The organism is Nocardia anocheti, from assembly GCF_029675105.1.
Classification (GTDB): domain Bacteria; phylum Actinomycetota; class Actinomycetes; order Mycobacteriales; family Mycobacteriaceae; genus Nocardia.
The window spans coordinates 1-57671 of record NZ_JAQQFV010000006.1 but is presented as its reverse complement, the minus strand read 5'-3'; the positions used below and the strand labels follow the sequence as shown (position 1 = coordinate 57671).

52 protein-coding genes and 3 pseudogenes are annotated in these 57671 nt (G+C 68.1%); 22 read left to right on the top strand and 33 right to left on the bottom strand.

Annotated elements, in window-relative coordinates:
* Positions 1 to 61 precede the first annotated feature (61 nt).
* Together QC180_RS16950 and QC180_RS16945 are read left to right on the top strand one after the other, a co-directional pair.
* On the top strand, positions 62 to 700 hold the full coding sequence (locus QC180_RS16950; protein WP_278263732.1) for a PadR family transcriptional regulator: 639 nt from the start codon (positions 62 to 64) through the stop codon (positions 698 to 700).
* 143 nt (positions 701 to 843) lie between these two features.
* Positions 844 to 1182, top strand: a complete 339-nt coding sequence (locus QC180_RS16945) for a hypothetical protein (RefSeq protein WP_278263731.1) — start codon at positions 844 to 846, stop codon at positions 1180 to 1182.
* 5 nt (positions 1183 to 1187) lie between these two features.
* Here QC180_RS16945 and ligA read toward each other — a convergent pair whose 3' ends face one another.
* The 6 genes from ligA to QC180_RS16915 all read right to left on the bottom strand — a co-directional run bounded on the left by ligA (position 1188) and on the right by QC180_RS16915 (position 7730).
* Positions 1188 to 3299: an NAD-dependent DNA ligase LigA gene (gene ligA / locus QC180_RS16940; RefSeq protein ID WP_278263730.1), complete on the bottom strand. Its 2112-nt coding sequence runs from the start codon at positions 3297 to 3299 to the stop codon at positions 1188 to 1190.
* Between the two features lie 62 nt (positions 3300 to 3361).
* Positions 3362 to 3793, bottom strand: coding sequence for a type II toxin-antitoxin system VapC family toxin (locus tag QC180_RS16935; protein ID WP_278263729.1), 432 nt, complete (start codon positions 3791 to 3793; stop codon positions 3362 to 3364).
* Positions 3786 to 4037, bottom strand: a complete 252-nt coding sequence (locus QC180_RS16930) for an AbrB/MazE/SpoVT family DNA-binding domain-containing protein (protein ID WP_278263728.1) — start codon at positions 4035 to 4037, stop codon at positions 3786 to 3788. The genes QC180_RS16935 and QC180_RS16930 overlap by 8 nt, the downstream gene beginning before the upstream one ends.
* Positions 4038 to 4078: 41 nt before the next feature.
* Positions 4079 to 5095 carry a methionine synthase gene (locus tag QC180_RS16925; RefSeq protein ID WP_278264077.1) on the bottom strand — a complete coding sequence of 339 codons (1017 nt, stop codon included), beginning with the start codon at positions 5093 to 5095 and terminating at the stop codon, positions 4079 to 4081.
* A gap of 296 nt (positions 5096 to 5391) precedes the next feature.
* On the bottom strand, positions 5392 to 6507 hold the full coding sequence (mnmA, locus tag QC180_RS16920; RefSeq protein ID WP_278263727.1) for a tRNA 2-thiouridine(34) synthase MnmA: 1116 nt from the start codon (positions 6505 to 6507) through the stop codon (positions 5392 to 5394).
* Complete coding sequence (locus QC180_RS16915; protein WP_278263726.1) at positions 6507 to 7730, bottom strand: cysteine desulfurase family protein; 1224 nt, start codon at positions 7728 to 7730, stop codon at positions 6507 to 6509. Before QC180_RS16915 ends, mnmA begins: the two co-directional genes overlap by 1 nt.
* 702 nt (positions 7731 to 8432) lie before the next feature.
* On the opposite strand from QC180_RS16915, the gene QC180_RS16910 reads away from it, so the two are divergent.
* Positions 8433 to 9668 carry a hypothetical protein gene (locus QC180_RS16910; RefSeq protein ID WP_278263725.1) on the top strand — a complete coding sequence of 412 codons (1236 nt, stop codon included), beginning with the start codon at positions 8433 to 8435 and terminating at the stop codon, positions 9666 to 9668.
* Between the two features lie 323 nt (positions 9669 to 9991).
* Here QC180_RS16910 and QC180_RS16905 read toward each other — a convergent pair whose 3' ends face one another.
* From QC180_RS16905 to QC180_RS16900, 3 genes and pseudogenes are all read right to left on the bottom strand, one after another.
* Positions 9992 to 10270, bottom strand: coding sequence for a transposase (locus QC180_RS16905; protein ID WP_278263724.1), 279 nt, complete (start codon positions 10268 to 10270; stop codon positions 9992 to 9994).
* A 69-nt stretch (positions 10271 to 10339) separates the two neighbouring features.
* Positions 10340 to 10582 (bottom strand): annotated as a pseudogene (locus QC180_RS30365) (transposase); the annotation flags it as partial.
* A gap of 51 nt (positions 10583 to 10633) precedes the next feature.
* A pseudogene (locus QC180_RS16900) lies at positions 10634 to 10971 on the bottom strand (helix-turn-helix domain-containing protein); the annotation flags it as partial.
* Positions 10972 to 11546: 575 nt separating this feature from the next.
* Here QC180_RS16900 and QC180_RS16895 point away from each other — a divergent pair.
* On the top strand, positions 11547 to 15176 hold the full coding sequence (locus QC180_RS16895; RefSeq protein ID WP_278263723.1) for an NACHT domain-containing protein: 3630 nt from the start codon (positions 11547 to 11549) through the stop codon (positions 15174 to 15176).
* A 378-nt stretch (positions 15177 to 15554) separates the two neighbouring features.
* Here the strand turns inward: QC180_RS16895 and QC180_RS16890 are convergent, their stop codons facing one another.
* The 3 genes from QC180_RS16890 to QC180_RS16880 form a co-directional block, all read right to left on the bottom strand.
* A complete protein-coding gene (locus tag QC180_RS16890; RefSeq protein ID WP_278264076.1) occupies positions 15555 to 16172 on the bottom strand; it encodes an MmyB family transcriptional regulator in 618 nt (205 codons plus the stop codon).
* 9 nt (positions 16173 to 16181) lie between these two features.
* Positions 16182 to 16427, bottom strand: coding sequence for a helix-turn-helix domain-containing protein (locus QC180_RS16885; protein WP_278263722.1), 246 nt, complete (start codon positions 16425 to 16427; stop codon positions 16182 to 16184).
* Between the two features lie 121 nt (positions 16428 to 16548).
* Positions 16549 to 16992 (bottom strand): hypothetical protein, encoded by a 444-nt coding sequence (locus tag QC180_RS16880; RefSeq protein ID WP_278263721.1) that lies wholly within the window; start codon positions 16990 to 16992, stop codon positions 16549 to 16551.
* A 123-nt stretch (positions 16993 to 17115) separates the two neighbouring features.
* Here QC180_RS16880 and QC180_RS16875 point away from each other — a divergent pair, with 123 nt between their 5' ends.
* Both QC180_RS16875 and QC180_RS16870 read left to right on the top strand, forming a co-directional pair.
* Positions 17116 to 17844, top strand: coding sequence for a helix-turn-helix domain-containing protein (locus tag QC180_RS16875; protein ID WP_278263720.1), 729 nt, complete (start codon positions 17116 to 17118; stop codon positions 17842 to 17844).
* A gap of 309 nt (positions 17845 to 18153) precedes the next feature.
* A complete protein-coding gene (locus tag QC180_RS16870) occupies positions 18154 to 18273 on the top strand; it encodes a hypothetical protein (protein WP_278263719.1) in 120 nt (39 codons plus the stop codon).
* 7 nt (positions 18274 to 18280) lie between these two features.
* Here the strand turns inward: QC180_RS16870 and QC180_RS16865 are convergent, their stop codons facing one another.
* From QC180_RS16865 to QC180_RS16840, 6 genes and pseudogenes are all read right to left on the bottom strand, one after another.
* Positions 18281 to 18997: an HAD family hydrolase gene (locus QC180_RS16865; protein ID WP_278263718.1), complete on the bottom strand. Its 717-nt coding sequence runs from the start codon at positions 18995 to 18997 to the stop codon at positions 18281 to 18283.
* 98 nt (positions 18998 to 19095) lie between these two features.
* Complete coding sequence (locus QC180_RS16860; protein ID WP_278263717.1) at positions 19096 to 19533, bottom strand: type II toxin-antitoxin system VapC family toxin; 438 nt, start codon at positions 19531 to 19533, stop codon at positions 19096 to 19098.
* On the bottom strand, positions 19521 to 19799 hold the full coding sequence (locus QC180_RS16855) for a type II toxin-antitoxin system Phd/YefM family antitoxin (RefSeq protein WP_278264111.1): 279 nt from the start codon (positions 19797 to 19799) through the stop codon (positions 19521 to 19523). Before QC180_RS16855 ends, QC180_RS16860 begins: the two co-directional genes overlap by 13 nt.
* A 51-nt stretch (positions 19800 to 19850) precedes the next feature.
* Positions 19851 to 20090 (bottom strand): hypothetical protein, encoded by a 240-nt coding sequence (locus QC180_RS16850; RefSeq protein WP_278264110.1) that lies wholly within the window; start codon positions 20088 to 20090, stop codon positions 19851 to 19853.
* 199 nt (positions 20091 to 20289) lie between these two features.
* Positions 20290 to 20706, bottom strand: a pseudogene (locus QC180_RS16845) (MFS transporter); the annotation flags it as partial.
* A gap of 162 nt (positions 20707 to 20868) precedes the next feature.
* Complete coding sequence (locus QC180_RS16840; protein ID WP_278263716.1) at positions 20869 to 21669, bottom strand: hypothetical protein; 801 nt, start codon at positions 21667 to 21669, stop codon at positions 20869 to 20871.
* Between the two features lie 432 nt (positions 21670 to 22101).
* On the opposite strand from QC180_RS16840, the gene QC180_RS16835 reads away from it, so the two are divergent.
* The 5 genes from QC180_RS16835 (at position 22102) to QC180_RS16815 (ending at position 25330) form a co-directional block, all read left to right on the top strand.
* Entirely contained in the window at positions 22102 to 22734 is a 633-nt protein-coding gene (locus QC180_RS16835; RefSeq protein WP_474646469.1) for a maleylpyruvate isomerase family mycothiol-dependent enzyme, read from the top strand.
* A gap of 44 nt (positions 22735 to 22778) precedes the next feature.
* Positions 22779 to 23138 (top strand): hypothetical protein, encoded by a 360-nt coding sequence (locus QC180_RS16830; protein ID WP_278263715.1) that lies wholly within the window; start codon positions 22779 to 22781, stop codon positions 23136 to 23138.
* A gap of 261 nt (positions 23139 to 23399) precedes the next feature.
* Positions 23400 to 23735 carry a hypothetical protein gene (locus tag QC180_RS16825; protein ID WP_278263714.1) on the top strand — a complete coding sequence of 112 codons (336 nt, stop codon included), beginning with the start codon at positions 23400 to 23402 and terminating at the stop codon, positions 23733 to 23735.
* 47 nt (positions 23736 to 23782) lie between these two features.
* The gene (locus QC180_RS16820; RefSeq protein WP_278263713.1) at positions 23783 to 24808 is read left to right on the top strand and encodes a peroxiredoxin family protein; all 1026 of its coding nucleotides are present in this window, start codon (positions 23783 to 23785) and stop codon (positions 24806 to 24808) included.
* A gap of 171 nt (positions 24809 to 24979) precedes the next feature.
* Positions 24980 to 25330 (top strand): BP74-related protein, encoded by a 351-nt coding sequence (locus QC180_RS16815; RefSeq protein ID WP_278263712.1) that lies wholly within the window; start codon positions 24980 to 24982, stop codon positions 25328 to 25330.
* Between the two features lie 49 nt (positions 25331 to 25379).
* Here the strand turns inward: QC180_RS16815 and QC180_RS16810 are convergent, their stop codons facing one another.
* The 4 genes from QC180_RS16810 to QC180_RS16795 all read right to left on the bottom strand — a co-directional run bounded on the left by QC180_RS16810 (position 25380) and on the right by QC180_RS16795 (position 28904).
* Positions 25380 to 26909 carry an MFS transporter gene (locus QC180_RS16810; protein WP_278263711.1) on the bottom strand — a complete coding sequence of 510 codons (1530 nt, stop codon included), beginning with the start codon at positions 26907 to 26909 and terminating at the stop codon, positions 25380 to 25382.
* Positions 26906 to 27463, bottom strand: coding sequence for a TetR/AcrR family transcriptional regulator (locus QC180_RS16805; protein ID WP_278263710.1), 558 nt, complete (start codon positions 27461 to 27463; stop codon positions 26906 to 26908). Before QC180_RS16805 ends, QC180_RS16810 begins: the two co-directional genes overlap by 4 nt.
* 99 nt (positions 27464 to 27562) lie before the next feature.
* Complete coding sequence (locus QC180_RS16800) at positions 27563 to 28003, bottom strand: hypothetical protein (protein ID WP_278263709.1); 441 nt, start codon at positions 28001 to 28003, stop codon at positions 27563 to 27565.
* A 46-nt stretch (positions 28004 to 28049) separates the two neighbouring features.
* A complete protein-coding gene (locus QC180_RS16795; RefSeq protein WP_278263708.1) occupies positions 28050 to 28904 on the bottom strand; it encodes a polysaccharide deacetylase family protein in 855 nt (284 codons plus the stop codon).
* 158 nt (positions 28905 to 29062) lie between these two features.
* On the opposite strand from QC180_RS16795, the gene QC180_RS16790 reads away from it, so the two are divergent.
* Positions 29063 to 29662, top strand: a complete 600-nt coding sequence (locus tag QC180_RS16790) for a TetR/AcrR family transcriptional regulator (protein WP_278263707.1) — start codon at positions 29063 to 29065, stop codon at positions 29660 to 29662.
* Between the two features lie 9 nt (positions 29663 to 29671).
* Here the strand turns inward: QC180_RS16790 and QC180_RS16785 are convergent, their stop codons facing one another.
* Positions 29672 to 30550, bottom strand: a complete 879-nt coding sequence (locus QC180_RS16785) for an LGFP repeat-containing protein (RefSeq protein WP_278263706.1) — start codon at positions 30548 to 30550, stop codon at positions 29672 to 29674.
* Positions 30551 to 30809: 259 nt separating this feature from the next.
* Here QC180_RS16785 and QC180_RS16780 point away from each other — a divergent pair, with 259 nt between their 5' ends.
* Positions 30810 to 31661, top strand: a complete 852-nt coding sequence (locus tag QC180_RS16780; protein ID WP_278263705.1) for a 3-hydroxybutyryl-CoA dehydrogenase — start codon at positions 30810 to 30812, stop codon at positions 31659 to 31661.
* A gap of 83 nt (positions 31662 to 31744) precedes the next feature.
* Positions 31745 to 32344: a TetR/AcrR family transcriptional regulator gene (locus QC180_RS16775; protein WP_278263704.1), complete on the top strand. Its 600-nt coding sequence runs from the start codon at positions 31745 to 31747 to the stop codon at positions 32342 to 32344.
* Positions 32345 to 32348: 4 nt separating this feature from the next.
* Here the strand turns inward: QC180_RS16775 and QC180_RS16770 are convergent, their stop codons facing one another.
* The 5 genes from QC180_RS16770 to QC180_RS16750 all read right to left on the bottom strand — a co-directional run bounded on the left by QC180_RS16770 (position 32349) and on the right by QC180_RS16750 (position 43040).
* The gene (locus QC180_RS16770) at positions 32349 to 33002 is read right to left on the bottom strand and encodes a zinc ribbon domain-containing protein (RefSeq protein WP_278263703.1); all 654 of its coding nucleotides are present in this window, start codon (positions 33000 to 33002) and stop codon (positions 32349 to 32351) included.
* A 104-nt stretch (positions 33003 to 33106) separates the two neighbouring features.
* Positions 33107 to 39265 (bottom strand): non-ribosomal peptide synthetase, encoded by a 6159-nt coding sequence (locus tag QC180_RS16765; RefSeq protein WP_278263702.1) that lies wholly within the window; start codon positions 39263 to 39265, stop codon positions 33107 to 33109.
* A gap of 370 nt (positions 39266 to 39635) precedes the next feature.
* Positions 39636 to 40580, bottom strand: coding sequence for a lysophospholipid acyltransferase family protein (locus QC180_RS16760; protein WP_278263701.1), 945 nt, complete (start codon positions 40578 to 40580; stop codon positions 39636 to 39638).
* Between the two features lie 5 nt (positions 40581 to 40585).
* The gene (locus QC180_RS16755) at positions 40586 to 41410 is read right to left on the bottom strand and encodes a GNAT family N-acetyltransferase (protein WP_278263700.1); all 825 of its coding nucleotides are present in this window, start codon (positions 41408 to 41410) and stop codon (positions 40586 to 40588) included.
* A gap of 238 nt (positions 41411 to 41648) precedes the next feature.
* A complete protein-coding gene (locus QC180_RS16750; protein ID WP_278263699.1) occupies positions 41649 to 43040 on the bottom strand; it encodes an NAD(P)/FAD-dependent oxidoreductase in 1392 nt (463 codons plus the stop codon).
* 134 nt (positions 43041 to 43174) lie between these two features.
* On the opposite strand from QC180_RS16750, the gene QC180_RS16745 reads away from it, so the two are divergent.
* Complete coding sequence (locus QC180_RS16745; RefSeq protein ID WP_278263698.1) at positions 43175 to 44029, top strand: LysR family transcriptional regulator; 855 nt, start codon at positions 43175 to 43177, stop codon at positions 44027 to 44029.
* A gap of 4 nt (positions 44030 to 44033) precedes the next feature.
* Here QC180_RS16745 and QC180_RS16740 read toward each other — a convergent pair whose 3' ends face one another.
* From QC180_RS16740 to QC180_RS16730, 3 genes are read right to left on the bottom strand one after another with little or no spacing between them, the layout of a single operon-like run.
* The gene (locus QC180_RS16740; RefSeq protein ID WP_278263697.1) at positions 44034 to 45683 is read right to left on the bottom strand and encodes a serine/threonine-protein kinase; all 1650 of its coding nucleotides are present in this window, start codon (positions 45681 to 45683) and stop codon (positions 44034 to 44036) included.
* Positions 45684 to 45738: 55 nt separating this feature from the next.
* Entirely contained in the window at positions 45739 to 46392 is a 654-nt protein-coding gene (locus QC180_RS16735; protein ID WP_278263696.1) for an ankyrin repeat domain-containing protein, read from the bottom strand.
* Between the two features lie 43 nt (positions 46393 to 46435).
* A complete protein-coding gene (locus tag QC180_RS16730) occupies positions 46436 to 47407 on the bottom strand; it encodes an aminoglycoside phosphotransferase family protein (RefSeq protein ID WP_278263695.1) in 972 nt (323 codons plus the stop codon).
* Between the two features lie 87 nt (positions 47408 to 47494).
* On the opposite strand from QC180_RS16730, the gene QC180_RS16725 reads away from it, so the two are divergent.
* Positions 47495 to 47932 (top strand): GNAT family N-acetyltransferase, encoded by a 438-nt coding sequence (locus tag QC180_RS16725; RefSeq protein WP_278263694.1) that lies wholly within the window; start codon positions 47495 to 47497, stop codon positions 47930 to 47932.
* A gap of 58 nt (positions 47933 to 47990) precedes the next feature.
* Here the strand turns inward: QC180_RS16725 and QC180_RS16720 are convergent, their stop codons facing one another.
* Positions 47991 to 48947, bottom strand: coding sequence for an electron transfer flavoprotein subunit alpha/FixB family protein (locus tag QC180_RS16720; RefSeq protein ID WP_278263693.1), 957 nt, complete (start codon positions 48945 to 48947; stop codon positions 47991 to 47993).
* 37 nt (positions 48948 to 48984) lie between these two features.
* Positions 48985 to 49770 (bottom strand): electron transfer flavoprotein subunit beta/FixA family protein, encoded by a 786-nt coding sequence (locus QC180_RS16715; RefSeq protein ID WP_278263692.1) that lies wholly within the window; start codon positions 49768 to 49770, stop codon positions 48985 to 48987.
* A 186-nt stretch (positions 49771 to 49956) separates the two neighbouring features.
* Here QC180_RS16715 and QC180_RS16710 point away from each other — a divergent pair, with 186 nt between their 5' ends.
* The 6 genes from QC180_RS16710 to QC180_RS16685 all read left to right on the top strand — a co-directional run.
* Positions 49957 to 50745 carry a class I SAM-dependent methyltransferase gene (locus tag QC180_RS16710; protein ID WP_278263691.1) on the top strand — a complete coding sequence of 263 codons (789 nt, stop codon included), beginning with the start codon at positions 49957 to 49959 and terminating at the stop codon, positions 50743 to 50745.
* Entirely contained in the window at positions 50742 to 52274 is a 1533-nt protein-coding gene (locus QC180_RS16705) for a glycoside hydrolase family 57 protein (RefSeq protein ID WP_278263690.1), read from the top strand. Before QC180_RS16710 ends, QC180_RS16705 begins: the two co-directional genes overlap by 4 nt.
* Positions 52271 to 53524, top strand: a complete 1254-nt coding sequence (locus QC180_RS16700; protein WP_278263689.1) for a glycosyltransferase family 4 protein — start codon at positions 52271 to 52273, stop codon at positions 53522 to 53524. The genes QC180_RS16705 and QC180_RS16700 overlap by 4 nt, the downstream gene beginning before the upstream one ends.
* 131 nt (positions 53525 to 53655) lie before the next feature.
* On the top strand, positions 53656 to 54018 hold the full coding sequence (locus tag QC180_RS16695) for a SpoIIAA family protein (protein ID WP_278263688.1): 363 nt from the start codon (positions 53656 to 53658) through the stop codon (positions 54016 to 54018).
* A 170-nt stretch (positions 54019 to 54188) separates the two neighbouring features.
* On the top strand, positions 54189 to 56147 hold the full coding sequence (locus QC180_RS16690; RefSeq protein WP_278263687.1) for a TerD family protein: 1959 nt from the start codon (positions 54189 to 54191) through the stop codon (positions 56145 to 56147).
* A 118-nt stretch (positions 56148 to 56265) separates the two neighbouring features.
* Positions 56266 to 57671: DUF1254 domain-containing protein (locus QC180_RS16685; RefSeq protein ID WP_278263686.1), on the top strand; the 1406-nt coding region annotated here is incomplete at its 3' end.

Genomic DNA, 57671 nt, shown 5'->3' with positions numbered 1-57671 from the left:
GACAATTAGTCAAACTTGAATACTGGTAGGTTGATCAAACTTGATCAGAGGGGAGACCTCCATGTCCGCCATCCGCCTGCTGGTCCTCGGCGCGGTCCGTCAACACGGACGGGCGCACGGCTACCAGGTGCGCAACGATCTGGAGTACTGGGGCGCGCACGAGTGGTCCAATGCCAAGCCCGGCTCGATCTACCACGCGCTCAAGCAGATGGCCAAGCAGGGATTGCTGCTCGAGCACGAGGTGGCGCCGAGTACCGCGGGCGGTCCGCCGCGGGTGGAGTACGAGATCACCGAGTCCGGCACCGCCGAGTACTTCGCGCTGCTGCGGGAGGCGCTGACCTCCTACGACCAGAAGATGGACATGCTCTCCGCAGGCGTCGGTTTCCTCGTCGATCTCCCGCGCGCGGAAGCCGTCGCCCTGCTGGAACAGCGCATCGCAGGCCTGAACCGCTGGCGCGACTCGGTCACCGAGTACTACACCGTCGAGGACGGTCCCGGTCAGCTCGGGCACATCGGCGAGATCATGGACATGTGGGTCCACTCCGCCGACAGCGAGGCCACCTGGACCCAGGGCCTGATCGATCGGATCCGTGGCGGCGCCTACGTCTTCGCGGGCGAGGGCGAGCCCTTCGTCGGTGTTCTCGCCGACGACGAACCGAATCCCTTCGCCACCGGAGCCCATCCCGGCGACAATCGCTGACGGCCCCGGCGCCCCGTCCCGGCTCCCGCGATGGGCGCGCGGGTCCGGCGCGGACGCACTAGCATGCTGGGCAACCGAGGCCGCCCGGCCTGCGGTTTCCGGTTCGGTGACGAGAATGGGTGCGCGAGATGACAGTTCGGGTGATGGTTCGCGGGGTTGTCGTCGCGGCGGTGACGGCGGGTGCGCTGGTGCCCGTCACGCTGGTCACGGCCCCGGCGGCGGTGGCGGATCCGTGCCCGAACGGGACCGCGCGGGTGTTCCTCGGGAACTCGACCAATTCCTGTCAGGGCGCCGGGTCGGTGTCCTACACCGAGGCGCCGGTGTCGAAGGTGTGCTCGATGTCGGGCACGGATGTGGCCGTCGACATCCAGACCAATATCAAGAAGCGGCCCACGCGCCATGTCGAGATCAGGAACGGGCAGTGCTCGACCTTCGACATGAAGACGCAGATCGGCAACACCGTCACCGTCACCCCGAACTGAGCCGTTTACTCGGCTTCCTCGGACGCGGGCGCGACCGCGTCGGGTCCACCGTCGAGCAGCAGGCGGAAACCGTCCTCGTCGAGGATCGGCACGCCCAGTTCCTCGGCCTTGGCCGCCTTGGAGCCGGGCGCGTCACCGATCACCACGAACGCGGTCTTCTTCGACACCGATCCGGCCGCCTTGCCGCCGCGCACCAGGATGGCCTCCTTGGCACCGTCCCGGGTGAAGCCCTGCAGCGAGCCGGTGACCACGATGGACAGGCCCTCGAGGGTGCGCTCGATGGAGTCGTCGCGCGCGTCTTCCATCCGCACGCCCGCCGCGCGCCACTTGGCGACGATCGCCTGATGCCAGTCGACGGTGAACCACTCCACCACCGCCGCGGCGATGGTAGGCCCGACGCCGTCGGTGGCCGAGAGTTCCTCCACCGTCGCGGTTTCCACGCGTTCGAGACTGCCGAACTCCGCGGCCAGCGCCCGGGCCGCGGTCGGCCCGACATGGCGGATCGACAACGCGACCAGCACCCGCCACAGCGGCCGGTCCTTCACCGAAGCCAGGTTCTCCAGCAGGCGATGCCCGTTCTGGGTGAGCTGGCCCTTCTGATTGGTGAACAGCGGGACGCCGAGTAATCGCGACTCGTCGAGGTCGAACAGATCGCCCTCGTCGGTGATGGCGCCGTAGCGCAGCAGGGCGTCGGCGGCCTTGTCACCGAGCGCCTCGATGTCGAAGGCGCCGCGCCCGGCGAGATGGAAGACGCGCTCGCGCAGCTGCGCGGGACAGTGCCGCTGGTTGGGGCAGCGGATATCGGCGTCACCTTCCTTCTCCGGCGCCAGTTCGGTACCGCAGTTCGGGCAGTGGGTGGGCATGACGAAGGCGCGTTCGGTGCCGTCGCGCGCGTCGACCACCGGGCCGAGCACCTCGGGGATCACATCGCCCGCCTTGCGGATGGTGACGGTGTCCCCGATCAGCACGCCCTTGCGCACCACCTCGGAGGCGTTGTGCAGCGTCGCCATGGAGACCGTCGACCCGGCGATCGACACCGGTTCCATCACCGCGAAGGGGGTCACCCGCCCGGTGCGGCCCACGTTCACCTCGATGTCGAGCAGCGTGGTGGTGGCTTCCTCGGGCGGGTACTTGTAGGCGATGGCCCAGCGCGGCGCACGCGAAGTGGCGCCGAGACGACGTTGCAGGGCCGTCTGGTCGATCTTGATGACCTGCCCGTCGATCTCGTGCTCGATATCGTGACGGTGCTCGCCCCAGTAGGCGACCCGCTCGATCACCGCGTCGATCCCCTGGACCAGCCGGGTGTGCGCGGAGACCGGCAGCCCCCAGGCGGTGAGCGCCTCGTAGGCCTCGTGCTGGGATTCCGGCCGATACCCGTCGATCCGGCCGAACCCGTGGCAGATCATTCGCAGCCTGCGCTGGGCGGTGATCGCCGGGTTCTTCTGCCGCAGCGACCCGGCGGCGGTATTGCGCGGATTCGCGTACGGCGGTTTCCCTTCGGCGACGATCTGGGCATTGAGCGTCGCGAAGTCCTCGAGCCGCAGGTAGACCTCGCCGCGCACCTCGAGCAGCTCCGGGATCGGGAACCGCTCGCTCGCGGTGAGTTCGGCCGGGATGTCCTCGATGGTGCGCGCGTTGAGCGTGACGTCCTCGCCGGTGCGCCCGTCGCCCCGGGTCGCCCCGCGCACCAGTTTGCCCTGCTCATAGACGAGATTCAGCGCGACACCGTCGATCTTGACCTCGCACAGATAGTGCAGATCCGCGCCCGCCTCCGCCTCGACCCGGCTCGCCCAGGCCCGTAGCTCGTCGTAGTCGAACACATTGTCCAGCGAGAGCATCCGCTCGAGATGGTCCACCGCGGTGAACTCGGTCGCGAACCCACCACCGACCAGTTGGGTCGGCGAATCCGGCGTGCGCAGATCCGGATGCGCGTCCTCGAGCGCCTGCAACTCGCGCAGCAGCAGATCGAACTCGCCGTCACTGATGATCGGCGCGTCCCGCACGTAATACCGGAACTGATGCTCCCGCACCTGCTCGGCCAACTCCTGCCACCGCACCCGCTGCTCGGCAGTCGCCCCCGCCACCTCCACACCCGTCGAAACCCCGATGTCGCTCACCCCTCGAACCCTAGCCGAGCCCACCGACACTTCCCGCCCACCGTTCCCGCACGTCGCAGGGCCTATTCGGGCCCGACCACCGCGAGCCGGGGGCAGTAGGCGCGGTACCTGACGACGTCGCGCGTGAGCAACTGATACCCACTCACGGCGGCACGCGCGCCGATGTAGAAATCCGGCAGCGGCGACCGCTTGTCACCCCCGCGACGCCGGTAGGCGAGAAACGCCTTCGCGGCCAGAAACCCCGCATCCCAGGGCAGCGGCTCGCGATCGAACAGATCCGGCGACAGGGCGGAATCCAGCGCCTCCTTGGTGGCGTAGCCGAGGGAGACCTCGGCATAGGTCAGCGGATTGATCACCACCCGCCCGGCGTTCCGCGCCGCCGCCAGGGCGGAGGCAGAACAGTCTTCCCAGGTCGGATCGCCGTCGAGGATATCGATGAGGACACAGGTGTCGACCAGGGTCGCGCGCGGCAGCGCGGTGACGGCGTCAGTCACGCAACAGGTCCATGATCTGGTCGGTCGTCAGACCGCCGACGTCAGGATTGTCGAATCGATGCCGACGCATCTGACGCACGAGACGCTCACCGGGACTGTCCGCACCGCCTCGGACCACGATGCGCAGGGCGCCGCCGTCTTCGACCACATCGAGTTCGTCACCTTCCCGCAGGTTGAACTTCGCCCTCAGCTCGGCGGGAATGGTGATCTGGCCGTTCGCATTCATCCGCACGTCAGCCTCCATCCAACAGACAACGTGCTATTAGATGATAGCCCGCGCGAGGTTCACTCGGCCGTGATCGAGTCCGGGTCCTCGGCGACGGCGCGGGCGGCCTCGACCAGGAGGGTGAGGGCGGTGCGGGACCAGGGCAGGGCGGCGTTCGCCAGGCCGCAGGCCGGGGTGAGCAGGATCTGGTCGGCGAGGGCGCGGCGGGGGAAGCCGAGTCGGTCGACGAGGCGGACGGCCGGTTCGGCGATGGTTCGCCAGGTGGGCGGGGTGGACGGGGGCTCGGTGGGGGCCAGGCCGAGGGCGACCTTCTTGCCCGCGTCGAGGATCTCGCCGAGGGGGTCGAGGTCGGCGGTGGTGATGATCGAGGCGTCGACGGAGATGCCCGCGGCGGCGGTGCGGCCCAGGGTGGACAGAGCCGGGCGGGTGGCGCAGGTGTGCAACAGGACAGGGCCCGGCTGGGCGGTGATGACCGTATCGAGCAGGTGCACGGCCTCGGGTTCGGGCAGCGCGCGCACGGTATTGAGGACGCTGGGACCGGTCAGGGAACCATCCAGGACGGTGGTGAGCCGCGGTTCGTCGAGCTGGACGACCACCTCCGCACCCAGGCGCCCGCGGATCTCGTCGGCATGCCGGGCGAGGCCTTCGGCCAGTGATTCCGAGATGTCGCGCACCGCACCGGAATCGGTGAGCACCCGGTGTCCACCGGGCAGTTCCACCTCGGCCGCGAGCGTGAGCGGTCCCGCCGCCTGGATCTTCAGCACCCGGCCGGTGCCCGCCAGACCCGCTGTCTCCCAGGCTTCTTCGAGGGCGTCGAGGTCAGTACGCAACAGGTCCCTAGCGCGACGCGACACCGCACCCGGCCGGGCGGCCAGGCGGTAACCGCGCGTGGTCGAGTCGAAGCGCAGGTCGACCAGCAGCGCCGAGACCCGCCCGATCATGTCGGCGCCGATACCTCGACCGGGCAGTTCGACCAGATGCGGCAGCGCGGGCAGTTCGCCGATGATCGTCGCGGCGGCCTCGCGCGGGTCGGTGCCCGGCCAGGAACCGATACCGGTCGCGATACCGCCGGTCAGCAGGTCGACCGGCTCCGGCGCGGCGACCTCCCGCGAGTTCTCGCTTCGCCACAATGCCACGCGCTCAACACCTTTCGACTCATCGGCCCCGCACCGTCCCGGCGCGAACCCGTGCCGCGCGGGCGCTACCCGCGACCTCTGTTCGCTATCTTGCCCGCACCTGACCAACACATCATTGCCGACCGCGACCGAGCGGACCCGCCGCATCCGGCCTCACCACGACCGGGCGGGCCCTCTGCACCCCGCGATCCCGACGACCGGATCTGCGCGCCAGCTCGCAGACGATCCGGGGCGGATCAGGCCGACGCGTCGACCGCGTCCACGACGGCCCCGGAGCGATCGGTGCCATTGATCGTGCCGCTGCCGACCACGGTATCCCCGCCCTCGGCATCCGGCAGATACAGCACGATGGCCTGCCCCTTCGCGACGCCGGTGAGCGGTTCCCGCAGCCGGGCCACCAGCCCGTCGCCCACCGGCTCCACCACGGCGGGCGCGGTGCCGCCGTGCGCGCGCACCTGCACGATGCACTCGACCGACGTCTTCGGCCGCACCCCGGAGGTCCAGATCGCCCGGTCGGCCGTGATCACGTCGACCTGCAAGTCCTCTGCCGAACCGACCTTGACCGTCCCCGACTCGGGATCGATCCCCGTGACATAGCGCGGCTTGCCATCAGCGGCGGTGTGGGTCAGCCCCAGCCCCTTGCGCTGACCGACGGTGAACCCGTGCACACCCTCGTGCTCGCCGAGCACCGTGCCGTCGGCGTCGACCAGCGCGCCCGGACGGATGCCGATCTTGGCGCCGAGGAAGGCGCGGGTGTCACCGGAGGGGATGAAGCAGATGTCGTGGCTGTCGGGCTTGTTGGCCACAGCCAGACCGCGCTCGGCGGCCTCCTCGCGGATGCGCGGCTTGGGGGTGTCACCGACCGGGAACATGGCGCGCGCCAACTGCTCGGCGGTGAGCACCGCGAGCACATAGGACTGGTCCTTGTCGGCGTCGACCGCGCGGCGCAGCACGCCGTCCTCGAGCCGGGCGTAGTGGCCGGTGACGACGGCGTCGAAGCCCAGCGCGGCGGCCCGGTCGGCCAGGGCGGAGAACTTGATCTTCTCGTTGCAGCGCAGGCACGGGTTGGGCGTCTCCCCCGCGGCGTAGGCGGCGACGAAGTCGTCGATCACGTCTTCCTTGAAGCGGTCCGCGAAATCCCAGACGTAGAACGGGATTCCGAGCACGTCGGCCGCGCGGCGCGCGTCCCCGGCGTCCTCCTTGGAGCAGCAGCCCCGCGACCCGGTGCGCAGCGTGCCCGGGTTGGCCGACAGCGCCAGATGCACGCCGACCACCTCGTGGCCCGCGTCCACGGCCCGCGCCGCGGCCACCGCCGAATCGACACCACCACTCATCGCGGCGAGAACTCGCATCAGGCACCTCCTCTGGCACCGGCCAGGCCCGCGGCCCTGGCCCTGTCGATGACCTGCGGCAGCACGGTCAGCAGTGCGTCGATATCGGCCCCGGTCGAGGTGTGACCCAGCGAGAACCGCAGCGAACTGCGCGCCTGCCACGGCTCCACCCCCATCGCGATCAGCACATGGCTGGGTGAGGCGACGCCCGCGTTGCAGGCCGAGCCGGTCGAACATTCGATCCCGGCGGCGTCGAGCAGCATGAGCAGCGAGTCGCCCTCGCAGCCGGGGAAAGTGAAATGGGCATTGCCGGGCAGCCGCTGCCCGGCGGGCCCGTTGAGCACGGCCTCGGGCACCACCGCGCGGACCCCGGCGATCAGCCGGTCGCGCAGCTCCCGCAGCCGCTCGGCGCTGGCCGAGAGCTCAGTGACGGCCACCCGCAGGGCAGCGGCGAGCCCGACCGCCGCGGCCACGTCCGAGGTGCCCGAGCGCAGGTCCCGCTCGTGTCCGCCGCCGTGCACCAGCGGCACGCACGGCACCTGCCGACCCAGCAGCAGCACGCCGATCCCGTGCGGACCGCCCACCTTGTGCCCCGCCACACTCAGCGCGGACAGCCCACTGGCCGCGAAGTCCACCGGGAGCTGAGTCACCGCCTGGATCGCGTCGCTGTGCGTCGGAATACCGAATTCGGCGGCGACAGCGGCCAATTCGGCGATCGGCTGCACGGTCCCGACCTCGTTGTTGGCCCACATCACGCTGACCAGCGCCACCTCGTCGGCGTGCGCGGCGAGCTCGGCCCGCAACACCTGCGGATCGACCACCCCGTCGGCGTCCACCGGCAGCCAACTGACCCGCGCGCCCTCGTGCTGCTCGAGCCACTCCACCGCGTCGAGCACCGCATGGTGCTCGACCGCGCTGGTGACGATGCGCGTGCGGCGCGGATCAGCGTCGCGGCGCCCCCAGAAGATCCCCTTGACGGCCAGATTGTCGCTCTCGGTCCCGCCCGAGGTGAAGATCACCTCCGAGGGCCGCGCCCCCAGATCGGCCGCGATCGACTCACGCGCCTCTTCCAACGCCCGCCGCGCCGCCCGCCCCGACCCGTGCAACGACGAGGCGTTCCCGACCATCCCCAACGCAGCCGTCATCGCCTCGACGGCGGCGGGCAACATCGGAGTGGTCGCCGCGTGATCGAGGTAGACCGTTGTGGGCGCTCCGCTGACCGGACCCGAATAAGCCGACTTCATGACCGACAAAGCCTATACCACCGCTGACCTGGTCATCTTCCGGGTCCACCCCTTGCTTCTACGATGTTTCTCCGAGTTCGACACTGGTCACAACACGTGTAGCACCTATCCGCATTCCCGAATCGACGGCCGAGGGACCCTCGAGGCCGTGAAGACAACCGGCGAAGACAACATTGATCGGAAGCCCTCCGCAGTACCTCGAGCAGGGACGTCGATCGAGGTTTCGACAGATACCTCGATCGGTTCGTGGGCAACCCACCTACCGCGCGGAAGCGATGCTGGTCCGCGGGGGCATCGTCACCTGGATCGGTGGTAGATGACAACGGTCGCCTGCACGGGCATCCGGCCCGGAATGGCCGCCAGACACGCCGACGCTCGACCGGATAGCCACGCAGCGGGCCAGGGCGACACCCAGGTACCACTGTGCCAGGGCATCGTATGGCCGAAACGCACCGCACCACAGGGATTCCACCGAACACGCCGGAGAATGGATCTCCGTACGCCGCTCTCGGAGTCAGAACACGGCCTTCTAAGTGGCCGTCCCCTTCACCACCGAGGAGCAGCGCTCCGATCTACGGTAAACCAGGTTCGAGGGTGTAGTCTTGCGCACGAATCGCAAAGGGAGGCAATATTTTACAACCACTAGAAGCCGTCACGAGCCGAGTTCGCTCACCGACTTCTCGACGCTATGTTGAGGAGGCCGTGGCGGCATACGGCGCCGGAGCGTATCGTGCCGCACTCATCTCGGTGTGGATTGCCGTCGCAGCGGATGTCATCGACAAAGTCCGCGTCCTCGCTGACGAAGTCCCGCTCGCGCAGAAGCACCGCGATGACCTGGACCGCTACATCACCAACAACGATGTACCGAACTTGCAGAAGTTCGAGCGGCAGCTGGTCGAAACGGCCGTAGGGCTCGAGCTGATCGGGATTCGTGAGAAGGAGGAGCTCGAGCGCCTCTACCGGGATCGCCATCTGTGCGCCCACCCCGCGTTCGTGTCCAGTGGCGAAGAGCTGTTCTCACCGACCGCCGAGTTGGTTCGGGCTCACCTGATCGGCGCCGTCGAGGCATTGCTGTCACATCCTCCAGTGACAGGTCGCAAGGCGCTGGCTGCCTTCGAGCGCGATCTCGTATCCGATTCCTTCCCTCAGGACGATCGCGCCCTCGGGGCGTATCTGCGTCACAGCTACATGGACCACGGGACCGAGGCGCTGAAGCGCAATCTGGTGAAAGTGGTGTGCAAGGCAACCCTCAGGCCAGATATCCCCTTGCCCCAGCGTTGGCGTGCCACCCGATCTGCATGCGAACTGCAGAAGATCGCGCCGATCTTGTTCGACGACCAGTTGCGCGCCGTCCTCAACCCAGTCCAGAACGGCCTCGACGACGACGGGCTGCTGACGCTCGTCGGCGGATTGTGCTATGTCCCTGGAACGTGGGCCGCTCTGAACGACGGGACACACGGCCGGGTGGAAGCACTACTCCGCGCGGTCACACCACTTGCCCTGCTCGAGACGCACCAGCTCTATTTCGGGCAGCTGCCACCCGAGCCTCTCGACCAAATGCTCCTCGACCGCCTACCCGACGTCTGCGCGCCGCGGGCACTCAGCGGTCTGGCAACAAGCCCTCAGATTCTGTTTGGTCAACCGGACCCACGGATAACCGATGAGCTCATACGAATAGCTGCGAATGCCACCTCGTACGAGGGCGGCGCGGCAGTCTTGAGTCTCCTACGTTCCCTCGCCGCAACGATGACCGACGAACAGATCGAGCGCCTCCTTTCGGTCGCGGCGACCAATGACCAGATCCGCGGGTCAGTCCTTGGGAATCGTGAACTGAACCAAATCCGATGGCTCGGCCCTCGGAGCGACCGCGCAAAAGCTGCGTGGGCACTCTACGACCAGCCACCGGACGATTCAGAGCAACCCGACGGCGAAGAGTGAGTTGATGACCCCGATCACCCGGTCAACTGCCGAACTGGGCTCGTTCGCCGATGGTGCCCGCGGCGCATCGGATTCGCGGGGGAACCTCACCTAAGAGCTCCTATCAGGTTCGGTTGCCAAGTCGTCGCCAACAGATCAGTGCGGCACCGAGGTTCAGGAATCCGTAGTGGGTGTCGGTGCGGCGTTCCCAGCGGACGGCCAGGCGCCGGTACTAGTGGAGCAGGGCGATGGACTGTTCCACGATCCAGCGGCCAGCGGTGACTTTGTCGCGGGTTCCGCGGCGCGGGATGTAGCCGGTGATCCTGCGTTTTCGCAGGTCGGTGTTACACGCTGGGATAGTCGTAGCCCTTGTCGGTGATCAGAGTCTTGATCCGGCGGCGCGGTGGCCCTGGCCTTCCGCGCAGGGGTCGGACCCGATCGAGCACGGGCGCGAGCATCAGGTGGTCGTTGACGTTGGCCGCGGAGGGCTCGACAACGAGCGGAAACCCGTTGCCGCAGGTCAACAGGTGATGTTTGGAGCCGGTCTTGGCGCGGTATACCGGGCTCGGCCCGGTCGCGGCGCCCCCCCTTTTCGTGGCCCGCACGTGCGAGCCGTCGATCATGACCCGATCGAAGTCGCTCAACCCGGCGGCGTTGCTGCGGTCGAGGACCGCTTGGTGCGCCGCCTCAAATACCCCGGCAGCGTGCCAGTTCCTCAGCCTGCGCCAACACGTCATGCCGGACCCGAATCCAAGTTCCTGGGGGAAGGTCTTCGCACCCGATCCCGGTGAACAGCACGAACAAGATTCCCTGGAACGCAGCCTCGGGTCGTGCTGGGCAAGGCCCGGTGTCCCCGCCGGTTTCACCGGTATTAACGGTTCGATAGCCGCCCACAACTCATCGTCCACGACCCACGGCGCGCCACGACAAAACATCCTGCACGACAGCATGTCTCACCGCTACCTGACCGAACTCATTAGGATCTCATAGGCGGTCCGCGACGCCGGATCGGGCGGCAGATACGCCGGCCGCAACTCCACGACCCGGCCCGAGAGGACCCGCACCGAGCGGTCCAGCCGATCCGCTCGGTGATCACCGTCGCCGGCATCGTCGGATAGGTCTTGAGCAGCTAGCGGATCTGCGGCTCGACCGCGTCCACGATCGACCCCTTCGCCGGGCGCTGGTACTTCGGCGGCCTTTCCGAGGCGAGCGCCCGTTTCACGGTGTTGCGGGACACGCCCAGCATCCGGGCGATTACCTGGACCGGCATGCCCTCTGACCGGCGCAAACGACGAATCTCCGCCCAATCCCCCACAGCAAGTATCCCTTCGGTCCTCCCTGGCTCGGATATAGCCAGGGTCACCGACCAGGTGGTCCGTTTTGATTTGCCGCGCGGTGGTCACTTTTTCACGTCCTGCCGCACGCCGCAGACCTCGCCAACTCTGCTTTGCGCAGAACTTGCTCGGAGGGCGAACGCTGTGCGTGCGATCTGAGCGAGCGACTACAGCGTGAAGCGAGGCCTGACCCGTGCGATTGAACCTATGTTTGGCCTGCCATCACACAGATCAGCGATCAGCGACCGAGCAAGGAACTGGTTGTGTGACAGTGTGTTCCGAGAGGCTGGTACTGTCACCGCATGGGTGACGCGGAGACGTGGTGCAAGGCTGGAAGGTGCACCAGCAAGGGTATCGACTTACGTAGCGGATCGACCCCTCAAAGAGCGCTAGCGGCGCTCCGAAACTAGGGCATGCCGCCAGGCGCGTCTGCCGGACCCAGGTGTCAGCGACAAGTGGTTTCGTGAATCGTGACTGATTCTCGACAGTTCGACATAGAGCAATAATCCGCAACCCTATTACGTGGTAGCTAATGGATCAAAATTGAATGAGCTTTGGGGGTAGCGTGCAATACGACTACGAGCGACTCAATCCGGACCGCTTTCAGGACATGTGTCAGGCACTTCTAGTTGCCGAGCTACCCGATGTGCAGTGCTACCCGGTGGGCCAAAGCGACGGTGGTCGAGACGCAACCAGCCCTTCGGTCGGCGCTGGCAATGGTATGACAATCTTTCAAGTCAAGTTTAAGCGTGAGCGTCTCAAAGGAGACGATCCGTACTCTTACGTTAAGAAGGCAATCCATGCTGAACAGGAGAATATAGCACGACTAGCAAAGCTAGGCGCTAATAAATACATACTAATGACGAACCTTGGAGGCTCGTCGAAACCCGAGCGTGGAGCCATGGACAAGGCTCGGAAATACTTGGATTCTGCCCTTCCAGCCACCATGAAGGGGATGATCTGGTGGCGAACGGACATTGATGCGAGATTAAACGCTACAGATGTCGTCAAATGGAATTTTCCGGAGATATTGACAAGTAGCGATCTATTTCGAGAGTTGATTGAGAATGCCCTGGAGTCCAGGAATGGGCGCGAAATTGCGATAAGAAACTACGTTAGCTCACAGTACGACAAGGATCGGCATGTAAAGTTCAAACAAGCGGATCTGCAGGCTAGTTCCCTTTTCGCGCTATTTATCGATGTAGGCATCAGGCCAGACGTATTTCGATTCAACGGGGCAGCATCTCTGCAATCGCTTGAGGGTGCATTCTCAGGTGGCGGCATTGAGGCTCCCTTTGTACATCGAAGGCCTGAAATAGGTGGCGCAACTTTTCTATTGAAAATGCCGCAGGTGACTGAAGCCATTACCCGAATTGTGGTTGAGGGTGGTCCAGGGCAAGGCAAATCAACGTTGGCTCAATACGTCTGCCAGGTCCAGCGAGTAAAGCTCCTCGGCCTTTCCGATCGTGAACTGATACCGACTGAGCATTTCGACACTCCGCTTAGAGTTCCATTTAAGGTAGACCTTCGCGATCTATCATCTTGGATTAAACGGAAAGACCCGATCAGCGGTGCCGATTTGCCCAGCGACTTGACGCTCAGTCTTGAAACCTTCTTGGCGGCGCAAGTATCTCACTTGTCCGGCGGTTTGACGTATACCGTTGACGATCTGCACAGCTTCTTATCTCGGAACCCATCGCTGATCTTCTTGGACGGATTGGACGAAGTTGCGTCCCACGTTGACCGCAAAGGTATTGTGGATGTCGTCAATGCAGCCTCGCACAGGATTAAGCAAAGTTCACCGCTAACTCAAATCGTGGTCACGAGTCGTCCTGCGGCTGTTGCCAATACGCCCAAGTTTGAAAGCAATACCTGGAACTACTTAGCGCTCGACGCGGTAAGTGAAAACCTTCTCTTCGATTACATTGAGCGTTGGGGCGAGGCAAAGGCGCTGGGCGATCGAGCGATCACAGAGATTAGGCAAATCCTATCAGAGAAGCTCTCAAGCGACCACATTCGTGATCTTGCACATAATGCAATGCAGCTCACTATCTTGCTGAGTCTGATCCACACCAGGGGGCAAAGCCTCCCTGACCACCGGACCGAACTTTACAGCAATTACATTGATATCTACTTCAACCGAGAAGCCGAGAAGAACTCTGTGGTGAGGGATTATCGGCAGCTTTTGATTGATCTGCACGGGTTCATAGGGTGGAAGATTCACGCGTCAGCCGAATCACGGCGCGACAATGGATCTGTTTCGACGGATCGTCTTACGGCCCTCATCAATGAGTTCCTCCGCGGTCGCGACCATGGCGATATCGTAGCGTTGGAGCTTTTCGACGGTCTTGTTGATCGCATTGTCATGATTGTTAGTCGAGTGGAAGGAATGTTTGAATTCGAGGTCCAGCCACTTCGTGAATACTTCGCGGCGTACCACCTGTACCATACTTCGCCGTACAGCCCATCCGGTCGGCCGATGAAGGGTACCAAGCCCGAAATTTTTGGAGCTATATCGACAAACCCGTACTGGTTTAATGTCGCGCGTTTCTACGCAGGTTGTTACTCCGTTGGAGAACTGCCCGGACTAGCTGATCAACTAGAAGAAAGCATCGCGGACAGTTTTGGCGGGTACACCTCATTTCCGCGCCGTCTCGCTACGACACTGCTGCGGGATCGCGTGTTCAATCAGGCTCCGAGGTCTGCAAACAGAGTATCAAAATCCATAGCCGATAGTTTGGGTGCTCGACTGGCGGCACTGGGTCCCTACTTCGATATGATGGACGCATTGTCGGCGACATCAGACGACGGATGGTCAGTAATTGCCGATCTAGTTTCCGTACGGGCGATTGAGGCTAAGAGTGGAGCCACACGTGGCGGATATGGGTTCTATGGTTCGTATGGAATTCCACCCGATGTCCTCGGACCCAGGTGGCATGCTAATAGACCTAGCGATGGCAAGTTCGCCGCTGTTCTGAGATGGCTGGAATTCGGAAGTCGAACAAACGTCGCGGCCACGCTATCGAACGATTCTGCAAGGGACCTTGCATCCCTTGATCCTCATTACAAGGAAGTCCTGTGTTCAGCGGGTCATCCCAGCATACTGAGTACTAGTGGCGACATCTTAGAGTATCTACGGCGATCGGTTGGAGAAGCGGCACCGTTGCATTGGAGAAGGTCGTCGTACGCGGCTATTGCTTGGTCAATCGAGGTCCCGATTCAAACTCTTAGCAGTCCAAGAATATTGAATTTCGATATGCCCGACCCCCCCAGATTGCCTGCTGAGGTAGGTGCAGAATTTGCTGAAATGGTGAATTCATGCAAGGAGACGCTTATAGCGAAGGATCTTCTAGGCGAAAAGGCAAACAGACTAACTCAAGCCTATCGGGCCTGTCTCGGCAGGAGTTGGCTGGAATGGGAGTTGGCCATCTCATTGCTGGATGGTTCGGTAAAATACGCGGAGATTGCGCGGCGGTCTCTGCCTGAGGGCTATGGAGGTGAGGCTGCTGAGCAATGTCGTGATGCATTGTCGCCCGCGCGTACACCGAAGGTTTGGATTAGGCGGTTCGAGGATGCAAACGATCCTATTACTAGGAAGGCCTGGGCGTACCTGTTCTTGCGGCTCGGTACTCCCCAATCTTGGATGCATAACTGGGAAGCGTTGAATGAAGTTGTGTCTGGCATGTCTAGCGGAGAGTTCCGTCGCCTAGCCAGGCGGCGTTTCCGATGGTCAAAGCTATCGGGGACGGCAGTCGAGAGTTTTCTTGCGCAGGACGTTTCGCCAAGGATGGCTGCGATCGCACTACTGAAAGCTCCCGCTCGATCGATTCCGTCACTTGTACGGTCTGCCGCAAGGGACGATCGCTACTTAGCTGATGCAGGCGTTGCCAGTGTCTTCAATGAGTTGCTAGTAGCCGATTCTTCGAGAAATGTGGGCGTGCTCGCGGAGGAGCTTCAACTAATAAAACGGGTTTACCTCGCCGCAGACGTTGACACGACAGCCTTTTCGGAAAGTTGGTCGGAAACGAAGTTTTCCCCAGAGCTAGCACTGGATGTGCTGAAAGATAGTGAGAGCTATCCAATGACTGTGGTATTCCGGGCAGATCAGGTAGCTTCAGGTCATTATCAGAGCCAGCTTGGGACTGTGGCCTCGGTTGCTAGACGAGATCGTTGGGCCGCCAATTCTTTGGCATAGATAGAGCGAAAATTGTCGTTGCCCTACTCTCTGTCTTGAGGCTGCCGATGTCACCTGGGAGGCTACGACGCTGACTGCCGGTCCCGACCCTCATTATCGTCTGGATCATCTGGCGCGAGGGAATCTCCTCGATCGAGATCTTCCGCACCGGCGTCATCGAACCACTGCTGCGACACTGGCGTATCTCGGCGACCGAGGACTCACTCAGGAGATGGGGCCAACGCCGATGACGAATGCCTGCAAGCAGGGACGTCATCGGCGCCCAGCCAGCTGACCGAGTCGCTGGCCAGTAGCAGCCCGTGCCGAGGCACCTGCGTGCCTACGGCCGGATGATGACGCTCGATGGCCCGCGATCGTCCCGCTGATGGCCAGTCGTGGTCAGGAAGTGGTTTCGGCGGGACGGTCGGCCGACTCGGGAGCTGACGCGGCCAATGCGGCTAACAGTTGGAGGTCGCGGGCGGTTTCGGATCCGGTGGGCGCGCTGTAGATCATCATGGTCATGTCGGGGTCGTCGGGCGCGCGCATGGCGACATAGTCGAGGGCGAGTTCCCCGATCCGAGGGTGGCGGAACCGTTTGCGGCCCCGGGTCTTGGCGTGGACGTTGTGGGCTGCCCACAGACACCGGAAGTCGCTGCTGGCCAGGGAGAGTTCGCCGACGAGGCTTGCCAGTCGCGGATCGTCGGGATGGCGGCCCGCGTCGTAGCGCAGATTGGCGACGGTGTCGCGTGCCTTGCTCTCCCAGTCGGGGTAGAGATCTCGCGAGGCATCGTCGAGGAACACCAGACGAGCCATATTGCGTTCCGGGGCGGGAAGCGCGGGGAAGTCGGCGATGAGTGATCGAGCCGGATCGTTCCAGGCGAGGATGTCCAGGCGCCGTCCGATGATGTAGGCGGGGGTCCCGGCCAGAGCCTCGAGGGCTTGCCGCGTTTCGGGCCCGACCCGCTGCGGTCGGCTCGGGCGCTGGCGGGGCGCGGCGGGTTTGGCGAGATTGTGCAGGTAGACGCGTTAGTCGGGGTCGAGTTGTAGGGCGCGAGCCACAGCGTCGAGCACATCCGGGGAGACATTTCGGGCACGCCCTTGCTCGAGGCGGGTGTAGTAGTCGACGCTGGCCCCGGCCAGCAGAGCCAGTTCCTCGCGACGCAGTCCGGGCACGCGGCGCTGGCCACCGAAGTCGGCCGCACCGGCGTCATCGGGTTGCAGGCGGGCGCGGCGGGTCTTGAGGAACTCGCTGAGCTGTCGGGCACGGTCCATGTTCTCCAGTGTCGCCCACGTTCGGCCTGTTCTGCCTGGTCCTGTCAGACCCCGGTTGATCAGGGCACTGTGGCCACTCGGCCTACCCACAGTCGCTGCCTGCGAGCCGTGTCGAGGACGGTCACGCGGGGCCGATGAACTGGTGGTCGCTGCGGATGCGGCCGGTCTCGTCCAGCGCGAGCACGTCGTATCCGGTGCCCGCTTCGGTGCCGTCGGCCGTCGCGACCATCGCCCAGCCGAGGCCGATCAGGTTCGCCGCGAGCCGCGTCGCCGTGGCGCGGGCCTGGAAGACGTATTCCCCTGGTGCGACGAACATTTCGTAGGCGCGGGTCACTCGCGCGTCGAGCTCGCGGTGGCCGCGTACCTGGAGGGGTGGGATCGGGAAGGCCAGTCCGGCGGCGGCGGCGCGGATCTCCTGGGGTGGGTCGGTCAGCACCTGGGCGCCGTCCTCCGCCCACAGTTCCGCGATGCGCTTGCGTCGGGCGTCCGGGTCGGCTTCGTTCCAGACGGCGACGTACCGCTCGGTGAGGTGGGACAGGGTCGTGTCGTCGAGTCGATCGTTCATGATGGCGAGTCTGTCCGGCCGCGAGAAGACACGCGATTCCCTGGGGGGAATGAACGAGCGGCCGTCCTCGTCATTCCCTCCAGGGAATAGTGGGAGCGATACCGGAACGCGGAGAGTGAGGGGATGACGACCATGGTGGCGGCGAGCCCGTTCGCGCAACAACTGCGGGACTGGCGGACACGGCGGCGGATCAGCCAGCTGGATCTGGCGATCAAAGCCGAGACCAGTCAGCGGTACCTGAGTTTTCTCGAACACGGCCGGTCGCAACCGGGACGGACCATGGTGGTGCGGCTGGCCGAGTCGCTCGAGTTGTCGCTGCGCGAGCGCAACAGCCTCCTACTGGCGGCGGGTTACGCACCCGCGTTTCCCGAATCCGGTTTGGACGCACCGGAACTCGGCGCCGTCCGCGAGTCCTTGCAGACCATCCTGCACGGGAACCTGCCGTATCCGGCGGTGGTGACGCGGCCGTACGGGGTGCTGGTGGCCGCCAATGCCGCCTTCGGCGTACTCACCGAGGGATGCGCTCCCGAGCTGCTGGAACCACCGGTGAACGTGCTGCGACTGGCGCTGCATCCGCAGGGCCTGGCCCGGCGGGTAGCGAACCTGCCCGAATGGGGTCGTCATATCACCGGCAGTCTGCGCACGATCGCGACGCGCAGCCCGGACCCTGACCTGGACACCTTCGCCGACGAGCTGGAGTCCTACCTGCCACCGGTCGATCCCGGTCCCGATCATGTCGGCTTCGCCGTTCCCCTCCGGGTGCGCACCGAGGAGGGCGAACTCCGCCTGATCACGACCCTGACCAGCTTCGCGACCGCCACCGACATCACCCTGTCCGAGCTCCATCTCTAGGCGTTCCTGCCCGCCGACCAGCCGACCGCCGACTACCTGCGCGCCCACGTTCCACCCTCCTGACTGGTTCAGGTGACCTGGCTCACCGGGTGTCACAGATCGCGGATGCCCGGCGTCTTATGTCCAACTCCCACCGAGCGAAGGAGACAGGACGTGAGTACCGACAAGCACGCCGTGGTCGGTGGCGGTTACGCCGGTGTCATGGCGCCAACCGCCTGACCCAGCGGGCCGTCGTGACGGTGACCGTGATCAATCCGCGCGAGGTCTTCGTGTCGCGGTTGCGGATGCGTCAGCTCGGGGGTGGCACGCATGACGGGATCGTTGTCACGTGCGGACCGCACCGCGAAGTACAACCGCCTCCTGCACATCGAAGCCGAACTCGGCAGCCAGGCCAGTTTCGCGGGCGCCGCCACCCTCGCCAGGCACTAGCCGACCCTCATCGCCTGCTCTGCGTCGACTCGCCGGGCCCGACCTCATCGGGCCCGCTAGGTGAGCGCAGACCGGTCCCGCTGAGCGCGGCAGCCTCGATGCACTTCCTGACCAACTCCGGAGACAGCACCTCGCTGTACCAATCTGCGCGGGCTTCGATCGCACGGTCGTGGGAGACTCCGAGTACCCGCAGGCCTGCCGCCCGCGCCGCGGCGATCCCGGTGACTGAGTCCTCGAGGGCGATCGCCCGATCCGGCGACAGCCCCAGCCGAGACAACGCGAGGTTGTAGCTGTCCGGCTGGGGCTTCCCCTCGACGACATCGTCTGCGGTGATAACGAGTTCAGGCATCACCCCGTCCCGACGCAGCGCCGACAGCGAAGGCCCGATGATCGCCGCCGGCGAATTAGTCACCACGGCCGTCAGGTGCAATGAGTTCGCCCAGCGCAGCGTCTCGGCGGCCCCTGGCAGGAGTTCGACACCGTCGAACTCCGCGAGCAACCGCGCGACGAACTGACGGTGCAGGATGTCATAATCCGTGCGACCGACGTCCTCGCCGATCGTGGAAACCACTGCCTTGAGCGTCTTTCCGATCAGATTCTTCTTGTGGGTGGCGGTGAATTCCAAACCTCGGTCCGTGTAGAAGCTGCGTTCCACGATCGACCACTTCGATTCGGTTTCGACGAGCAGTCCATCGAGGTCGAACAGAACTCCGGTGCGGCTCACAGTCGAGTACCCTGCCACGAGGTCCCTGAACATCGCCAGCCTTGAACGCAGACAGATCGAATCGGCGTGTTCTGCCGTTGTACAGACCGGGATCTGGTTCAGCCGAATCGCACCGGGCACACAGTGAGCCCCAGGATGCGCTCGAAGTGGCGCGTGTTCGCGGTGGCGACCTGCCAGCCGATACTCATCGCGGTCGCGGCGATGAGGACATCGTGGGCGCCGATCTCCTGACCTCGATCGGTGAGGTCGGCCCACACGCCTGCGTGAATTCGGGCGGCGAGCAGATCGAAGGGCTGCGGCGGAAATGCCGCGATCGCCGTTTCCACGAAAGCCTCACGCCGAGCGCGAAATTCGGGTTTGGCGCGATGCACACCGTGCAGGAGCTCGGATGCGGTCACCGACGACATCGCCACCGCCTCGTCGAACCCGATCTGCACTGCCAGCTCGTGCGCGACCTTGTCGAAATCGGACCCGCCGCGGCGCGTGTACGCCCGCTCGAGATCGATGAAGACCGACGTGTCGATCAGTGTGCCCACGGGTCCTCCGGCAGCGGGCCCACCGCGTCACGCACGGCTTCCAGGTCGTCGCCGAACTCGGGGTCGGGCGTCGCCGCCGACGTGAGCAGCCGTAACGCCTCCCCCATGGAACGACCCCGACGGCGGCCCGTCTCCGGGTACTCGTCGGGATGGACGATGACGAAGGCGGGACGGTCATGACTCAGCACCACCACCCGCTCATGCCGATCCACGGCTTCCTTCGCCCGGCGAGGAAGCCGCGTCTCTTCCGCCTTGATCGTTGTCATAGCACCAGGCTACGGCAAAACCGTACAGAACTGTCCAGTTCTGGTCGCGGATCAGTGGTGCGCCTGCACGGTGATGTCGGTGTCGCGCGGGGTCAGCGCGTAGACCGCGGTGGCACCGGCGAGTAGCAGGATGCCGATTCCGGGCACGGCGATACCGCCCGCGAGGACGAGGCACGCGCCCAGTTTCTGCGCGAGCCAGGGCGCGAGCATCGAGGCGAGGGTGGCACCGACCGCCAGCGGTAACAGCCGCAGGCTGGTCTTGATCGGCTGATAGCCCTCGACCAGCTGCATTCACTGGGTGATCAGCAGCAGCGCGGCGGCCATGGCCAGCAGCGAGCTGATGGCGGCGACGATGCCCTCGCTGAACTGGCGGCGCCGGAACAAGCTGCACGTCGAGCAGCGGATTGGGCCTGCGCAGCGAGCGCCACACGAGCATGCCCAGCGCCGCGACGGCGATCGCCAGCACGACGAGCGCGGGACCGGACAGCGGCGACTGGTCCTTGGCGAAGCGCTTGATCGACCAGACCAGCGCCACCATGCCCGCGATCGAAAGGCCCGCGCCCAGGTAGTCCCAGCGCCCCGGGTTCGGGATCTTCGATTCGGGGAGCACCAGGAACCCGGCGACCAGCACGATCACCATGATCGGCACATTCACCAGCAGCGCCGCGCGCCACGAGAACGCCTCCAGCAGTACGCCTCCTACGATGGGGTCGAGGGCGGCGCCGGAGACCTTCGCGCGTTCGGCGGGGTCGGTGAAGACCACCCGCAGCATCGTCAGTGTGGTGGGCATGATCATCGCGCCGCCGATACCCAGCAGGGCGCGCAGCGCGATCACCTGGGACGCGGCGTCGGCCCACAGAACCAGCAGCGAGGCGATCCCGAAGTCCGTATAGCCCAGCAGCAGCATGCGTGTGCGGCCGAAGCGGTCGCAGCGAGCTGGTCGAGACGAGCAGGCCCGCCAGCACCAGCGAGTACGATCGCGACGACGGCGTCCACGATCTCACGCCGCCGCCCAGTCCAGGTTCCCTGTGCCACCTGACGCACGTATCCGCGACTCAGGATGGTCTAGCTACAGAGCGAGGTACTCTCGCGCCAGGTCGCTCAGATGGAATCGCTGACCGTCTGGCCATGCGATCCCGATCCCTCGGTCTTCCTCGAGGTAGGCGCACCAATCGGGGTGTATGGCCTCGTCCGCGAGGAAGATCAGCCCCGCGTCATCGGGTACCACCTGGAAGTATCGGTACTCGTAGAGTTGGCCGACGGCTGCGCGAATCGCGTCTTTCGGATGCCCATCCACCGTCTTGGCTTCGATCACTGCTGTCGGTTCTTCGGTAGCGAGATCGATCGCGGCGTTACGCAGGGGCACACGGCCGCGAGCTTCGAGCCAGATGGCGAAGCTGTTCACCAGCGTTTCATGAGTTCGTGTCCGCTTCTCTTGCCCGCCCACGACGTCGCTGACGTAATCAGTGTCCGCTTTGGCCTCGAATGGTTGCAGGAACCCCCACCGACCTGGTCCTGGAGAACGTGAGACACCACGCGACTTCGGAAGTGGCACTGCCGCTTCCTGGTCATCGAACAGAATCTCGATGAACGACCGGGGCAACTTGGCGAAGTATTTCGACATAGGAGCAAACAGGGTTCGGTCCCGCTTGAACTGGAACGGGAGGTACAGCGACTGATCCTGATAGACCGCTTCCAGCGCGTCTCGGGCCTGGTAGAGGGCGTCCGCCTTCGAACGGATCTTCGCTAGGTCGACGTCACCGCCCAGTGGGGTGAAACCAGTGAGTTCGACGTTGTACGAGTTCGAACTCACGTCATGCACGCAGTCGGATGCCGCTACCGACCGGCCGACGAATCGCCGCTCTGGCACGTAATAATGGTAAACGGTTTCACCCGCCCGCACGGAAGAGACCAACTCGTACCACGGATCCCTGTGCCCGTTCGTCCTTTGATCAGAGGATTCGAGGTATCGCCCAAGACCCTCACCAACCTGTCGAATCTCCATCCAACCGCACTCGTCGCGATTACCCGTCCACCAGTACGACATCGGATCCCCTTCTGCACGGATATCTCCTCGACCCCAAGACTATTCGTAGATGTCGACATCCGTTTCGGTCTCAGTTCGGACGCCATCGACGCCGGGAGGTATGGGGTCCAGAAGTCAGGCACGGGGCATAGGAAGAGCTCGGCGGAGCTGGTCGGCGATGAGTTCGGCCGATGTCCTTCGTCTGCACAGGTGGACGACAAACCGCCGCTGTTCTGTCGGGCAGGGTGAGCGGTGCCGAGTTGGGAGGTTTCTCTGGTGGCGAATTCTCGTGACGAGTTGTGGGCGATGGCGCATGCCGAACGTGCGGCGTTGGCGGATGATCTCGCCGAGGTGGACGACGCGGGGTGGGGGCGGCAGTCGCTGTGTGGGCGGTGGACGGTGGAGGAGGTGCTCGCCCACCTCACGGCGGCGGCGAGTGTCGGGCGTTTTCGCTGGTTGACGAGTGTCGTGGGTGCTCGGTTCGACTTCGATGTGCACAACGCCCGACGATTGGCCGAGCATCGTGGCGCGACTCCGGCGGAGACGCTGGCGGGGTTCCGGGCGATCGTCGGCAGCACCACGTCGACGTTCGGGCCCACGGCGGCCTGGCTCGGTGAGGTGGTCGTGCATGCCCAGGACATCCGCTCGCCGCTGGGCTTGACGCGGGTGCCCTCGGTCGCGGCCGTCACCGAGGTCGCCCGGTTCTACGCGAGCCGTGACTTCACCGTTTCCAGCCGTACCGCGATCGAAGGTCTCCGGCTGGAAGCGACGGACGGGCCCTTCGCCGCGGGAAGCGGCGCCCTGGTCACCGGACCGACCCTCGCTCTGACCATGGCCATGGCCGGGCGAGCCACCTACTGCGACGAGCTCACCGGGCCCGGTCTGCCCACCCTGCGCGGCCGCCTCTGACAATCCGATAGCCCGATTCGGGGACCGGGCACTAGCATCGCGCGGTGACGAAACAGCGCCGCCGAGTGCTCGCGGTCGGTGAGCAGCAGTACTTCTGGGCGACCGGTCACCGTCATCTGGACGGCTGCGAGGAATTCCTGCGGCTGCGGCCACGGGGGTCGGCGGCGGGGCTGACGCTGGTCTTCCGTCCAGGCGGGCAGCGTGGCATCCCCGACGGCGGGATGTCGGCGCCCGGGTACATCCACAGCGGTGATCAGTGGCTGAACCTGAACATGCCCGGCGTGGTCCGGGCCTTCCTCGACGCGGCCGTCGACGCGGGCTGGCTCGCCGAGGCCCGCGCGGTCGGCCGCCGGGACGGCTGGGAGCTGTTCGACGAGGCTTACGCCAGGCACACCCGCCGCTGATCGATACCACGTCCGGCGCGACCCTGTCCCGGCCCGCCGGAAATGTCGCCGATCGGTTGCTGATGACAGTCTCCGCATCCTTTCGGACTCATTCTCGTGTTCGGGGCGGACCGTGACATACGGTGCAGATCTCCGGTTCGAATGCAGAAAAAGCGCAGGGAAACGGAAGGGGCATCCGTGGTCGCGAGCAAGAGTGGACACGATTCGCCGAAAGTAAGCCGTCATGTCGTTCGCGTCCCGGCGCGGTGTCCGTTACCGGTGGTGGAACTCGTCACCGGCGCCCTCGTCCTCCTCGCGGCGGCGGGCGGGCTGGCCGGTCCGGTGATCGCCGGGGTGCTCATGTATCGCAGTGGCGCGGTGCGCGGCGGCACGGCGGTGGCCGCGTCGCTGGTGTTGGCGGTGGCCGCGATCGTCATCGCGATCGTCACCGCGGTGGCGCTGCTGGTGGTGGCCCGGCATCGCGCCCGACCTCGGGTGGCCGCCGACCCCCGACCGGCCGTCGACGCGACCGCGCGGGACAGGTACGCGATCCCGGCGCACAGCGGGCCCGGGTCGTCGGGCGCGCGGGTCTCCCTCGGCGGAGCTCGGTGGGCCTGAGGCTCGAAACCGCTTCCGCGCGTGGAGGACTGTGAGATCGTGCGGCCATGCTGATCGAATACGGAGTGTGGGGTTCGCGATTGGTACTGGCCGCGGTCTTCGGGCTGGCGGCGTGGGGAAAGTTTCGAGATCGGCCGGAGGCCAGGAAGTCGGTGGCCGAATTCGGCGTTCCGCTGCGGCTGGTTCCCGGGGTGGCGATCGGGCTACCGATCCTCGAGGCGCTGGTGGCGCTGGCGTTGCTACCGCCTTGGACGGCGGGGGCGGCCGGGGTTGTCGCGGTGGTGCTTCTCGGCGGGTTCACCCTGGCGATCCTGCGGTTGCTGCGGCGCGGGGAGCGGCCGGACTGCGCCTGCTTCGGCGCGGTGGGCGCGGCACCGATCGGGTGGGCGACGGTGGTCCGCAACGGGCTGCTGATGGTGTTGGCGGTCCTCGTCGTCGTCGGCTCGCTGAGCCGTCCGCAAGCCCCGGCCGGGTTGCCGGTGGACGCGGCGGTCGGCCTGGTGCTGATCACCGTCTTGGGCGCGGCACTGGTGCGGATATTCGGTGAGCTGGGCGAACTCCGACGACGGGTCGACGCGCAGGCACTCTCGACCCTCGGCGGTGAGGGCCTGCCCGTGGGGGCGGTCGCGCCCGAGTTCGAGTTGCGCACGACCGAGGACGATCGCGTCGACCTGGGGTCGCTGCTGTCGGACGGGAAGGCGCTGTTGTTGGTCTTCGTGCATCCCGGGTGCGAGATGTGCGCGGCGCTGGCGCGCGAACTGCCGCGCTGGCAGTCGCGCAACGCGGAACTGGTGACCATCGTCCTGGTCGGCAACGGCGACCTCGCCGAGCACGCCGAATGGGCGCGCGCACAGGGCATCGACGGGATTCCGGTGCTGGTCCAGCAGGGCAACGAAGCCGCCCTGCGCTACCGGGTCCGTGGCACGCCCTCGGGGGTGCTGATCGATCCGGACGGACGGATCGCCGCCTCCGTCGCGCGCGGCGCCATCGCCGTTCGCGAACTCGTCGTCGCCGCGAAGAGCACACGGCGCGGTCGGGTCACCGGCGAACTGGTAGCGACCGCCCCGCGATAGCCGCGCCCGCGTTCGGTTTTCATCCCGAGAAACCAACCCGAGTCCCAAAACTCTTGTCTGACAGTGCATCTCGAGACGAACCGGCGCTGCGTGCCCGCGCTCGCCGATACACTCGTGCCCGCAACACGCTCGACACCCACTGGTTCGACAACATCGATAAGGGGAATTGTCATGGCGCACTTCGCATTGACCGATCACACCGGCAAAGAGTTCGTCTTCGAACTCAACAACGAGCAGCGCATCGCGGAGGCGCGGCGGATCCTGTCCGGTGACGAGACCATGTCCATCCATGTCATGGGGCGCGTCCGCAAGTCTACGAAGAGCTACAACCCGAACTGGAGCTTCCACCTCGATCCCGACACGATCTCCTTCTTCACCATGGCGATCGAGGTCTGTGATTCGAGCATCGACTACCTCGAGGACCACCTCGACGAGGCGTGTGGCGCGTTCCTGCCCGGCTGCTTCTGGTGCCCGTGGTCCTCGCGCCTGACCCGCGAGGTCACCGCCGCCGTCACCGCCTGACGCCCACGGTTCCGGCCGAGCACCGTCGGCCGGAACCGTCGCGCGGGTCTCAGTGCGCCTGCACGGTGATGTCGGTGCCGCGGGGAGTCAGCGCGTAGACGGCGGCGGCGCCGATCAGGAGCAGGACACCGCCCACGACGCCGGTGGTCTGCAGCGATTGGGTGAAGGCCGCGGCGGCGTGCTGAGCCAGTGCGGGCAGCTGGGCCTCGTGGGCGATGGCCATCGCGGCGCCGAGCGACTCGTCCGCCGCGTCGGCCAGGGCGCGGTCGACACCGGGTATCCGATCGAAACCGGCGTTCGATGTGTAGAGGAGTGCGGCGACGCTGCCGAGGATGGCGACGCCGAGCACATTGCCCAGGTCATAGGAGGTTTCCTCGATCGCGGCGGCGTTGCCCGCCTTGTCCTCGGGCGTGCCGGACATGATCATGGCGGTGGCGATCGCCAGCGCGCCCAAACCGGCGCCGACGAGCAGCAGCGGGGGCAGGATCGTGCCGTAGGTGAGGTCCTCGGGCACGCCGATGAGCAGCATGCCGATTCCGGCGACAGCGATTCCGCCCGCCAGAACGACGCGCGCGCCCAGTTTCGTCGCGAGCCAGGGCGCGATCATCGAGGCGAGGGTGGCGGCGATCGCCAGCGGGAGCAGTCGGACGCCGGTCTCCATCGGCCGATAGCCCTCGACCAGCTGCATCCACTGCGCGAGCAGCAGCAGCGCGGCGGCCATGCCGAGCACCGAGCTGATGGCGGCGACGATGCCCGCGCTGAACTGGCGCCGCCGGAACAGGCGGATGTCGAGCAGCGGGTCGGGTCGGCGCAGGCAGCGCCACACGAACAGGCCCAGCGCGGCGGCGGCGACCATCAGCACGAGGATCGCGGGACCGGACAGCAAGGTCTGGTCCTTGGCGAACCGCTTGATCGACCAGATCAGCGCCACCATGCCCGCGATCGACAGGCCCGCGCCCACGAAATCCCAGCACCCCGGATTCGGCACCGTCGATTCGGGGAGCACCAGGAACCCGGCCACCAGCACGATCACCATGATCGGCACATTCACCAGCAGGGCCGCCCGCCACGAGAACGTCTCCAGCAGAACACCTCCCACGATGGGGCCCAGAGCGGCGCCGACACCGGAGACCGCGGCCCAGAGACCGAGCGCCTTGGCGCGTTCGGCGGGGTCGGTGAAGACCACGCGCAGCATGGTCAGGGTGGTGGGCATGATCATCGCGCCGCCGACACCGAGCAGCGCGCGCAGGGCGATCACCTGGGGTGCGGTGTCGGCCCACAGGACCAGCAGCGAGGCGACGCCGAACACCGAATAGCCCAGCAGCAGCATGCGTTTGCGTCCGAACCGGTCGCCCAGGGAGCTGGTCGACACCAGCAGGCCCGCGAGGACGAGGGAGTAGGCGTCGACGATCCACAGCTGTTCGGTCGCCGAGGGGCGCAGGTCGGCGGCCAGGTCGGGTAGGGCGATATTGAGGATCGTGAGGTCGATGGTGATCACGAGCAGGCTCAGCGAGAGCACGGCCGCGGCGGCCCATCGGCGCGCGAACGACAGGGCGGGTGGGGTCGTCGTGTCGATCATGCGGTCTCCAGATTCCACAGGGCCGTGACCGCGCGGGTGAGCGCATCGAGGTCGGGGGTCTCGGTGAGCACGGCGGCGTGCAGTGTCAGGCCGTCGGACATCGCGGCGACGGCTCGTGCCGCGGCGGGTGAGGTGTATCGCTCGAGCATCTCGATGAAGCGGATCGTCCACTGTCTGCTCGCCGCGTGCTCCTCGTCCGGGGTGAGGTAGGAGCTGGTCAGGGCGTGGGTGGCCTCGATGAGGTGGGTGTCGCTGAGGTAGAGGTGCAGTTGCGCGGCGAAGGTCGCCGGGGTGGCGCCGTCGCGGTCGAAGGCGGCCACCAGTGCGTCGAGCCAGACGTCGATCTCGCGGACGAGGCGGTCAAGCGCGGCGGCGCGCAGGTCGTCGAGGGTGGCGAAGTACTGGGTGGTCGAACCCAGCGGGACCTCGGCGCGGGCGGCGACCTTGCGGTGGGTGACCGCGCCGGAGCCTTCCTCGAGCACGATCGCGACGGCGGCGTCGATGATCTCGCGGCGTCGACGTTCGGGGTCGCGGCGTCGGGGTGCGGTGGGCATCTCGTCCTCCTGATGTACGTCTGTACATGTACAAACGTACATTAGCGGAGGGGTGATCGCACCCTCGCGCCGGGTCGAGAGGTCAGTGTGGTGCGGTGTTCAGTCCCGCGCCTCGCGGCGCGGCAGCCAGCCGAGGATCGAGAGCAGGATGCCTGCGATCGCTCCGGTCTGCACAAGCAGTTTCGCCAGGGGGTCGCCCAGATCACCGGAGACTATCCACCGGGCGATTCCACCGACCACCAGCGCGATGATGACAACGGCGCCCGCAACCTTCGGCATCGACCGGGGCGACCACCGAGATTCCCGCGAGATCGCCACAGACCCCGAGGTGGCCGACGCGAGCAGGTACAGCGCCCCCGACCCCACCACGCTCAGGCCGAACATCCGCGTCGCCACCACGTCGTTCCAATCGGCACTGACGATCAGCCTGACCAGTGCGCCGACATAGAGACCGCCCAGCACCATCGCGGCGATCACGCACCGCCGCACCCACTTGTTCTCCGGATCGCTGGGCACCGCCGACATGTACTGCTCCGTCATGCCGTCACGATCCCATGACGGCGGCGCGCGCACTAATCGGTAATCGCTATGTCGCGGTGGCGAAGTGGGTGGCGATGTCGTCGGCGGTGGTGTTCCAGACACCGGGGTGGTTGACGACGTATTCCAGAGCCTGGTCGAGGCACTTGAGACGGAAGGCCTGGCCGGTGACGAAGGGGTGCAGGGCCAGGGACAGGACGCGGCCGCTGTGCTCGGAGTCGGCGTGGAGCTGGTCGAGCTGGTCTTTGACGATCTGGACGAAGTCGGGGCCGCTGATGGAGTGCGCGGTGAACAGGCCCAGGTCGTTGAGCTCGACGGTGTAGGGCAGGCTCAGCATGCCGGGCACGTTCAGGGGGAACGGCTGGTCGTCGCCGGTCCAGTCCAGCACGTAGTCCAGGCCGAGTTCGGCCAGCAGCGCGGGAGTTTGAAAGGTCTCGCTCAGCGCGGGGCCCATCCAGCCGCGCGGCCGCCGACCGGTCGCCTTCTCGATGGTCTCGACGACCTCGGTGAGGTACGCGCGTTCGTGCGCCTCGACCTCGGTCTGCACCGTGGAGTTGTTCTTGCCGTGCGCCAGCCAGGCCCAGTCGCGAGCCTTGCCCGCCGCGATGATCTGCGGATAGTTCTCGGCGACATCGGAATTGAGCAGCACACTCGGGCGCACGCCGTGGCGGTCGAACGCCTCGATCATCCGCCAGATCCCCACTCGCGGGCCGTAGTCGCGCCAGCCGTGGTTCAGCGGATCGGGGACGAGGTCCGCGGTGCCCGGGTTGATGCTGGTCGACGGCTTGCCGAGGACGAAGTGCTCGACATTGAGGCCGACGTAGAACGCCACCCGCGCCCCGCCGGGCCAGGTGATGGCGGGGCGGTCGACGATCGGGCTGTAGTCGTAGAGCGTATTGCGCATGGGGGTGCCTTCCGAAGATGAGCTGAGATCCGATACGGACCGTATCGGGATACGGACCGTATCGGCTCCCTAACGATACCGACCGGTGGTCCGCTGTCAACACGAACCGGATCGTCTCCCGACTGGGCTAGGGTGTCGTGACGAGAAAGTGAGGTGGCATGAGTCCGTCGCGCCCGCCCAACCCCGCCCTGCGCAATCCGGAGTCGACCGCCCGGATCCTCGACGCGGCACTGGCCATGGCCGCGGAAGGCGGCCTGGCCAAGGTCAGCATCGAAGGGATCGCCGAGCGCGCCGGTGTCGGCAAACGCACCATCTACCGCTGGTGGCCGTCCAAGGGGGCGGTCGTCCTGGACGCGCTGGCCCAGCGGGTCGAGGGCCAGCAGTCCAAGAGCTTCGACGCACCGCCGGACGGCGACTTCGCCACCGCCCTACGGGATCTGATCACCCACACCTGGGTCCACGCCGTCGGCGACTGGCTCCCCGTCCTGGCCTGGCTGGTCGGCGAAGCCCAACACGACCCCGACCTCGCCGCCGAACTCCGCCGCCGCCTCATCGACCCCGCCCGCGAGCGCGTCACCACCTGGATCCGCCGCGCCCAGGACCAGGGCCACATCGCCCCCGACATCGACCCGTCCCGCGTCATCGAACTCGTCTACGGCCAGCTCTACTACCGCCTCCTCATCTCCCCCGGCCCCCACGACGAATCCTTCGCCGACGACGTCGCCGACCTCGCCCTACGCGGCCTACGCCCCCGCTAGAAACCGCGTTCAGCAGGTCGGTGAGTCGGCGACTGTGCCGGTCGCTCGGTCCCAGGTGATGCAGCCGCCGGTGAAGTCGGAGCGTTTGCCGCCGGGGATGTCGTATTCGTCGGTGGTGGGGTAGCCGAGGTAGGAGCGTTCCCAGCCGAGGGAGGCCCAGCGGTCGCGGATGCGGCCGTTGACGCCGTGGGGGCCGGTGTCGGGGCTCCAGTAGATCGAGGCGCCCTGCTGGTCGTCGCCGGTGAAGTGGGTGTAGGCGCCGTTGTCCAGGCTAATGGTGTTGGTGGTGGGCCAGCCGTAACGGCCGTTCTCCCAGCCGGATTCGGCCCACTTGCGGTGGATGCCGTAGCCGTTCTGGCCGTAGTCGTGCACCCAGTGGGCGGGTTCGCCGGGACGCCAGTAGATCGAGGACTCCGGAGTGGTGCCGCCCCGGCTGAAGTGGTTGTAGCGGCCACCGAATTCGGCGGTGGGGCACTCGTCGGTGATCGGGACGCCGGTCGCGCGGTGACCGCCCGCGTTCCACATCGTCTCCTTGATCAGGCCGTGTACCTCGTGCACGCCGGTGTCGGCGCGCGAGTACAGGATGCCGGGCCATCCGGGCGGTCCGGCGTAGTCGCGCAGGAACACCCCGCCCTCCTCGCTTTCGCGTTCGGGGCCGGTGGGGGCGCCGAGCAGATCGCGCAGGGCCGGGTCGCTGTGGTATCGGTCGTCGATCGCCGAACCGGCGGCCAGGGTGCGCGGCGCGCTGGTCACCGCGCAGATCGGCCAGCCGGACTGGGCCGCGGCCGATCCAGCCGAGAGCGGAAGCAGTCCGGCCGCCACGATCGAGACGGCGCAGGCGCCGATCCCGATTTGCCGGGTCGAGTGCTGAAAGGGGTTGTGCCGCATGATGTCCTCCCCAGGAATCGTTGCTGTTCATGCCAGTTCGCCCGGGCTGCGGCGACGGTTACCGCCCCGGCAGAATCGTTACCTTCACTAAGTACTGTTATCGGCTCGCAACCCGCCGACGCCCCCGTGTCACCGACCGGAGCACCCCTGGTGACGGCGAGATGTGAATTTCGTCGCCACCGCCGGATCGATCCGCTGGCGGTGGGCCATGAAATGATTCCGTTATCTACGGACAAACGCGATAGTGGGAGTGACAGCAGTGAAGTTGATCGGTGTGATCGGTGGCGGCACCATGGGTGCCGGAATCGCGGAGGTCTGTGCCAAGGCGGGTAGCGAGGTCCTGGTGCTCGAGACCAAGCCGGAGTTCGCCGAGGCCGCCGAGCAGCGCATCGCCGCCTCGATCGGCCGGGGCGTGACCAAGGGCAAGATCACCCAGGACGCGGCCGACGCCGTGCTCGCGCGCGTGCGGGTCACCCTGGACATCGCGGAGTTCGCCGATCGCGACCTGGTGATCGAGGCCGCGCCCGAGATCGAGGCCGTGAAGTACGACATCTTCGGCAAGCTCGACAAGATCGTCAAGCCCGAGGGCATCCTGGCCACCAACACCTCCTCGATCCCGGTGATCAAGGTGGCCGGTGCCACCGAGCGTCCCGAGCGCGTGGTCGGCGTGCACTTCTTCAACCCGGTGCCGGTGATGCCGCTGGTGGAGATCATCTCCACCCTGGTGACCGCGCCGGAGGCGGCCGCGGCCGTCACCGACTACGCCAAGAACACCCTGGGCAAGCTGACCGTGCAGGCCGGTGACCGCTCCGGCTTCATCGTCAACGCGCTGCTCATCCCCTACCTGTGCTCGGCCATCCGGATGCTCGAGTCCGGCTACGCCACCGCCGAGGACATCGACGCGGCCATGAAGGGCGGCTGCGGCTACCCGATGGGCCCGCTGACCCTGCTCGACACCGTGGGCCTCGACATCGCGCTGGCCGCCGCCGAGTCGCTCTACGCCGAGTTCGCCGAGCCGCACTACGCTCCCCCGGCCCTGCTGCGCCGGATGGTCGACGCGGGCCGCCTCGGCCGCAAGTCGGGTCGCGGGTTCTACGACTACGCGAAGTGAGGTGATCCCGTGGGAGCCGGTGCGGCTCCCACGGGCCTCATCAAACGAACCGTATCGTCTCGTTTGGGTGGTAGTCTGCCCCCATGACGAACGACCGCACCCCGGCGACCTCGCGGCGCAGCGAACGCTCGCGCCAGGCCATTCTCGCCGCCACCCGTGAGCTGGTCTCCGAGGTCGGCTACGGCAAGGTGACCGTCGAGGCCATCGCGGCCAGGGCCGGGGTCGGCAAGCAGACCATCTACCGGTGGTGGTCGTCCAAGGGCGCGGTGATCTTCGACGCGTTCCTCGCCCTGAGCGAGGCCGCCGACGGCCAGGAGATGGCCCTGCCCGACACCGGTGACCTGGCCGCCGATCTGAAACTGGTGTTGCGCGCCACCGTCGCCGAGTTCGCCGATCCGGCCTTCGAGCGCCCGATCCGCGCGCTCAACACCGAGATCATCAACGATCCCGAACTCGCCGCCCAGTACCGCGAGAAGCTGGCGGGCCCGGTCGACGAACTCAAGAAGCAGCGCCTGCGCAGCGCCCAGCGTGCGGGTCAGCTCGACCCGGACGCCGACCTCGACCTGCTGCTCGAACTGCTCTACGCGCCCCTGTTCCAGCGCTGGCTGCTGCGGTCGGGCCCGCTCACCGACGACTACGCCGACGCCCTGGTCGACCGCACCCTGCGGGCCTTCCGCCGCTGACCGACTACTGACCCATGGCGCGGCCGCACTGTGAGCAGAACGCGGCTCCGGCCACCGACTCGTGGCCGCACACGCACCGGGTGCGCAGGTCCAGCGCGGTGCCGCAGGTCGCGCAGAAGCGGCCACCGGAGGTCGGCGCCGCGCAGGTCGGGCACGATACCCGGGCAGGGGTACTCGCATCGTGCCCGGCGGACCAGTCCTGGCGCTGGGCGGCCTGCTGGATCTGCGAGCCCCGCGCGTCGGCCTGGGCCCGCGCGATCTGGTGGGCGACCAGCGGCGAGCACCGCGTGCACTGACCCACGTGCTCGTTCCAGCAGCTGCGCGCGCAGACCCACGATCCGCACCCGGCGCAGTGCCGGAATTCCCCGCGCACCTCCTCGACCGCCTTGGCGAACGCCTTGTCCTTGGTCCCCGAGGCCGCCCCGCCCCAGTTGCTGGAGTAGCTCTCCGCGGCGCTGGAGGCCTTGTGCAGGGCGGGAACCCGATCACCGAACAGGTTGCTCAGCACCCGCAGGGCACCGCGTCCCCGGGACAGGTAGTTCTGCTGGAAGGCGGAGGTGTGGACGGTGTTGCAGCGGTCGCAGCGGAAGGTCCACTGGAATCCGCTGTCGTTGGAAACGTCGGAACAGGAGCTGGTGAAGACAACCGGTGCGGCCATGGCGCGAACGAGTCCTTTGCTACGAAGAACGACGAGCGGTCGGCAGGCCCGAACCACCCTGTGCGAGTTCATATCGCACGCGACGACCGCGGCGCAACGGGAGGCTACGCGGGCTGCAGGTGACCGCCCGGCGCCGGGAAGAAGCCGGTCTCGATGTAGTGGTCGAAGTAGCGGCGGATGACCTCGGCGTCGACCGGCGGGAAGTCGATCGGCAACCCGCGGAAGACCTCCGGCGGGGCGCCCGCCTCGACCGAGGTGAGCACCGTGGCCGGGGTCGCCTTGGCCAGCACCGCCGCGTAGTTGCCGCTCAGGGCCGAGGCCCTGGCCAGGATCGGGTCGGCGTCGGGGTGTTCGGCGGCGGTGGTGAGGGTCAGGCCGAACTCGATCGGGTCGACGAACTCGAAACGGTAGTCGCGGCGGCGGATCTCCTCGTAGACCAGTTGCAGCGGGACCTGCGACCCGGCGGCGCGGTAGGTGTTGCCGAGGGCGGCGGGGTCCAGCGAGCGGCCGACGATGCCCGCCGCGACATGGTCGACGGGTGCCATCTCGACGCCGATGGCGCGCACGTCGACGGCGACGCCGAGCACGAGCATGGCGCGCAGCATCGTCCACCAGGCGTCTTCGGCGGGGGCCGCGCCGCTGACCGAGTCACCGGTGATGAGACCGGGCCGGTAGACCGCGATCGGGACGCCGCGCTCGATGGCGGTGTGCACGAGCTGTTCGGCCACCCACTTGGTCATGGCGTAGCCGGGCAGACCGCCCGGAATGCCGCTGTCCTGCGGGATTCCGGCCAGCACCGACAGCGTGGAGACGTAGTGCACCGGCTTGATCCGGGTGGTGGTGGCCAGCCGCAGCACCTCGGTGGTGCCACCGACATTGGCCGCGCGCATCCGCCCGTACGGTTCGAGATGGTTGACCAGCGCGCCGTTGTGATAGATCGCGTCGATCCCGTCGGCGAGCGCGGCCCAGCGGGCCGGATCGATGCCGAGGCCCGGCCTACCGAGATCGCCGGGCACGCCGACCAGCCGCTCGCGCGCGCCGGAGATGTCGATGCCGTACTTCGCGGCGGTCGACACGACCCGGTCGACGGCGGTGACGTCGTCGGTGGCGCGCACGAGGCAGTGGATGGTGGCGTCGGTGCGCGCGAGCAGTTCGCGCAGCAGGAAACTGCCCAGGAAACCGGTGGCGCCGGTGAGCAGGATCGTGCGCGGTGCGCCGGAACGCGCGGGGGCGCGGCCCGCGAGGTCGATCGCGGGGTCCAAGGCGATGTCGGCGGCCGGGTCGGGACCGGTGGCCGAGGCGGCGGACTCGTCGCGCACCGCCAGCGCCAGGTCGCTGACCAGCGGATAGCTGAACAGCAGGCGCAGCGGCACCTCCGTGGCGAGCCGCTCGGACAGGGCGGCGCGCACCCGGATCGCGGAGAGGGAGGTGCCGCCGAGGACGAAGAAGTCGTCGTCGCGGCCGACCCGGTCGAGCTCGAGGATCTGCGCGAAGACCTCGGCGACGACCTGTTCGTCGTCGGTGGCCGGGGCCGCGTAAGCGCGGACCTCCTGGGCCGGGGTGGGCAGCGCCTTGCGGTCGAGCTTGCCGGTGGCGCCGAGCGGGAACTCGTCGAGCACCAGCAGGCGGTGCGGAATCATGTACGGCGGCAACAGGTTCCGTACCGCCGCGAGGACCTCGGTGACGTCGACGTGCTCGCCCGCCACCGGGGTGACGTAGCCGACGAGCTGCTCGTGGCGCACCGCGACCGCCGCACCCGCCACGGCCGGGTGGGTGCGCAGGGCGGCTTCGATCTCGCCCGGCTCGATGCGCAGCCCGTGCAGTTTGAGCTGCACGTCGGTGCGACCGAGGTAGGTCAGTTCGCCGGTCGGGAGCCTGCGCACCAGGTCACCGGTGCGGTACATGCGTTCGCCGACGGGACCGTAGGGATCGGCGACGAAGCGCTCGGTGGTCTTGTCCGGGCTGCCCAGGTACCCGCGCGCCAGCTGGGCACCGGCCAGATACAGCTCGCCGGGGGTGCCCAGCGGGACCGGCCGCAGCCGTGCGTCCAGGACGTAGGCGCGAGAGTTCCAGTGCGGGTGGCCGATCGGGACGATGCCAGTGCCCACCTCGGTGACATCGGCGCCGGTGATCGACACGGTGGCCTCGGTGGGCCCGTAGAGGTTGTGCAGTCTGCCCGCGGTGGCGGCGGTGAACCGTTCGACGGTCGCGTTCGGCAGCGCCTCACCGCCGACCCACACCGCGCGCAGCGAACGCAACGCGTCGACGGGGGCCGCCGCCAGCAGCATCTGCAACACCGACGGGACGATGGTGGTGCCGGTGACCCGGTGTCGGGCAATGGTTTCCGCGAGATAGGCCGGATCGGTGAGGCGCTGGGCGGCGGCCACGATCATGTGCGCGCCCGCCCGCAGCGGGGTCGCGAAACCGATCATGGACGCGTCGAAGGTGAACGGAATCGATTGCAGCACCACATCGGCGGCGTCGACGCCGTACTCGCCGACCATGAACGCCGCCTGGTTGACGATGGCCGCGTGCGGCACCCCGACCCCCTTGGGCTTGCCGGTCGACCCCGAGGTGAAGATCACGTAGGCCAGATCGAGGGTGCGCAGCGGACGCAGCCGGTCGGCGTCGGTGAGCCAGGCGGCCGGGAAGGCCGACAGCGCACCGGAACTCGCGACGAGGTCCACCGCGATGAGCGGTACGTCGGCGACCTCGACGGCGTCGGCGGAGGTGGTCAGCACGCAGACCGGGCGCGCGACGGACAGGATGTCGGCGCGACGCTCGGTGGGCGCGTCCGGGTCGATCGGCACGTAGGCGCCGCCCGCGGCGAACACCGCGTACATGGCGACGACCAGTTCGATCGAGGGTCGGATCGCCACGCCGACGGTGCTGCCGGGGCCGACACCGGTGGCCACCAGCAGCCGGGCCAACCGGTTGACCCGGTCGGCCAGCTCGCCGTAGGACAGCGTCAGCGGGCCGAAGGTCACCGCGGGGGCGGTGGGAGCGCGCAGTGCCTGGACGCGGAAGGCGTCGAGCAGGGTGACGTCCGGGACCAGCCGCACCTCGCCCACGGGTTCGGTGCGCTCGGCCTCGACCAGCAGCGGCAGGTCACCGACGGGGCGGCCCGGCGCGGCGACGGCGGCCGCGAGCAGTCCGGCCAGGCGCAGGCCGAGGGTGGCCATGGTGGACTCGTCGAACAGGTCGGTGGCGTAGCGCCACGAGCAGCGCAGTCCGGCGGCCTCGGGCTGCGGGACGACGGTGAGTTGCAGGTCCGTCGGCGCCACCTCGTCGCCGAGATCGACGGCCGAGACGACCAGATCGGGCAGTTCCAGCCGCGCGCCCGCGAAGTTCTGGAACGACAGCGCCACCTGGTACAGCGGGTGGTGGGCCTGCGAGCGCGGCGGATCCAGTTCGGCGACAAGGCTTTCGAACGGGATGTCGGCGTGGGCGAAGGCGGCCAGGTCGGTCTCGCGGACGCGGTCGAGCAGGGCGGCGAAGGACTCGGCGGCGTCGACGCGGGTGCGCAGGACGACGGTGTTGACGAACATGCCGACCAGGTCGTCGAGTTCGGGCTCGCCACGTCCGGCGACGGGCGCGCCGACGGTGACGTCGTCGGTTCCGGCGACGCGGGCCAGCAGCACCGCCAGCGCGGCCCGCACCACCATGAACAGCGACGCGTTGTGCTCGCGCGCGAGTTCTTCCAGTCCGCGATGCAGGTCGGCGTCGAGCACGAAGTGGTGCGCGGCGCCGCGACTGCCCGCGACCGGCGGACGCGACCGGTCGGTGGGCAGTTCCAGCAGGGTGGGGGCACCGGCGAGTTCGGTGCGCCAGAAGTCCAGCTGCTGGGCGAGCAGCGAGCCGGAATCCTGCGCCGCACCGAGGATTTCGCGCTGCCACAGGGTGTAGTCGGCGTACTGGACCGGCAGCGGCCGCCAGGTCGGCGCGGCGCCGAGGGCGCGGGCGCTGTAGGCGGTGACCAGGTCGCGGGTGAGCGGGCCGAGGGAGAAACCGTCGGTGGCGATGTGGTGCACGACCACGGCCAGCACGTGTTCGGTGTCGTCGAGCTGGAACAGGGCGGCGCGCACGGGAACCCGGGCGCACAGGTCGAAACCGCCGGTCGTCAGCCGGGCCAGGGCGGCGCGCAGCTCGGTGGGCTGGATCGGGGTCAGCGGCACCTCGATGCCCGCTTCGGCGAGCGGCAGCACCCGCTGGTGTCCGGCACCGTCGATCTCGGGGTAGACCGTGCGCAGGACTTCGTGCCGGTCGAGCACGTCGTCGAGGGCGGCGGCGAGCGCGGCGGTGTCGAGCGGGCCGGACAGGCGCAGGGCGACCGGGATGTTGTAGGCGCTGGAGCCGGGGTCGAGCCGGGCCAGGAACCACATGCGCTGCTGGGCGAGCGAGAGCGGCACGTGCGGATCGCGCGCGCGGCGGGTCAGTGGGACCCGGGTCGAGGCGACGCCGGTGAGGTCGTCGAGGGCGGCGGCCAGCTGGGCGACCGTGCCGTGTTCGAAGACGGTGCGGGCGGGCACCCGGACGGCGGTGGCCGCGCCGAGGCGGCCCGCGAGCTGGGTGGCGAGCAGGGAGTTGCCGCCCAGGGCGAAGAAGTCGTCGTCGCGGCCGATCTCGTCGGCGCCCAGCAACTCGGCGAAGATCGTGGCGACGGTGGTCTCGGTGGGGGTGCGCGGTGCCTCGAAGGCGCGGGCGGCGAGTGCGGGTTCGGGCAGGGCGCGGTGGTCGAGCTTGCCGACCGGGGTGAGCGGCAGCCGCTCGATGACCACGATGGCGGCGGGCACGGCGTGCTGGGGCAGACGCTGCTCGGCGCGGCGGGTCAGCGCGGCGGTGTCGACGGTGGCGCCGGGAACGGGCACCACATAGGCAACCAGGGCGTCGACGCCGCTGGGCAGGGTGCGGACCAGCGTGGTCGCGGTGCGCACGGTGTCGTCGGCGGCGAGCACGGCGTCGATCTCGCCGAGTTCGATGCGGAAGCCGCGCAGTTTGACCTGCGCGTCGGTGCGGCCGAGGAAGGCCAGCTGGGTGGAACCGTCGGCGGTGCGCTCCCATTTCACCAGGTCACCGGTGCGGTAGAGGCGGCCGCCGGTGACCGGGTCGGCGACGAAACGCGCGGCGGTGAGCCCGGCGCGGGCGTGATAGCCACGCGCCAGGCCGGGGCCGGACAGGTACAGCTCGCCGGGCACCCGGTCCGGGACCGGGCGCAGCCGGGCGTCGAGGACCAGCGCGCTCATCCCGGGGATCGGGGCGCCGATGGTGATCAGGTCACCGGGGGTCAGCGGGTCGCTGATGGAGGCCGCGACGGTGGTCTCGGTGGGCCCGTACAGGTTGTAGAACCGGCGACCGGCCGACCAGCGGGCGATCAGATCCGGCGGGCAGGCCTCGCCGCCGACGACGATGGCCGCCAGCTCCGGCAGCGCCGAGGCGTCGACCCCGGCCAGCGCCGCCGGGGTGATGAACGCGTGACTCACCCGCTCGGCGCGCAGCAGCTCGGCCAGTTCGTCGCCGCCGTAGATCTCGGGCGGGACGATCACCATGGTCGAGCTCGCGCCGATGGCCAGCAGCAGTTCGAGAATGCTGGCGTCGAAGCTGGGCGAGGCGAAGTGCAGGGTGCGGGCGGTGCCGGTGATGCCGAAGCGGCGGATCTGTTCGGCGCAGAGCCCGGCCAGGCCGGTGTGGGTGACGGCCACGCCCTTGGGCACACCGGTGGACCCGGAGGTGTAGATGACGTAGGCGATGTCGTCGGGGTAGAGCGTGCGGGTGCGGTCGGTGGCCAGCACCGGCGCGTCCGAGGTGGCGGCGAGTTCGGCCGCGCACTCGGCGGAATCCAGGGCGAGCCAGCGCAGTCCGGCGTCGAGCCGGGCGGCGTCGGTGGTGGTGGCCACGCCGAAACCGGCGCCGGAGTCGGCGAGCATGTGCGCGACACGCTCGGCCGGGTAGCGAGGGTCCACGGGCACGAACGCGGCGCCGGTCTTGGCCACCGCCCACACCGCGACGACGGCCTCGATCGAGCGGGTCAGCGCCAACACCACCCGGTCACCGGGGCCGACCCCGCGACCGATCAGCACCCGGGCCAGCTGGGAGGAACGCTGGTCGAGTTCGGTGTAGGTGAGGTCGTGCCCGGCGAAGCGCAGCGCGGGAGCGTCGGGGGCGCGTTCGACGGCGGCCAGCAGCAGCCGGGGCAGGGTGGACACCGGCGCGCGGCGGGGGCGGCGAGGGGCGGGACGGCGTACGCCAGAAGCTTGCTCTGTCACCGGTCTTCGATTCCCTTCACCCTGCACTCGTCCGCCCGCGACGTCATCAGGACGCTCGGCTACCCGGGGTATCGGCGAAAACCCGCGGGACGGTACGGCAAATATCTCATCAATTTCCGTCCAGCGGCAATCCACACGTTTGAATATGCTGATCAGTGGGTATAGCCGACTGCCCAGTTTGTTGCACGCGCCATACGCAGGGCATTCACCGGACCGCCCGCCGTCGAGCGGACGCGGGATTTTCACATTTCGATCGACCCGCCCCCGATCGACGCCGACCAGCACATCTTCAGCGAAACAGGCCCCATCGACGCCACATCCCGGGGGCCGCGTGGGCGACCCCCGGGATGTACAAAACGAACATAACTGATTACCAGCGAGTAGCCATCACCGTTCGGCGAATCGGTACCGACTCCCCCACCGACGGGTCCTGCACGCGGGTGCTGCCGGAGGCGATCCACTCGGTGTCCAGCAGGCCGTGGCGTGAGGGATCGGTGCCGCGCACGGCGGCCGCGCAGCGCCGGGCCAGCTCCCGACGATCGGTACCGGGCCACTGCCTCGGCTCCAGCACGACCTCGACGGTCATACCCTTGCCGCGCAGCACGCGCCGGGCCGAATCGCCGAAGGTGTCGGTGCCGACGAAGGCGGGCACGGTGCACGGGCGCCCGTCGCGGTCCAGATAGCGCAGCCGCACCGGCTGGACGGGGGTGGCGGTGTCGATCGCGGCCTGGAACAGGGCGGGCCGCAGCGAGCCGTAGGCGCGACCACACCAGGTGGTGCCCTCGGGGAACACCGCCACGCGCTGGCCGTCGGCGAGCCTGCGCGCGATCCGGTCGACCACGCCGGGCAGCTCGCGCAGCCGGGCCCGCTCGATCGGGATCACCTTGGTGAGCCGGGCCAGGGTGCCCAGCACCGGCCAGTCGACCATGTCGGCCCTGGCCACGAAGCCGACCGGCTGCACGGCGGCCAGGGCGAGGACGTCGGCCCAGCCGATGTGCCCGGCCACCACCAGCACGCCGGTGTCCGAGGCGGCGAACCCGTCGACGGGGGCGGGACGGTTGTCGACGATCCGCAGCCGCAGGCCCAGGCAGCGCAGCGCGGTGCGGGCGTAGCGGCGCTGCATGTGTTCACGACGAGCCTTGGGCGTGGCCACGGTGAGCACGGGAAAGCTCAGGACCAGCCCGAGCACCCCGGCCAATCGGGCCAGCGTGCGGGCGGTGCCGATCTCGTCGATCGGCTCGATGCAGGCGGGCCCGCAGGGGCTCGACGGCATCCACGAATGCGAGGCGGTGGCGGGCGGCGCGTCGAACACCATGGCGGTTACTTCCCGTCGAAATTGGCGGCCGCGCTCTGCAGCCGCTCCAGGTACCGGGTGTTGATGGTTTCCATGCCGAGCAGGGCGACGAAGTCGGCGACCGCGAAATCGGGATCGTGCGCCGGTTCGCCGCAGATCTCGGCGCCCAGACGCAGGTAGCCGCGTAACAGCGGCGGCAGCTTGGGCCTGCTCGGCGGGGTGAGGTCGTCGAGGGCGACACCGTCGACCACGACCGGCCGGTACGGGTGCACGCGGCGTTCCGGATCGCAGGCGTGACGCCCCAGCAGCAGGTCGCGCACGCCGCGCACGTTCACCCCGGCCGGGTCCTGCGGGGTGTCGCGCATGGGCACCGAGACGCAGCCCATCACCCAGTCGTAGCCGGTGAGCTGGATGTAGTGCAGGATGCCCGCCCACATGAGGGTGAGCACCGAGCCGTTGCGGTGGTCGGGCACCACGCAGGCCCGGCCCATCTCGACGATCCGGTGTCCGGTCGGGTCGAGCTGGGTGAGGTCGAATTCGGTGGCGGTGTAGTACCCGCCCGCGGCGGTCACCTTGTCCGGCGGCAGCATGCGGTAGCAGCCGACGAACTGCTGGGTGAACTCGTCACGCACCAGCAGGTGGTCGCAGTGTTCGTCGAAACGGTCCGCGTCGCGGCCGGTGCCGTCGTCGGGGATGACGAAGCCCGGCTCGTTGGCGAACACCTGATAGCGCAGTCGCTGCGCGGCCTCGCGGTGTTCGGCGTCCGAGGCCACCACCAGCGAGTACTGAGACTTCTCCACCCCTGTGCCCGTCGAGCGAGCGGGCGCCGACAGTACTGACGTAATAGTCATACCGCTGATGAAGCCAGCCCGAATCGGCATCGGGCTGACCGCGAAGTGTCGCCGCGATGCCGAGTCGGTGAACGAGACCTCGGTCACACCGGCCGTTCACCGAACGGTCCCGAGACGTTCGCCGACCTGCGGGATTGCCGTCGAATACGACTGCCGCCACGGGTTCGGGCGCCGGTCGGCCAGGTCCGGACGCACGACGACCCGCCGCATGGTGCGGCGGGTCGATCGCGGGGTCGGGTCAGACGGTGACGTGCTCGCGGGGGGCCGAGTCGTCCTCGGCGCGCTCGGGCGCCTCCGGTGCCTGATCCGCCTGCGTAGCCTTCGGTGCCTGCTCGGCCTTCGGTGCCTGCTCGGCCTTCGGTTCCCGCTCGGCCTTCGGCGCCGGGAAGGGGGCCGAGGCCGGGGGCAGGTCGGCGAAGCCGGGGCGGGCGGTGCCGATGAAGGCGACCAGCCACGAGGCCACCGCCGCGAAACGGTTGCGGAAGCCCACCAGGTAGAGCAGGTGCACGGCCAGCCACATGGCCCAGGCGATGGTGCCGCGGAAGCTGATCTTCTCGTTGAGCTTGACCACCGCGCTGAAGCGGCTGATCACGGCCATGCTGCCCTTGTCCCAGTAGACGAACGGCGTGCCCGCGTCCTTCTTGCGACGGATGATGTCGGCGGCGTGGCGGCCCTCCTGCATGGCCACCGGCGACTGGCCGGGGTAGCCGTTGAGCGAGGTCATGTCGCCGATGGCGTAGATGTCGGCGTGGCCGCCGACGGTCAGGTCGGGGTTGATCAGCAGGCGGCCCGCGCGGTCGGTCTCGGCGCCGGTGGCCTCGGCCAGCAGCTTCGCGAACCCGCCGACCTGCACACCCGCCGACCACACCACGGTCTCCGCGGCGATGCGGCGCTCGATGCCCTCCTTGTCGCGGACGGTCACCTTGCCTTCCTCGATGTCGGTGACGAACGTGCCCAGCAGCACCTCGACGCCGCTGTCGGTCAGCGAGCGCTTGGCGTACTCCGACAGGCCGCCACCGAAGGGCGGCAGCACCTCGCCCGCGCCCTCGACCAGGGTCACCGAGACCGGCTGGTGGAAGTGCCGCTTGGCGAGTTCCTTGATCTGGCCCGCGACCTCGACACCGGTCGCACCGGCACCGACGACCACGAAGCTGAGCAGCTTGCGCCGGGTCACCTCGTCGACGTTCTCGGCCTGGGCGAAGACCCGGGCGATCTGGGCGCGCAGGCGCTGGGCGTCGTCGATGGTCTTGAGCGAGAAGGTCTTCTCGGCGAAGTCGTCGCGGCCGAAGTAGCTCTGGCTGGCGCCGGTGGCGGCGATGAGCGAGCCGTAGCTGATCTGGCGGGTGCCCTCGGCGGTCTCATAGGTGAGCACGGCGGCGTCGGCGTCGATCCCGGTGACCTTGCCCAGGCGCACGTCGGCGGTGGGCACGCGACGCAGTACGTTCTTGATCGGCGGGGCGATCTCGTCGGCGGTCAGGACACCGGTGGCGACCTGGTACAGCAGCGGCTGGAACAGGTGCTCGGGCGTGCTCGAGATCAGGACGTAGTTGATTCGTGACTTGGCCAGCTGCTTCGCCGCGGCCAGCCCGCCGAAGCCCGAGCCGACGATGACGACATCTGTGTGTTCCATGATCACAACGCTCCAAGATCGGTAATGAGTCCTTTCCTATGAGTAAACGCGATGCGGAATGAAGATGTTTCCACTGCCTGGGCGCATACTGGAGATCACTCTTATCTGCATAACTAATGAATGGGAGCTACCTCGTGGAACTGCGTCAATTGGCCTACTTCGTCGCGGTGTGTGAGGAGCTCAGTTTCAGCCGCGCGGCCAACCGCTGCTTCATCTCGCAGTCCGCGATCAGCCATCAGATCGCGAGACTGGAACGTGATCTGGGGGCCCAGTTGTTCGAGCGCACGACCCGGGCCGTGGTCCCCACCGACGCCACCCTGCGGCTGCTGCCCCTGGCCAAGCAGATGCTGAGTCTGGAGTCGGCCATCCGCGCCGCCGTGCGGACCACCGGGCCGCGCGTGCGGCTGGCCGCGAACATGTCCTTCGCCGCGCCCTCGCTCTCGGCCATCGCCGCCGCGCGCGCCGCGCATCCCGAGGCCGAGATCGAGTACGTGATCAAGCCGTTCCGGCAGCGGATCAACGCCGTCGCCGACGGCGACTGCGATCTGGCGCTGATCCGCGGCAGCGTCGACCAGCCCGGCCTGGCGGTCGAGCAACTGTGGGTGGAAGACCTGGTGATCGCCATCTCCAGCAGTCATCCGCTGGCCGAACGCGGCGCCGTCACCCTCGCCGACCTGGCCCCCTATCCCCTGCTGCTCCCCCCGGAACAGGAGCAGGTCCTCCTGCACACCCTGATCCGCTCCGCCTTCGCCGACCTCCCCACCGGCCCCACCTTCGGCCCGCCCATCCCGCCCGACCACACCGCCACCATGGAGCTGCTCAACCGCCCCGAATCCTGGACGATCCTCTACGAGGGCCCCACCAAGGGCCTGCTCACCCTCGACCTCACCGACCACCGCCTGCGCATCCCGGTCTCGGCGGTCCTGCGCGAGGAGGCGCGACAGAACACGATCGTCAACACGCTGCTGGACGCGTTGCGGCGGCGGTGAGGGTTCACCAGCGCCCGGTGCGCAGCGCCTTGCGGTAGCGGATCCAGCGGCCGGTGGACGAGGAGGCCGCGGTGGCGACCAGGGCTCCCGCGAGCACGAACACCGCGCCGCTGATCACGGTACCGACGTACACCGACTGCACCGTGGTCGCCACCACCACGATCAGCGCGATGATGCCGATGAGCACCGCCGTCATCATCGACATCACCCGGCCCGCGGTGCGCGCGCACAACAGCAGCACGGCGCCGCCCCCGGTGAACGCGACGACCACGAGCAGGATCGCGATGGCGATGAAGGAGCCGGTGGTGTCGTCGCCGCGGTCGATCTCCTTCATCGTCTCGGTGACACCGTAGACCGTGAAGGCCAGGATGCCGAGGCTCACCAGCAGGGTGAACACGCCGACGATCATCGCCCCGGTCTTGCTCGGCTCGGGTCCGAGCTGTGCCCGCCACGCAGCGCCGTGCGCCATCCTGCGCGGATCACCGACCGGCACACCGTATTCCGGTTGCGGCCACAGTGGCGCCTGACCGGCGTACCCGTGTTGTGCGTGCGCACCGAACCCGTACGGCTGCGCCACCGCGCCGTGCTGCTGCGCGTGCTCCCCGGAGCCGGGGCGGGTGCGCCCGTCGGCCACCTGCTGCCCACCCGACCCGTGTTGCCGCACGGCCCCGGACCACGGCTGCCGATGCTCGCCCGACTCGCGCTGTGCCCCACCGGCCCACGACGGTCCACCGGTACGCGGCAGTGCGTACTCGCCGGATCCCCGTGCCGGTTGTGATGGATCGGTCCACGGCCACGCGACCACCGGTGCCGCGATGTGCTCGCCTTCCAGCGCGTCGCGGATCGCATCGGTGAATTCCGAAGCGCTACCGAAACGTTCGTCGCGGCGCTTGGCCATGGCCCGGGCGATCATGCCGTCGATCGCGGGTGGCAGGTCGGGCCTGCTCGCGGTGAGGCGTGGGACCGGCTGGGAGAGGTGGCCCATCACCGCCTGGCCGGGGTTGGTCGAGGCGTACGGCGGGTGCCCGGCGTATAGGGCGAACAGGGTGCAGGCCAGGGAGTACTGGTCGCTGCGGTGGTCGACGACCTCGCCGGAGAGCTGTTCGGGCGAGGCGTAGGCGATGGTCGCGGTGAAGGCGCCGGTGGCGGTGAGCTGGGTGGCGGCGGTGGTGACCCGGGCGATACCGAAATCGGTCAGCACGGCGCGCTGGCGGAGGCTGTGGTCGGCCTCGGCGATGAGGATGTTGCCCGGTTTCACGTCGCGGTGCAGGATGCCGTGCTGGTTGGCGTAGTCCAGCGCCGCGGCGGTCTCGCCGATCAATTGCGCGGTGACACCCGGTTCGTGCGCACGCGAATCCCAGGTGGCGGCGTCGGTGCCGCGGATGAACTGCATGGCGATCCACAGGTAGCCGTCGTCGCTACCGCGATCGAATACCCCGACGATGCCCGGGTGATCCAACTGCGCGACGACATCGGCCTCCTGCTCGAAGCGCCGCTGGAGTTCCCGGTCGCCGGAGAACTCGCGGTTGAGCAGTTTGAGCGCCACGCTGCGCGGCAGGCGCGGATGCTGGGCGAGATAGACCGTGCCCATACCGCCCTGGCCGAGCACGCGTTCCAGGCGGTATCCGGCGAAGCTCGCCCCCACATCCAGCACGATCAGTTCCTTCCGTCCCCCGGTTCGCAGGCCGACGTTACCCGCCGGGCCACGCTCAGACGAACCCCTTCTCGACGAGCTCGAACCCGTCGGCCCTGACGCGATGTCGCTGCCCGGAGCCGCCCACCACCCGACACCAGCTCTCGACCAGCAGCGCGTCGGTGAGGTCCGGGTCGAAGGTGATCGAGAACCCGCCGTACATGCCCGGAATCGGGCACCACAGCACCGCTTGCGGATACTCGAGCAGCGGACCCACCGGGGGTGTACGGAACCGGCTCTTGGCGCACAGGTCGTAGGCGCGGCTGTAAATCAATGCTCGCAGCTGGCATTCGAGTTGCGCCAAGGTGCTCACGGACACCTCGCGCAGTAGTTCTGGTTCGAGCAGGACCGCGAGGTGGTCGTGACCGCGCGCGGCGGCGATGTCGGCGGCGGTATCCCCGTCGGTGGTGCGCAGTGTTCGCCACGCGCCGAAGGCCAACAGCCGCTTGACGATCGACTCCGGCGCCCCCTGATACGCGGCTTGGTGCAGCGGCGCGAACCGCGACCAACCGCCCAGGCGTGACAAATTCACTCGGCCTCCGCTCGCGATGAGACCGAAGACCGTCTCCCACTTCCCGGCCCGCGCCGCATCGGCCAGCTGATCCCGGCGTACGCCTTCATCCTCGCGCAGCATCGAGCGCCGCCCGGTTCCCTCCCACGTCAACTGCATGAGTCCAGCCTAGCCAGCGACCGGGCCCGGTGTCGGGGGCCGTTCAGCTGAAGGGCAGGTCCGCCAGGGCGTAGGCGACGGCGGTGTGCAGGGCCAACATGGCGGAGTCGCCGTCCTCGACCGCCCAGGTCATCTCCTCGACGGCACGCAGCAGCGCCCAGCCGCGCGCACGGGCGGGGTCGACGGCCAGCGCCGCGGCGGTGGCGGTCACGACGGTGTCCGCGTGTTCGCGGGTCGGGCAGGACTGCGCCTGGATCATGAGCAGGAACCCAGCGTCGAAGGCGGCCTCGCCGAGACAGGGCTTCGGATCGATGAGCAGCCACGGTTCCCGTTCGGCGGCAACGATATTGCCGAGATGGGTGTCCCGGTTGACGATGAGCGCCGGGCCGTCGAAGGTGGCCAGTTCGGCGCACCAGGACGCCACGCGCTCGCGGAGTCGGTCCGAGATCAGCGGCGCCAGAGCCGGATCCGGGTCGTCGAGTCGCGCACGCAGTCCGGCGATCAGGTCCGTGGCCAGCGGCAGCGGGGGGAACATCGGCGGCACCGGGGGCAGCGGCCGACGCAGGCGCCGGTAGAGCGAGCAGGCCAGGGCCACCTTCTCGGCGTTCTCGGGTCTGCCTTCCAGGCTCGGGAAGCCGGGCTGGGTCAGCAATGCCGTTCCCGGCTCGGCGCATTCGAGCAGCATGGCACCGCTGCCGGGATCGTATTCGAGCAACCGCACCGCGCCGTCGCCGTCGTAGGCGTGCAGGGCCGTGGCCTCGGCGACGTTCTCCTCGTCGAGCATCGGCACCTTCAGCACCCTCAGCGTCCGGTCGCTCCGGAACACCGTCGCCACGTACGCGTGCGTCCCGCCGCGATAGGGCGCGCTGAATTCCCGCAGCCCCCAGCGCGGCTTCAACCCGTCCACCACGCCGGGCAGTTCCTCGATCCACCGCTGTCCCTCGGCCCCGAAGATCGTCCGCACGTTCCGCTCGACCTCGGAGGTCAGCACCACTCCGAACCGCCCCAACGACATTCCCCCACCCTGTCGACCCGGCCCGACCCCGTCAACCGACTTCCGCACCGGCTCGACACACCGGCCCCGCGCCGGAAGAATTCCGGTATGACCGCAGCCCCCGGAATCCCCGACGGTTACGAAGTCTCCACCGACCCCGCCCGCCTCGACGCCGCCCAGGTGCACCGATGGCTGTCCACCGACTCGTACTGGGCCGAGGGCAGACCGCGCGACCGGCAGGACCGCGCCATCGCGTCCTCGCTCAACTTCGGTGTCTACGACAGCGTGTCGGGCGACCAGGTCGCCTACGCCCGCGTCGTCACCGACCAGGCCACCTTCGCCTGGCTCTGCGATGTCTACGTCGACCGCGGCGTGCGCGGCAAGGGCGTCGGCACGGCCCTGGTCACCGCCGTGCGCGACCACCTCGAACCCTTCGGCCTGACCCGCGTCGCCCTGGCGACGAACGACGCCCACGGCGTCTACGAGAAGATCGGCTTCGCTCCCCTGCCGCGCCCGGAGAACTGGATGGTCCTCGGCAAGCCGTGAGACGCCGAACGGCCCGGCTCCCCAGGAGGGAACCGGGCCGTTCGAGACAGTGCCGGGGTCAGCCCTTGTGGGACTTGACGGCCTCGGTCAGCTGCGGGGCGACGTTGAACAGGTCGCCCACGATGCCGTAATCGGCGATCTCGAAGATGGGAGCCTCTTCGTCCTTGTTGACCGCGACGATGGTCTTCGAGGTCTGCATACCGGCGCGGTGCTGGATGGCGCCGGAGATGCCCAGGGCGATGTAGAGCTGCGGCGAGACCGTCTTACCGGTCTGACCCACCTGGAACTGGCCCGGGTAGTAGCCCGAGTCGACCGCGGCACGCGAGGCGCCGACGGCGGCACCGAGCGAGTCGGCCAGCGCCTCGACGATCGCGAAGTTGTCGGCCGAACCGACACCACGACCACCGGAGACGACGATGCTCGCCTCGGTGAGCTCCGGACGGTCGCCGCCCACGATCGGCTCACGCGAGACGACCTTGACGACGCCCTCTTCCTGCGCGGGCACGTCCACGGTGACCTGCTCACCGGCACCGGCCTGCGGCGTGGCCTCGACGGCACCCGGACGGATCGAGATCACCGGCACGTCGCCGGTGGCCTTGGCGTCGACGGTGAACGCGCCACCGAAGATGGAGTGCACGGCCGAGCCGTCACCGTTGACGCCGATGACGTCGACGAGCAGGCCGGAGCCGATGCGCGCGGCGAGGCGGCCCGACACCTCCTTGCCCTCGGCGGAGGCGGCGACGAGCACGGCGGCCGGACCGGCGGACTCGACCAGCGAGGCCAGCACGTCGACCTTCGGGGTCACCAGGAAGCCGTCGACGTCGTCGGACTCGGCGACGTAGATCTTCTCGGCACCGGCGGCGGCCAGCGCGGCGGCCAGCTTCTCGGCGGTACCGGGGGCACCGGTGACCACGGCGGCCGGGGAGCCCAGCTCGCGGGCGGCGGTGATGAGTTCGGTGCTGACCTTCTTGACGGCACCGTCGGCGTGCTCGACGAGCACGAGTACTTCAGCCATTGTTCTTTCTCCTAGGAAGTTCTCGGACGGGACCGGATCAGATGATCTTCTGGCCGGTGAGGTAGGTGGCGATCTGGTTGCCGCCCTCGCCCTCGTCCACGATCTTCTCGCCAGCGGTGCGCGCGGGCTTGGGGGTGGCACCGGTGACCTGGGTACCGGCGTTGGCGACGCCCACGGTCGACGGGTCGATGCCCAGATCGGCCAGGGTGAAGACCTGAACTTCCTTCTTCTTCGCGGCCATGATGCCCTTGAAGGACGGGAAGCGCGGCTCGTTGATCTTCTCGTTGACCGAGACGATGGCCGGGAGGTTGGCCTCGAGCTTGAAGACACCCTCGTCGGTCTCGCGCTCGCCGGTGATCTTGTCGCCGTCGACGGTGAGCTTGCGCAGGTGCGTCAGCTGCGGGATGCCCAGGTACTCGGCGATGATCGCCGGGATGGCACCCGCGCGGCCGTCGGTGGACTCGTTACCGGCGATGACCAGCTCGACACCCTCGACCTGGCCCAGCGCACCGGCCAGCACCCACGCGGTCTGCACGGCGTCGGAGCCGTGGATCGCCGGGTCGTTGATGTGGATGGCCTTGTCGGCGCCCATGGACAGCGCCTTGCGGATGGCCTCGGTGGCGCGATCCGGACCGGCGGACAGCACGGTGACCTCGCCGCCCTGGGCCTCCTTGATCAGCAGCGCTTCCTCGACGGCGCGCTCGTTGATCTCGTCGAGCACGGCGTCGGCGGCCTCGCGATCGAGGGTGTAGTCACCATCGGTCAGCTTGCGCTCGGACCAGGTGTCGGGAACCTGCTTGATGAGTACGACGATGTTCGGCATCGGTCTTCGTCGACCTCCTTCTGGGACACGTGTGTGGTGGCCGCACGAGCTCACGCCGTACGTCCGTGTGAGAAATCTAGCTCAGGGCGGAACACTACCCCAATCTAAGTTACTCGTGGGTAACCTGGGTGGACAAGAGGTCCCTGACTCCTGCGGGAACCGGCGGTACCAGTAACGTCGGTACCCATGAGCGAGGCTGTGATCCCTGCCGCACCCGCGGCCGCCACACATGAACCACTTCCCCTGACCGGCGAGCGGACCGTGCCCGGCATCGCCGAGGAGAACTACTGGTTCCGTCGGCACGAGATCGCCTATGCCCGCCTGCTCGACCGTTGCGCCGGACTGACCGTGCTCGAGGCGGGCTCGGGCGAGGGCTACGGCGCCGACATGATCGCCGGTGTGGCCGCGCGTGTCGTCGGGGTGGACTACGACGAGAGCGCCGTCGCGCACGTGCGCGCGCGCTACCCGCGGGTGGAGATGATCCAGGGCAATCTCGCCGAACTGCCGCTGGAGGACGAATCCGTCGACGTGGTGGTGAATTTCCAGGTCATCGAGCATCTGTGGGACCAGGCGCAGTTCCTGCGCGAGTGCCTGCGCGTGCTGCGCCCGGGCGGTCGACTGCTGATCAGCACGCCGAACCGGATCACCTTCTCCCCCGGTCGCGACACCCCGCTCAACCCCTTCCACACCCGCGAACTCGACGCCGCCGAGCTCACCGAACTGCTCGTCGAGGCCGGGTTCACCGTCTCGGAGATGCTGGGCGTGCACCACGGCGCGAGCCTGAAAGCGTTGGACGCCAAGCACGGTGGCTCGTTCATCGACGCGCAGATCGAGCGCGCGCTGGCCGGTGAGCCGTGGCCCGCCGAACTCACCGCCGACGTCGCCGCGGTCACCGTGGACGATTTCGACCTGCGCGCGGGTGACATCGACGCGAGCCTGGACCTGGTGGCGATCGCCGACAAGGCACCGCGTTGACCACCGTTCCGGGTCAGTTCACCCTCGTTCTGCATTCCCATCTGCCGTGGCTGGCCCATCACGGGCGCTGGCCGGTCGGTGAGGAATGGCTCTACCAGTCCTGGGCCGCGTCGTATCTGCCGCTGGTCCGGGTCCTGAAAAACCTTGCCGCCGAAGGCCGTTCGCACCTGCTGAGCCTGGGCATCACGCCGGTGCTCGCCGCCCAGCTCGACGACCCGCACTGCCTGGCCGGAATGCATCACTGGCTGGGCAACTGGCAGTTGCGCGCCGACGAGGCGTCCATGGCGGGCAATGTGGCGCTGGGCAGGCACGAACATCGGCTCGCGGCAACGGCGCTGGCGGAGTTCGAGCGCGACTGGCGCCACGGCGGTTCGCCGGTCTGGCGTTCGCTGATCGACGCCGACGCCATCGAGCTGCTCGGCGGGCCGCTGGCCCACCCGTTCCAGCCGCTGCTCGACGCGCGACTGCGCCAGTTCCAGCTCACCGAGGGCCTGGCCGACGCGCGGCTGCGCTGGGGCTCCACCCCGACCGGTATCTGGGCGCCCGAGTGCGGCTACACGCCCGGGATGGAGCTCGGCTACGACGCCGCCGGTGTGACGCATTTCATGGTCGACGGGCCCTCGCTGCGCGGCGACACCAGCCTCGGCAGGCCGGTGCGCGAGGCCGACGTGGTCGCCTTCGGCCGCGATCTGCAGGTGAGCTACCGGGTGTGGTCGCCCAAGCAGGGCTATCCGGGCCAGGCGGCGTATCGCGATTTCCACCACTACGACCACGCGACCGGGCTCAAGCCCTCGCGCGTGACGGGCAAAACGGTGGCCGGTCCTGACAAGGCCCCTTACGATCCCGAACTCGCCGTGACGGCGGTCACCCGCGATGTCGCCGACTTCGTCGAGACGGTGCGCGCGCGGCTGATCGAGGAGTCCGCGCGGATCGGTCGGCCCGCCCTCGTGGTGGCCGCCTTCGACACCGAGCTGTTCGGCCACTGGTGGCACGAGGGCCCGCAGTGGCTCGAGCAGGTGCTGCGCGCGCTGCCCGAGGCCGGGGTCACCGTGGGCACCCTGGCCGACGCCCGCGCCAACGGCTTCGTGGGCGAACCCGTGCAGCTCAACGACTCGTCGTGGGGTTCGGGCAAGGACTGGCGGGTGTGGGCGGGCGACCAGGTCGCCGACCTCGTCGAGCTCAACGCCGAGGTCGTCCGGCTGGCCCTGGAGACCCTCGACAAGACCCGTCGGGCGGATGCGCTGCGCGATCCGGTCGCCGACCAGTTGCTGCGCGAGGCGATCCTCACCGTCTCCAGCGACTGGGCGTTCATGGTCTCCAAGGACTCCGCCGCCGGGTACGCGCGCGACCGCGCGCACCAGCACGCGCACGCCGTGCGCGAACTCGCCGAGGCGATCGGCGCCGGTCAGTTCGCCAAAGCGGCCCGTCTCGCGGCAGGATGGAGCGCGGCCGACGGATTCTTCCCGGGTCTGGACGCGCGGCGGTTGCCGAGCGCCGTCACCTCGGCCGCCGCTGAAGGATTCCAATGAAGATTTTGATGGTGTCGTGGGAGTACCCGCCGGTCGTGGTCGGCGGGCTCGGTCGGCATGTGCATCACCTGGCCGTGGAACTCGCCGCGGCCGGGCACGAGGTGGTCGTGCTCGCGCGCAGGCCCACCGGCACCGACTCGGTCACCCACCCCACCCACTCCTATATCGCCGACGGCGTGCTCGTCGTGGCGGTGGCCGAGGACCCGCCGTGCTTCGACTTCGGCGAGGACATGCTGGCCTGGACGCTGGCCATGGGACACGCCATGGTCCGGGCCGGGGTCGCGCTCGGCAAGCCCGGCGTCGGCGAGGGCTGGACCCCCGATGTGGTGCACGCCCACGACTGGCTGGTGGGCCACCCCTCGATCGCGCTGGCCGAGTTCTACGACGTGCCGCTGGTGGCCACCATCCACGCCACCGAGGCCGGTCGGCACAGCGGCTGGGTGTCGGGCCGGGTCAACAAGCAGGTGCACTCGGTGGAGTGGTGGCTCACCAACGAGGCCGACCAGCTCATCACCTGCTCGACCTCCATGCAGGACGAAGTGGAGCGCCTCTACGGGCCGGAGCTGTCGCCGATCACGGTGATCCGCAACGGCATCGACGTGGGCGCGTGGACCTTCCGCCCGCGCGCGCCGCGCTCCGGGCCGCCGAAGCTGCTGTATGTGGGCAGGCTCGAATACGAGAAGGGTGTGCAGGACGCGATCGCCGCGCTGCCGCGCATCCGCCGCGCCCATCCGGGCACCACGCTCACGATCGCCGGTGTCGGTACCCAGTTCGACTGGCTGCGCGAACGCGCCCGCGTGCACCGGGTCGCGCGCGCGGTGAACTTCGTGGGCAGTCTCGGACACGAGGAACTGCTGGGCTGGCTGCACGGCGCCGACGCGATCGTGCTGCCGAGTCGCTACGAGCCCTTCGGCATCGTCGCCCTCGAGGCCGCTGCCGCCGGAGTGCCGCTGATCGCCTCCACCGCCGGTGGACTCGGTGAGGCCGTGATCGACGGTGTCACCGGCGCGTCGTTCGAGCCCGCCGACGTGGACGGCATCGTCGACGCCGTCCGCGCCGTCCTCGACGACCCCGCCACCGCCCAGGACCGCGCCTTCACCGCGCGCGAACGGCTCACCGCCGATTTCGCCTGGGACGTGGTGGCCGCCGAGACCGCCCAGGTCTACTCGGCCGCCAAACGCCGCGTCCGCACCTCGCTGGGCCGCCCCGACATCGTCGAGCGGCCGCTGCCCGAACGCGACCCCAAGTAGTTCGCCTGCTCCCCGCCGACCGGTCCGGTCGGCGGCGCACGATCGATTTCACCCGCAACGCATGACGCCACCGCGTCGGCCCGGGCCTACCGTCACCGGTGACCAGCCCCGCCGCCGAAGGAGCTCCTGCCATGCCCTTGCAGCCGATCCCCGACCTCCCCGCCGCGACCATCGGCTTCCGTGCCGTCGGCACCGTCACCGCCGAGGACTACACCACCGTCCTCGACCCCGCCATCGAGTCGGCCCTGGAACACGAACAGCCGGTCAACCTCGTCTACGTCCTGGGCCCCGACTTCGACCGCTACTCCCTCGAAGCCCTCTGGCAGGACGCGAAACTGGTCCGCGTCCCCCGTAGCGCCTGGGGCCGCGTCGCCCTGGTCACCGACCACCGCGCCCTCGGCGAGGCCCTCCACCTGTTCCGCTTCCTGCTCCCCGCCGAGGTCCGCGTCTTCCCCACGTCCGCCGAATCCGACGCCCTCGCCTGGATCGCCTAACCAGCTTCTCGCACTGCCGATGTTTCAAACGTGAGCTGTGTAACACTTCGGCAGCGGGCACCGACACCTTTCGGCACGTCGCTGAATCGCGGTGTGCGGCAAGGGGGTCGGTTCGTGGGTCGGCGGCATCCCTTGCGGGTGAAGTCGTGCCGAGCCTCGAAGGGTGAGCTGTGTCGTTTCCGCTGTTGTCCAAGGGCCAGAACATCGCGCTGCCGGAGGATGTCGACCGCGTCGACATCGTGATCGGCTGGCTGGAACCGGGGATCGAGGTCGACGCCTCTGCCCTGCTGCTCGGTGCGGACCGGCGGGTGGGATCGGACGCGGATTTCGTGTTCTACAACCAGCCCGAGTCCTCCGACGGTTCGGTGCGGTTCCTCGGGACCAGCGCGACCGAGGAGGGGATGCAGGCCAGGATCTCGGTCGATCTGTCGACGGTGCCCGCCACGGTGCACACCATCGCGCTGGCGGGCAGTGTCGGCGGCGGAACCTTCGGTGATCTCGGCAAGCTCTCGCTGCACGTCATCGATCCGGCGGGACATTCGCTGGCGGAGTACGTGACCGCCGATGCCGACACCGAGTCGGCGTTCGTGTTCGGTGAGGTCTACCGGCGTGAGGGCGCGTGGAAGATCCGGGCCGTCGGGCAGGGCTGGGATTCCGGACTCAGTGGGCTCGCGACGGACTTCGGTGTCGCCATCGACGACGAGCCCGCGCCCGAGGACGCCTCGCCGGAGGACGCGCCGCCGGTGGCGGCCGAGCCGGTGCGGCCCGAGGTGGCCGAGAAGCCCGTGCGCGCGACCGGTGTCCGCACGGCCAAGCGACCGGTGCGGCGCGCCAAGCCGATCGAGTTCCGGCAGGCCGAGTCGGAGGGGTGGCAGCCCGCGCGGTTGTTCTCGGTCATCGGCGTGGGCGCGGGCGAGGAACAAGAACGGCGCACCACCTCGGCGCTGATCTCGACCATGCAGGCGGTGCGACCCTTCGCCCGGGCGATCTGTGCCCGGATGGGCGCTCCGGCAGGGGCTTTCGAGGGATACATCGAGGTCCAGTACGACGCGGGCGAGTCGAAGGTCATCCCCGATGCCGTGCTGAAGGTGAGCCGGGGCAGCAAGCAGTGGACCGGGCTGCTCGAGGTGAAGACCGGCAACGGCAAGCTCAAGAAAGACCAGCTGGAGAGCTACCTCGACATCGCCCGCCGCAAAAAGTACGACGTGGTGGTCAGCCTGTCCAATGACATCCCGGCCGGGCCGGGCGAACTGCCGGTGCAGGTCGACCGCCGCAAGCTCACCAAAGTCGCGCTGCGCCACCTGTCCTGGGCCGAGGTGGCCCACGAGGCCAGGATGCTGCTCTCCCACGGCGGCATCGAGGACCCGCTCCAGACCTGGATCCTGGGTGAATTCCTGCGGTTCCTCGACCATCCGCGTTCGGGCGCTGCGGAATTCGTCGACATGGGCAGGCACTGGGTGACCGTGCGCGACGCCGTCACCGCCGGAACGCTGCGCGCCGCCGATCAGAAGGCGCTCGCGGTGGCCGACACCTGGGTGTCGCTGAGCAGGCATCTGGCCCTGCGGCTGACGGCGGAACTCGGCGTCGAGGTCAAACACGTTCTCGCCCGCAAATTCCGCACCGACCCCGCCGCCCGCGCGGCCGCCGTGGCCGAACGCCTGGCCACCGACGGTTCCTTCGAAGCGGTCCTGCGCATCCCCGACACCGCGGGCGACCTGACCGTCCTCGCCGACATCCGCACCAACAAGATCCGCTGCCGCACCACCATCGCCGCCCCCGACGAGGGCACCGCCGCCCGCCGCGTCTCCTGGCTGACCAAACAGCTCACCGAAGCACCCGGACGGCTGCAGATCGAAGCGGTCTTCGCCGAACGCGGCACCGAGACCTGCGAACACCTCGACACGGTCCGCGCCAACCCCAAATCCCTCACCGACGGTCGCACCACCCCCATCGTCTCGTTCACCCTCGAACAGACTTTCCCGATGGGCAACCGCCGCTCCGGCACCGCCACCAGCTTCATCACCAGCGTCACCACCGCCACCGACTCCTTCTACGGCACCGTCGTCCAACCCCTCCGCGAATGGGTCCCCGCCGCCCCCGTCCAAACCGACATCGCCCCGGCCGAGTAGCCGGGGTTTCACCCGGAACGTGTGAGGCCCGGTGGAGCCGGTGGGGTTAGCGTCGGAGTCGCCGGGTGACCGGCGAGTGCTGTGGTTCGGGCGGAATTCCACCGGTAGAGGAGTTGCTGTGGCCGAGACGACGTCGCCGCTGGTCAGGCAGATCGACGAGGGCAACTGGTTGCCGCGGCGGGAGGCGGAGGATCTGCGCGCGGAGCTGTTCTACCAGCGCGCGGTGCACGCGTACATGACCATGCAGGCAGCCCTGAACGTGATCGGTATGCGGGACGGCTCCGAGGAGGCTTTCGGGCGCGGCTATCACATCCTGCCGATCTGGAAGGACCGGATGGACAGCCGCACCTGGGTGCCGACACCCAACGCGGATGTCATCTACGCGATGAACTACCTGAACCTGAAGGAGACCGGGCCGCTGGTGGTGAACGCCCCGCCGAACGTGATCGGGATGTTCACCGATTTCTTCCAGCGCACGCTCACCGATGTCGGCGCGATCGGTCCGGACCGGGCGCGGGGTGGGCTCTATCTCCTGCTGCCGCCGGGCTATGACGGCCATGTCCCCGGTGGCTACTACACGGTCCGCTCGTCGACATACCACGTGTTCCTGTTCTTCCGCACTGTCATGGGACAGGGCGAGGGTGCGCCCGACCCGTCCGTGGCGGTCGCGCTGGCCGAACGGACGCGGATCTTTCCGCTCTGGACGCCGGAGAAGGACGTACCCGCCATGCGGTTCCCCAATGCCAGCGGCCGCCGCCTGAACATGATGTACCCCACCGACTTCGCGTACTGGACCAAGCTGAAGGAGTTCGTCGACTACGAGCCGGTGTCGGCGATCGAACCCGAACTGCGCGGGGTACTGGCCTCGATCGGGATCGTCAAGGACGAGCCGTTCGCGCCGAGGGACTGGCAGCGGGCCGCGCTGGAACGGGCGCTGACCGACGCGCCACGGATGATCCTCGCCCTGGCCCAGCTCGGCCGCGACGACGATCGCAACTACTACTACGACGACCGCCGCTGGCAGGTCGCCTGGGCCGGTGGCACGGCCGAATGGATGCAGGAGAGCTACCTCGACATCAACACCAGGGCCCGGTTCTTCCAGTACGCCTACTCCTCGGCCCCGGCCATGAACATCCACTCGACCGGCGCCGGATCCAAGTACCCGTTCACCTACCACGACGCCGACGGCGACTTCCTCGACGGCAGCCACACCTACAGACTGCGTCTGCCGCCGGACATCCCGGCCGCGCTGTTCTGGGCGACCACCGCCTACAACGTCACCGACGGCACCATGCCCGAGACCGCACAGCTGCTGCCCTCGACCAACGGCTACTACGACATCCCCACCGCGGACGACGGCTCGATCGAGATCTTCTTCGGCCCGGCCAAGCCCGAAGGCGTCGTCGACGCCGCCTTCGTCGAAACCGTGCCAGGGCGGCACTTCATCGTCGCCCTGCGGCTCTACGGCACCGAGGCCGCCTTCTACGACCAGACCTGGCGCCCCGACGATCTGGTGAAGGTCGG

Bases quoted from the DNA above. Each gene is read 5' to 3' on its own strand.
- QC180_RS16750 (WP_278263699.1), bottom strand. From the start codon at position 43,040: ATGGAACACACAGATGTCGTCATCGTCGGCTCGGGCTTCGGCGGGCTG.
- QC180_RS16770 (WP_278263703.1), bottom strand. From the start codon at position 33,002: ATGGCCGCACCGGTTGTCTTCACCAGCTCCTGTTCCGACGTTTCCAAC.
- QC180_RS16905 (WP_278263724.1), bottom strand. From the start codon at position 10,270: ATGATCGACGGCTCGCACGTGCGGGCCACGAAAAGGGGGGGCGCCGCG.
- QC180_RS16760 (WP_278263701.1), bottom strand. From the start codon at position 40,580: ATGGTGTTCGACGCGCCGCCCGCCACCGCCTCGCATTCGTGGATGCCG.
- QC180_RS16870 (WP_278263719.1), top strand. From the start codon at position 18,154: ATGACGGGATCGTTGTCACGTGCGGACCGCACCGCGAAGTACAACCGC.
- QC180_RS16730 (WP_278263695.1), bottom strand. From the start codon at position 47,407: ATGTCGTTGGGGCGGTTCGGAGTGGTGCTGACCTCCGAGGTCGAGCGG.
- QC180_RS16950 (WP_278263732.1), top strand. From the start codon at position 62: ATGTCCGCCATCCGCCTGCTGGTCCTCGGCGCGGTCCGTCAACACGGA.
- QC180_RS16915 (WP_278263726.1), bottom strand. From the start codon at position 7,730: ATGAAGTCGGCTTATTCGGGTCCGGTCAGCGGAGCGCCCACAACGGTC.
- QC180_RS16945 (WP_278263731.1), top strand. From the start codon at position 844: ATGGTTCGCGGGGTTGTCGTCGCGGCGGTGACGGCGGGTGCGCTGGTG.
- QC180_RS16710 (WP_278263691.1), top strand. From the start codon at position 49,957: ATGAGCGAGGCTGTGATCCCTGCCGCACCCGCGGCCGCCACACATGAA.
- QC180_RS16785 (WP_278263706.1), bottom strand. From the start codon at position 30,550: ATGCGGCACAACCCCTTTCAGCACTCGACCCGGCAAATCGGGATCGGC.
- QC180_RS16715 (WP_278263692.1), bottom strand. From the start codon at position 49,770: ATGCCGAACATCGTCGTACTCATCAAGCAGGTTCCCGACACCTGGTCC.
- QC180_RS16850 (WP_278264110.1), bottom strand. From the start codon at position 20,090: ATGCAGCTGGTCGAGGGCTATCAGCCGATCAAGACCAGCCTGCGGCTG.
- QC180_RS16790 (WP_278263707.1), top strand. From the start codon at position 29,063: ATGAGTCCGTCGCGCCCGCCCAACCCCGCCCTGCGCAATCCGGAGTCG.
- QC180_RS16820 (WP_278263713.1), top strand. From the start codon at position 23,783: ATGCTGATCGAATACGGAGTGTGGGGTTCGCGATTGGTACTGGCCGCG.
- QC180_RS16755 (WP_278263700.1), bottom strand. From the start codon at position 41,410: ATGACTATTACGTCAGTACTGTCGGCGCCCGCTCGCTCGACGGGCACA.
- QC180_RS16810 (WP_278263711.1), bottom strand. From the start codon at position 26,909: ATGATCGACACGACGACCCCACCCGCCCTGTCGTTCGCGCGCCGATGG.
- QC180_RS16695 (WP_278263688.1), top strand. From the start codon at position 53,656: ATGCCCTTGCAGCCGATCCCCGACCTCCCCGCCGCGACCATCGGCTTC.
- QC180_RS16930 (WP_278263728.1), bottom strand. From the start codon at position 4,037: ATGGAGGCTGACGTGCGGATGAATGCGAACGGCCAGATCACCATTCCC.
- QC180_RS16795 (WP_278263708.1), bottom strand. From the start codon at position 28,904: ATGCGCAATACGCTCTACGACTACAGCCCGATCGTCGACCGCCCCGCC.
- QC180_RS16815 (WP_278263712.1), top strand. From the start codon at position 24,980: ATGGCGCACTTCGCATTGACCGATCACACCGGCAAAGAGTTCGTCTTC.
- QC180_RS16885 (WP_278263722.1), bottom strand. From the start codon at position 16,427: ATGGACCGTGCCCGACAGCTCAGCGAGTTCCTCAAGACCCGCCGCGCC.
- QC180_RS16700 (WP_278263689.1), top strand. From the start codon at position 52,271: ATGAAGATTTTGATGGTGTCGTGGGAGTACCCGCCGGTCGTGGTCGGC.
- QC180_RS16855 (WP_278264111.1), bottom strand. From the start codon at position 19,799: ATGACAACGATCAAGGCGGAAGAGACGCGGCTTCCTCGCCGGGCGAAG.
- QC180_RS16720 (WP_278263693.1), bottom strand. From the start codon at position 48,947: ATGGCTGAAGTACTCGTGCTCGTCGAGCACGCCGACGGTGCCGTCAAG.
- QC180_RS16725 (WP_278263694.1), top strand. From the start codon at position 47,495: ATGACCGCAGCCCCCGGAATCCCCGACGGTTACGAAGTCTCCACCGAC.
- mnmA (WP_278263727.1), bottom strand. From the start codon at position 6,507: ATGCGAGTTCTCGCCGCGATGAGTGGTGGTGTCGATTCGGCGGTGGCC.
- QC180_RS16875 (WP_278263720.1), top strand. From the start codon at position 17,116: ATGACGACCATGGTGGCGGCGAGCCCGTTCGCGCAACAACTGCGGGAC.
- QC180_RS16800 (WP_278263709.1), bottom strand. From the start codon at position 28,003: ATGACGGAGCAGTACATGTCGGCGGTGCCCAGCGATCCGGAGAACAAG.
- QC180_RS16805 (WP_278263710.1), bottom strand. From the start codon at position 27,463: ATGCCCACCGCACCCCGACGCCGCGACCCCGAACGTCGACGCCGCGAG.
- QC180_RS16735 (WP_278263696.1), bottom strand. From the start codon at position 46,392: ATGCAGTTGACGTGGGAGGGAACCGGGCGGCGCTCGATGCTGCGCGAG.
- QC180_RS16880 (WP_278263721.1), bottom strand. From the start codon at position 16,992: ATGAACGATCGACTCGACGACACGACCCTGTCCCACCTCACCGAGCGG.
- QC180_RS16775 (WP_278263704.1), top strand. From the start codon at position 31,745: ATGACGAACGACCGCACCCCGGCGACCTCGCGGCGCAGCGAACGCTCG.